Origin of the sequence: Campylobacter sp. CFSAN093238 (assembly GCF_012898015.1) — a bacterium.
Classification (GTDB): Bacteria; Campylobacterota; Campylobacteria; order Campylobacterales; family Campylobacteraceae; genus Campylobacter_D; species Campylobacter_D jejuni.
This window is the reverse complement of record NZ_CP040611.1, coordinates 747,931-805,601: the sequence shown is the minus strand read 5'-3', so window position 1 is coordinate 805,601 and position 57,671 is coordinate 747,931. Positions and strand designations below refer to the sequence as shown.

Below are 57,671 nucleotides of genomic sequence, written 5' to 3'. Positions count from 1 at the left end.
ATAAAACTGCCACAAAAGCGATATTTAAAAAGGGTATCATAGCAAGTTCTTGCTCTTTTATTGCTTTAATTCTAAAAAAAATAAAAAAAGGCAAAGTCAAAATAGAAGCTATAAATAATACTAAAAATCCATACTCAAAACCTAAAATTCCACCTATACAAGACATAATAATAATATCAGCATCACCCAAATTTTCTAAAATTTCATCTTTTTTTTGGAAATTCATTAGAAAAAAAACCAAACTTTTTAATAAAAAAACAAATCCTCCAAAACTAAAAGCATTTAGTAAAAAACCTCCACTAAACTCTTTAAAAATCAAAAAATGTAAAATTTCACTCTCCCTAAAGGCGTAAAAAAAAGCAAATAAAAAAGCACTCCAAAGTAAAATTTGTGGTACGGCTTTGAGTTTAATATCAATTAAAGAAAGTAAGAAAAGATTAAATAAAAATAGAGATAAAAATAAAAAATCATAAAAATTTTGACTTAAAGAATAAACCAAAATAAGCAAAATTGCGCCTAAAATTTCATTGATTAACAAAGAAATAGGCAAATGACATTTACAAGTTTGACATTTTGCCTTTAAAAAAATATAAGAAAAAATAGGAATAATTTCATAGTATTTTAATTTTGTATCACAAGAAAAACAAAAAGAGCGCGAGATAAAAAAGGGCTTTTTTTCAATTATCCTACTTGCCAAACTTGTGCAAAAAGAACCCAAACAAGCCCCTAGAATTATTATGAAAAATATCATTTTCCAAAAGTTCTTTCTCTATTTCTAAATTCTTTAATAATCCTTTTAAATTCTCTCTTGGTAAGAGATGGAAATAAAGTTTCACTAAAATAAATTTCAGCATATGAACACTGCCAAAGTAAGAAATTTGAAAGTCTTTTAGCGTTTCCAACGCGAAGCATCAAATCCACATCTAAAGGTAAATCTAAATTTTGCGTTAAATTTTCTTCATTTAGCTCAAGTTTTTTTTCAATCGCACGCTTAGCAGCTCTTATAATCTCATCTCTTGCACCATAACTTATAGCCAAATTAACACAAAGTGCGTCACAATGCTTTGTTTTTTCTTCAACTAAGGTAATTTTTTCTCTTACTTTATCTTCCAAGCGCGATAAATCACCTATAGCTCTTAAACGCACATTATTTTTTTCAAATTTTTCTAAAGCTTCATCTAAACAACGATCTAAAAGTTCAAAAATAAAATCAATTTCATCTTTAGGACGCTTCCAATTTTCCGTACTAAAAGCAAAAAGGCTTAAATTTGAAATATTTTCTTCCATGCAAACTTCCATCAATTTTTGCATAGTTTTAACTCCTTGGGAATATCCAAGTTTTGCCAAAAAACCCTTAGCCCTAGCCCAGCGCCTATTGCCATCCATAACAACAGCAAGGTGTTTTAATTCATTCATTTTTCATCCTTTAAAATCAAAAAGCCTTTTGAAAACAAACAAAGGTTCAATCTTGTTTTCTTGCGATACATTAAAATCTAAATGTTCGTTTAAAAATTTTTGCACCTTAGCAAAAGGTGTAAAAATACTAACACCTTGTGAATCTATTAAAATTTTCAAAGCTCCAAAAACACTAAAATATAAGTAAATTTCTAAATATTTTGCTCTTTTACGCATTTGAAACAAGCAAGATTTATTTTCAAAGATAAAAGGAATATGATAAATATTTTCAAAACTTGCAAAAAGCATTTCTTTTAATATCTGATAACGCTCTATATCTTTACAATCTAAAAGATTTTGTATGATGAATTTTTTATAAGAAATTTTATCCTCTAAAATAGCGATTATCAAAGCCAATCCCTCTTCAAAAGGTTTAAAATTAGGACGCTTTGAAAGATGTTTAAATTGTATAACTCCACCATTTTGCATATAAAGTTCAGCTAAATATTCAGCACCAATTTCAAGCTCTATCATGCTTTTGGTTTGAATCTTTTTATGATTTAATAAAAGCGTATAATGTCCATAACCTGATTTAGCTAAAACTTTCATTTGTATAGGTAAGGTAGAATTAATCATACTCATAATTTTTCACACCATTTTACTAATTCAAATGCCAATTTTTCTTTGCTTTGCAAAGTGCTTTTATTTTCATTGTTTAAAGTGATAAAATAAAGCTCATTTTGATCGCTTCCAAAATAATTTTTTTGATCAATGATATTAAGACAAACCATATCAAGTTGCTTATCTTTTAAAGATTTTTTCGCATTTTCTAAGGCATTTTGAGAATCAAATTCCATCTTAAAACCTATCTTTTTGCTTTGAAATTTGCAAGTTTTAAGCAAATCTTCATTTAAAGATAGATGCAAATTTAAACCCTGTAAATGCTCATTTTTTTTAATTTTCCCTTTTACACTTTGAGGGATAAAATCACTCACCGCAGCCGTCATAATCAAAAAGTCATGATTTAAATTTTTATCCAAAAGCTCCTTTAGATCCTTAGAACTTTCAAATTTGCAAAGCTCATAAGGCGTATCAAATTCCACAGAGCTTAAAAGTTTTACCCTAGCTCCTAAAAAATAAAAAGCGTCAGCTATGGCCTTTGCCATTTTTCCACTTGAAAAATTACTCACACAACGCACATCATCGATCTTTTCTTTTGTGCCGCCACCTGTGACAACTACACTTTTATCGCACCAAAACTTTTCTTTTAAAAGCTCTCTTTTGGTGATATTAAAAATATCCTTAACTTCAGCTAAGGCTCCTACGCCTTCATCTTTACAAGCTAAAACTTTACAAATAGGCTCTATAATCAAAGCTTTATTTTCTTTAAGTATCTTTAAAGAATTTCGCGTGCTAAAATGATGAAACATATTTGTATTTGCCGCAGGAGCTATGATAAGAGGTTTATTTGCTGCGATTAAGGTTTGGATAAAAAGATTATCCGCTATACCAAAAGCAAGTTTATTGATAGAATTAACACTTGCAGGGGCAAACAAAACAAGGTCTACATCCTTGCTAAAAGCTATGTGATTGTTTGAATTTTGCCAACTTTCATTTTCCTCACATAAAACTTCATCAACCAAGGCTTCAAAACTCATTTTGCTAGCAAATTTTAACAAACCATTAGAAAGCAAAACTTTTACCCTAAAGCCTTCTTTTTTAAACAAAGAAATAAGCTCATAAGATTTATAAAAAGCTATACTACCGCTAATGGCTAAAAGTATGGTTTTCATTTTTGAAATTTCTTATAATAATAATCTTTTATCATTTTATGCCCTGCTCTATTGATAAACAAAGCACCCTTTTCTACATTGACACTTACTGTGCTTCCTGCTGCTATGATCACTTCATCTTCGATTTTTACAGGTGCGATAAATTGCGTATCCGAACCTACAAAAACATTTTTTCCTATGATGGTTTTATGCTTTTTTACCCCATCATAATTACAAGTGATAGTCCCACAGCCTATATTGGTTCCACTATCTATCTCACAATCTCCTAAATAGCTCAAATGCCCTGCTTTTACGGTATTTAACTTTGCATTTTTGCATTCTACAAAATTTCCTATATGAGTGTTTTTTAACTCACAATTTGGACGCAAATGTGCCAAAGGCCCTACATCGCTATTTTCTACGATGGAATTTTCTATCACGCTTGAACTTTTAATGATAGAGTTTATAATCTTACTTTTGCCCTCTATCCTTACATTTTCATATACTTCACATTCACCTACAAATTCAACATCTGCACCTATAAAAGTGCTTTGCGGTAAATGAAAAATCACACCCTGTTGCATCCAGTATTTTTTAATTTTTTCTTGCATGAAATTTTCAGCTATACTGAGTTCAAATTTATCATTAATCCCCATAAATTCATCTTCATCTACAAAAACTGCTTTAATCATCACATCTTTTTCTTTTGCTAGTTTTACAATGTCGGTTAAATAATACTCTTTTGCCGCATTATTGTTATCAATCAAAGGTAAAAGCTCTTTTAAAAGCCTCGAGTCAATCACATAAACCCCAGCATTGCAAGTATTTATCTCTTTTTCTTGCGTATTTGCATCTTTAAATTCAACAATTTTTTCAACGCTATCGTTTTTTATCACCACCCTACCATAACTTTTAGGATCTCTTGCTTTAAAAACTGCTAGATTTAATTTTGCATTATTACTCAACAAAGCTTCCAAACTTGTTTGCTCAACTAAAGGCATATCACCACAAAGAATCAACACTCTTTCATTTTTAGGCTCAAACCCACTTAAAGCTCCCGCAGTTCCTGGATAATTTTGCAAATCTTGCTCTAAAATTTGTGTTTTTGGAAAATATTCTAAAATTTCTTTTTCAACGCGTTCTTTTTGATGCGATAAAACTACACTTACATCATCACTTAAAGCAAAAGCCTTTTTTAAAATGTGTAAAATCATACTTTTTTGACAAAGCTCTTGCAAAACCTTTGGCTTTTGTGATTTTATTCTAGTGCCTAATCCTGCCGCTAAAATCAAAATAGAAGTTTTCATTTTTTACCTTTGTTATTAAGAAGTCTAAAAGACTATTTTAGCAGTTTAAAGTTAAAATCCTAATACCCTTAAACTAGTTTTTAGTCATCAAAAGATAAAATTTAAATTTCTTTAATAAAAAACAAAAAAAGGTTTTTAAATTTTGAAAAAAATATTATTATTTTTACTTTTAAGCATGAGCTTATTTGCTGCTGAAGTAACTATCCCTACAGTAAATTTAAGCTTAAGTGCACCCAATACACCTAATCAGCTTGTTACTACTTTAAATATAGTGATTGTTTTAACCATACTTGCGCTCGCTCCAAGTATAGTTTTTGTTATGACTTCTTTCTTGCGTCTTATTGTAGTATTTTCATTTTTACGACAAGCTATGGGGACGCAAAGTATGCCACCTAACACTATTTTGGTAACCTTGGCTTTAATTTTAACTTTTTTTATCATGGAACCTGTAGCTACAAAATCCTATAATGAAGGTATAAAACCTTATTTAGCAGAAAAAATAGGCTATGAAGAGGCTTTTATAAAAGGAGCAAAGCCTTTTAAAGATTTTATGCTTAAAAATACTCGCGAAAAAGATTTAGCCCTTTTTTATCGCATACGCAATCTACCCAATCCCAAAACCATAGATGATGTTCCCCTTACGGTTTTAGTTCCTGCTTTTATGATTTCAGAGCTTAAAACCGCTTTTGAAATAGGGTTTTTAATCTACCTGCCCTTTTTAGTCATAGATATGGTTGTAAGCTCAGTTTTAATGGCTATGGGTATGATGATGCTGCCTCCTACTATGATCTCTTTACCTTTTAAACTCTTAATTTTTGTATTAGTGGATGGATGGAATTTGCTAGTGCAAAGGCTTGTGGAAAGCTTTGTAACCTAAGAAGGAAAATCCTTCTTAGAAAAAGAATTCTAAATTATTCTTTTTAAAAGTATCTTTAACATCTTTAAGATATTTCTCTCCTAAAGAATCAAAAAGCCCATCTTTTTTGCTTTCTGCAATAAATTCATCAAGCTCTTTTTTAAGTTCTGCATTGCCTTTTTGTACTGCTATACCCCAAAACTCAGGATTTTCTTGAAAAGGCGCTAAAATGGCTCTGGTTGTATCTTGATGCTTTTGCCAAGTCCGATAAATCGTAAGTTGATCATAAAAAAATCCATCAGCCTTGCCTTGAATCACTTCCAAAATAGCAGCATTTTCTTTATCAAATAAATTAATAGTTGCATTTTTTAAATTTTTAACCGCATATAAATGCCCTGTAGAACCACGCTTTAAAGCCAAAACTTTGCCCTTTTTATCTAAATCTTTGATATTTGTAATATCAGAGTTCAAAGGAGTTAAAATAGCCAAATTTGCCTTAGCATAAGGAATGCTAAAATCCACCACTTTCTTTCTCTCATCGGTAATTGTCATAGAGGACATAATAAGATCTATCTTGGCTGTTTTTAAAGCAGGTATTAAACCATCCCAAGCGATATTTTTTACTACAAGTTTATAGCCGTTTTTCTTTGCAAAAGCTTCTAAAAAATCCACGCTAATTCCACTTGCTTTGCCTGTTTTATCGCTCATTTCAAAAGGCGGATATCCAAGCTCCATTCCTACAACCAAATCTTTTGCACTCAAATTTAAAGCAAAAAAAGAGATAAAAATCAAAATAATTTTTTTCATAATTTCCTTTCAAATTTTTTTGTAAAAAAATTATACTAATTTTATCTTATTTTGTTATTAGCAATTTGTTTCAAACTTAAAAAATTAAAACTTCTAAACCCTAGTTTGTCCTATAAGATTATTAAGTCTATCCATTATAGAATTAACATAAGAGTCTATACTTTGGTTACTTGCTTTCCAACCATTAGCTTTTACTTGATTAAATTCTCTATCAAACCAAGCTCCACCATAACCTATACTTGTATTTTGCCAAGCAACTCCTTTTTCCATTGCATATATATCTGCATCAAGCCAACCCTCTTGTGCATAGCCTTTTAACAAACTTGCAAAATCCACTTTGCCTGTCATGATGTCGTCTAAGGAAGTTAATGATCCATCAAAGCTTTCTTTAGTCATAGCTTCAGCATAAGACTTAGCTATAGGATTTAATGTTGCACTACCTTCTCTTGGCGATACACCCGTTGATTTTAAAAAACTCATAAACAAAGCTTCTTTAGAGTAGCTTCCATCTTCATTTTGTGGATAAACTGACATATCAGGATTAAAAGTATCTATTGCAGTGTCTTTATCTAAATTTTGAGTTTGCATACTTTGCGGAGTGAAATTTAATGATTGTAAGCCTATATTAATATGCCCAAACATTCCTAATTGTTCTGCTTCATTATATTGCTCTTGTGTATTATAATAGTTTGTTATTGTTAGCTTATCATAATTTTTCGGCATAATACCTATAGTTTTATCAGATGATAATTCACTAATTCCCTTAGGCATAGAATTTATATCTGCTTCAGTGAAGCTTGTTTTATTGGTATCATTAAAAGCATGATTAATAATTTGATTAAATTGATTATAGTATTGTTTTATGGTTTCAGCCATATCTATGTTTGTATAATATTTATCTATACCTAAATATTTTTTTATATCTGAAGTATAAGAGTTATTTTCAGCCCTCCTCTCTATCTCATCCAAAGTAGATTTATGTATCTTAAAATCTTCAGGAAGTCCTGCAGCTTTGTTAAAATCACTTCCCATATAACCATCTTTATCTACACTATAACCATAGGCTGTATTATTACTTATATCTGCTTGTTTATATTTTAGAGTATAAATAGAGTTTTTAAATTCACTTGATATATTATAATTAGGAGAACTTGTCTTACTACTTATACTAAAATTAGTATTATTGCTAGTATTTGTTGTATTAGTAGAATTTAATACTTCACTTCTTGCTAGAGTTTGTGAATTTGCATTTTGAATTTCATTTAATTTACTAGCATTTTGTTTTAAAAAAGAATTAGCAAAACTTATTTTAGAATTTTCTTTACTTTCTTTATTAGCTTTTGCTTGTGAAAGTATAGAATTATAATTTGAGTTATCATTGATGCTAAAGATACTCATATTAATTCCTTGATTTAGATTTTTTTGCCTTCAATCTAAATATATTAAAATAATATAAGCAAGATCTGTTCCATTTTGGGGTGGAGTTATTTTTCTAAATAAATTTTTAAAGCCTTTTCATAGTCTTCTTTGGTATCAATCCCCATGCTTGTTGTTGAAATTTCAAGCATTTTGATTTTTTTACCATTTTCTATAGCTCTTAATTGCTCTAATTTTTCCGCTCTTTCAAGTGCAGAACTTAATAAAGAACAAAACTCTCTTAAAGCTTTTACACTATAAGCATAAATGCCTAAATGCCCTTTAAAACTTTCCTCGTAATTTTCTCTTTCATAAGGGATTTTAGCTCTTGAAAAATACAAAGCATATCCTTCTTTATCGCAAAGCACTTTAACCAAATTAGAATCCATAGCTTCTTCTTGAGTGATTTTTTTATAACAACTCGCCATAAAAGCTTTTTTATCCAAGCAAGAACTTGCAAATTCTTTAAATTTTAATAAATTTTCACATTCTATAAAAGGCTCATCAGCTTGGACATTGATAATAATCTCATCATCTTTTAAAGATAGTTTCTTACAAGCTTCATTAATCCTATCCGTACCGCTTTCATGATTTTTGCTTGTTAAAACTGCATTTAAACCATATTCTTTAGCGATACTTAAAACCTTTTCATCATCTAAAGCTATACAAACTTCATCCACACTACTTACCCTTCTTGCAGTAGCCACAAACATAGGCACTCCACCTACATCACATAAAATTTTCTCATGAAAACGACTTGATTTTAATCTTGCAGGAATAATAATCATTTTTGCATCCAATCTAAAATTTCTTTTTTTATATTTTTGGCTTCAAATACCTTTTCATCGCTATTTTTCAAGTCAAATAAAGCCAAAATTTCATCTTTAACTTGGACATTAAACTCTTTAGCTATAAATTTTAAATCTTCTTTTTCATTCTTAGAATCCCTATCGTATAAAGCTTTTATCATACTTGGAGTAAATTTTGTCCATTCTGCTGTAGAGGTAATAATGCTAGGTTTTAAAGGATCAAGCATTTTAAAACAAGTTGCGGTGTGCGGATCGATTAAAATCTTGCTTTGTTTGATAAATTGCATACATTCTTCATCGGTGCAAAAATCCGCCTCAAAATCTTCTTGTAAACTTTGCAATTCTTCTTTTTCAAGTTTAAAATATCTCTCATTTTTCAACAAATTCATCAGTTCTTTGGTTCTTTTATCTTTAAATTTCACAAACAAAAGTCTTTCGATATTAGATGAAATAAGTATATCCATAGCTGGAGAAATAGTCTTCTTAAGACTTTTTTCACGCAAATCATAAACGCCATGATTAAAAAATTCACTCAAAATATTATTCACATTTGAAGCGATTTTGATTTTTGAAATTTTAGCTCCCATTTTTTTAGCATAAAAAGCTCCTAAAGCATTGCCAAAATTTCCACTTGGAACAATGATTTGTACTTCTTCTAAAAACTCATTAAAAAGTTTTAAACTCGCATAATAATGATAAATAATCTGAAATAAAATACGCCCAAAATTTACAGAATTCGCTGCGCAAAGCTCATAATTTAAAGCTTTAATTTTGTTTTGAAAATCTTTTGAAAAAAGCAATTCTTTTAAAGTGCGTTGCGCTGCGTCAAAATCCTCATCTATAGCAAAAACTTTCAAATTATCCTTATCTAAAGCTCGCATTTGCAACTCTTGAACTCCACTTGTGCCACCTTTTGGATACATACAAGCTACTTTAACATTTTTTGCATTTTCAAAGCTTTTTAGGGTTGCAGGTCCTGTATCGCCGCTCGTAGCACAAATAATTAAAATATTTTTATCCTTTGAAAATTCTCTTAAAAGCACGCCAAAAGGCTGTAAAGCCATATCTTTAAAAGCTCTTGTAGGCCCATGCCAAAGCTCGTTAATATAGGTTTTTTCAGAGATTTTTTGCAAAGAAATAGGTGTATTTTTATCATCAAAGCTTTCGTAACTTTTCAAAGCCTTTTTAAAAAGCTCTTCTTCGCCAAAACCAAAACTTTCTATAAGCTTTAAAGCAAAATCTTTATAAGACAAATTGGCATATTTTTCTCCTTCAAAAATAGGCAAATTTAAAGGCGAGTAAAGCCCTCCTTCTGGGGCGTTTGGGTTAATCAAAGCTTCCTTAAAACTTGATACATTATTTACATTTCTACTCTCGACTAATTTCATTGCTCAAACTCCTTGATATAAGTTTTTATTTTTTCCCTTAATGAATCTTTTAATTCTATATTTAATTCTATAATTTGACATTTAAAACCAAAATCTTTAACTTTAACAAAATCCTTAAAAGTAAGCATTAGTGTATCGCAATTATGTTTTTTTAGCAAATTTTCTAATTCTTCTTTTTTAAACTCATAATGATCTTTAAAAAAATAACAAGCCCTTGCTTTGATAAAATGCTCATACAATCTAAAAGGTTTAGCAATAGCAGTTGCCAAAACAGCCTTTGGATTTTCTTTTACAAAAGAATAACGCACAAAATCCCTGCCTTCTAATGCAATAAAATCAGCCCTTTTTTCATAAAATTTTGGCAAACGATAAGCTCCACTTGGTAAAGTAAAATCAAAATAAGGTTTGATTTTGCTTTCAAGCAAAATATCAAATTTTTTAATATGAAATTTAGAAAAAGCATCATCGAGTACAACGATTTTAGCTCCCAATTCAAAGGCTTTTTCAATACCTTTTACTCTATCTTCACTCACAATCACACCTTTGATATTTTCTTCAAAAGCATACTCCATAGCTTCATCGCCACTTTGTGCTAAGGTGCATAAAATTTCATTTTGATTTTTAACAACAAACAAACCTTTAGACTTTCTTTTATAGCCCCTAAGTACTATAAAAACGCCATCAAATTCCCTTGCTATAGCTTTACAAAGCGGGGTTTTTCCATTACCTCCAAAACTTAAATTACCAACGCTAATAACAGGCTTTTTAAAAACTATTTTTTTACGAAAAAAAGTATTTAAAATCGCAAAAAAAGCATAAAGCACACTTAAAGGTAAAAGTATAAAAGCAAGGCATTTTTGCCAAAAATTGGGCTTAAAAAAATAATTATCAAGCCAAAGTTCATAATTTTTTTCTTCATTCATTGTTTAAATTTCCAAAATTTCAGGCATTTTTCCCTTAAAAGCATTTTTTTGCATGCGATTTTTTAACATAGCAATCAAAGAAGGATCAAGCGTTCTTAAAAGTTTTTCATCATTAGTTTCTAAAGCTTTTAAACCTTTATCGATTTTTGCATAAGAAAAACCTAAATCCGCCTCATCACTTTGATTTTCCCAAAGATCCGCACTTGGAGCTTTTTTGATGAAATTTTCATGCAAGTTAAGGTATTTTGCTAAGGCATAAATTTCACTTTTATAAAGCGATCCTATAGGATTAAAAGCACAAGCTAAATCCCCATAAATCGTACCATAACCTAAAAGCAATTCGCTTTTATTAGAAGTGCCTATGACTAAAGAATTTTTCAAAGCAGAATAATCATAGAGCAAACTCATTCTAATACGCGCTGCAAAATTTCCCAAAGATACTAGAGTGGTATTTTCACTTTGCTTTATAAAAGCATCTAAAATGCTTTGAATTTCTATGATTTTATATTCAAGATTTAAATCCGCACAAAGCCTTAAAGCATCTTCAAGATTGGCTTTGTTTGAAATTTGAGTTGGCATTAAAAGAGCAAAAACATTCTCTTTTAAAGCTCTTTTACAAAGCGTTGCTACCAAAGCAGAATCAATCCCGCCACTAAGCCCCAAAACCACACCTTGACTTTGAGAATTTTTCACTTTTTCTTGTATAAAATCACACATTTTTTCCGTAATCTTTTGCCAATCCATAAAGCTTGCCTTTTAAAAATTTAATGTATAATTATATTTATTTAAGGCAAATTTTTTATTAAAGAGGCAAAAAATGCAAATTATCAAACAAGCTTGTGGAGCTTATGAGACAAATTGTTATATTTTATTTGGTGAGCATGGAGAAATTATAATTGATCCTGGTTTTGATGCGCTAAATTTCATCAAAAAACATGTAAAAAATCCTTTAGCGATTTTAAACACTCACGGACATTACGATCATGTTTGGGATAATGAAAAAGTAAAACAAGCCTATCAAATCCCCATTTATATTCATAAAAATGATACTTTTATGCTTGAAGATCCTTTTAATCAAGGTTTTATGCCTAGCAAAGCGGATTATTTGATTGATGATGAAAATATCATTTCTATAGGCGGACTTGACTTTAAATTTCACTTTTTACCAGGACATACACCAGGTTGCACTATGATAGAAATTGTAGGTAAAAATATCATGTTTAGTGGAGATTTTTTATTTTATAGAAGCATAGGAAGATGGGATTTTCCTTATTCAGATGCAAATTTAATGAAACAAAGCTTAGAAAAAGTTATGACTTACAAAGAAGATTTTAAACTTTTGCCAGGACATGGACAAGAAACTACTTTAAAAGAAGAGCAAGTCCATCTACCCTCTTGGCTTAGATATTTTTAAGGTATATTAAAATGGAATTAGATCAAATTTTATTATATGCTTTTATTTTTTTAAATCTTTTTGCCCTTTTTGGTTTATTTTTGGGAAATAAAAAGAAAAATCAATTTAATGATAAAAAATTTTATAAAATCTGCCCATGTAAAAAAATGGCAGAAAATGGATCTTTAAGTACGATTTGTATTTATTCAGCTGTAGGAGGATTTTTTTACAGCGTATTATCTATAGGTTTTATAGGTTTTGGTAATTGGACTTTAAATTTTATTTTTTTACTTGCATTATTAAGTGTTTTTTTAGGGTGGAAATTAAAACTTGATTGAAAAATATTTTTAAGAAAAATCCATTGATTTTTCTTAATTTTTATTTAAAAGTTGTACCACCATCAACGATGAAAGTATGTCCTGTCACCCAACTTGCCTTACTTGAACAAAGAAAAAGACATGCTCCAGCCAAATCTTCAGGCTGCCCCATGCGATTTAAAGGGCTTAAATTTATAGTAGCCTGTTTTACTTCTTCATAATTTGTAAAAGCTCTTAAAGCATCAGTTTCAATAGGCCCACCACTTACGACATTTACACGGATATTTTTTTCTCCAAGTTCAGTAGCCGCATATCTTGCCATAGCTTCTACAGCGGCTTTTGCTGTACCATGACCTGAATAATTTTCTATATACACTAAATTTCCTGTAGATGAGATAGAAATAATGCTTCCACCCCCTACTTTTTCCATCCTTTTAGCTGCTTCTTGTGCGCCCACAACAAAAGCATTTACTGTGGCTGTAAAAATGTTATTAATTCCCTTTGGTTTTAACTTCATAAATTTAGTATAGCCACCTACAACCGCACGTCCTGAAATGATAGCATTTGAGATAAAATAATCCACTCTATCAAAATCCACATCAATTTTTTCAAAAAGTTCTTTATAGGTTTCAGGTTCTAAGATATTAAACTCATAAGCTCTAGCTTTGATTTTATAATTTTTCTCCAAATCTTGAACCATTTCATCAGCAATTTGCGCATTAGAATTATAAGTAAAAGCTATATTTGCACCCACTTTAGCAAATTCATAAACTATAGCTTTGCCTATCCCGCGAGTTCCACCGCTAATCACTAAAGTTTTTCCTTGAAATTCTGTATTCATTAAAATCCTTTGATCTTATATTTTTTCATCACTTCTTCAATTTTAGCAAAATTTTCCTTACTTGGAGAACAAAGAGGAAGTCTAAATTCCAAACTTTCTATCAATCCAGCTAAATACATAGCCGTTTTAATAGGAATAGGATTACTTTCGCAAAATAAAATTTTATTGATATTATAAAGCTCATCATTGATTTTTTTAGCTTCTTTATAATTTTCATCTAAAGCAAAATGAGTTAAAGCGCTAATCATATCGGGTAATAAATTTGAAGTTACTGAAATCACTCCCTTTCCACCATTTGAAAGTATAGGATAATTGATCGCATCTTCCCCTGAAATAAGCATCATTCTAGGTTCGTGTGCAAGCAAATCCACACACTTATCGATATTTCCACTCGCTTCTTTTACTCCATAAATATTTTCACAATCTCTAAAAAGCTTGATAATAGTATCCGTTGAAATTTCACAACCTGTTCTTCCTGGAACATTATATAAAAGCACAGGAATATCTACACTTTGCGCAATAGCCTTATAATGCTCGTAAAGTCCTTGTTGCGTAGGTTTATTATAATACGGTGCCACACTTAAAATCCCATCAGCACCATGCTCTTTAGCAAATTTAGCCAAACCCACTGCCTCATGAGTTGCATTACTTCCCGCACCTGCTAAAACCTTAACTTTAGTTCCTTTACAAGTCTCAACGGCTATTTCTATGCAAGTTCTATGTTCTTCATGGGTTAAAGTTGCACTTTCTCCTGTTGTTCCTACTGGAACTACTGCATCGATGCCATTTTCTATTTGTCTTTTAATCAATCTTGCATAACTTTGCTCATCAACTTTTCCATTTTTAAATGGTGTAATAAGAGCCGTCATCGCCCCAATGATAATATTTTTATCCATTTGAATCCTTTCTTAGAATTACCGTAGTTGAATTTTCTTGAATAAAATATTTTTTAGCACAAGAAATCAAATCTTTTAATTCCAAATTTTGTATATCTTTCTCATAATTTAACAAAGGATTGATATCTCCTCTTGCTAGATATGAACCATAAATATTTGCCACTGCACTAGCATTGTTAAGTGAGAAAATAAAATCACTTTTGACATTATTTTTCACTCTTTGCAAATCTTTTTGAGAAATTTTACCCATTTTAAGTTTATCAATGATTTTTAAAAGTTCTTTTTCTACTTTTTCTGCATTAACATTGGGATTACAATTACAAATAAAAATAAATAAATTGTCATCTATACAATCATTAACATAAGCATAATAATCATTGATTAAATTTAATTTATCAATCAAAATTTCACTCATTAAAGAACTTTTCCCACTTCCTAAAAGCTCGGATAAAGCATTTAAAGCAGGTATATCTTTGTGCTTGAAATTTGGAATTTTATAAGCAAGGGCTAATAGTTCAGTATCTGAGTTTTTATGCAAATATATTCTTTTTGCTCCATCTTGCTTAGGCTCTTTTGTGTGAATTTTAGGCATAGTCTTAGTATTTTTAATCTTTTCAAAATGTTTTTTTGAAAGCTCAAAAACTTCTTTACTTTCTATATCGCCACTTACAAGTAAAATCGCATTTTTAGGTTGATAGTAAATACTGTGAAATTCTTTAATATCTTCAATGCTCCAATTTTCTATATCTTTAAAAAAACCTATAGGAGTCCAATGATAAGGATGATACATAAATGCATGATTAAAAAGTCTAAAATAAAGATATCCCAAAGGATTATTATCTGTTCTCCATCTACGCTCTTCTAAAACCACTGCTCTTTCAGGCTGAAATTCTTCATCTTTTAAATTTAAATTCGCCATAAGTTCTGCAAAAAGTTCCAAAGCTTTATCTAAATTTTTCTTCGCACATTTAATATAATAATGAGTATAGTCAAAACCTGTGCTTGCATTATCCACACCACCAAAACCCTTAACAATCTCATCAAATTCGCCAGCTTTTAAATTTTTAGTACTTTTAAAATTTAAATGTTCTAGCATATGAGCTATGCCGCTTTTTCCCATGATCTCATTTCTTGAACCTACTTTATAAAAAATATCAACGCTAATCACATCGCTATTTTTATTTACAGGCAAAGCATAAACTTCAAGCTTGTTTTTTAATTGAATTTTTTCATAAGCAATCATTTTAAATTTACCCCAACAGCTTCGCTAATGTGTAAAAAACCATCTTTTCTTAAAAGCTCTATAAGATTTTGATTGATATTTTTTACCAAAGAAGGACCTTTAAAAATCAAAGCTGTATAAACTTGCACCAAATTAGCCCCATTTTTAATACGCTCATAAGCAATATCAGCACTATCAATCCCTCCACTTGCAATAAGCAAGGTTTTGCCAAAAAGAATTTTAGCTACTTCTTTGAAAAAAATACCACTTTTTTCTGTAATCAACCTTCCACTAATACCACCAAAAGTACGATTATTATCTAGTAAGCTATAATCAACACTAGTATTGGCTAATATAAACCCATCTGCACCTTTTTTAATAGCATTTTCACATAAATTTAAAGCATCATCTATTTTCATATCAGGAGCAATTTTTATCAAAATAGGCTTAGAAGTAATTTTTTTGGCTTCTTCAAGCAAGGTATTTAAAAAATCATCATTTTGTAACTCTCTTAAATTTTTAGTATTAGGAGATGAGATATTAACGATAAAATAATCACATAAATCCTTAAAATCTCTAAACAAAGTAAAATAATCCTCCAAGGCTTTATCATTTGGAGTGATTTTATTTTTCCCTATATTTACTCCTAAGGGTAAAACAAAAGGATAAGTTTTTGCAAGTCTTAAAGCAATCTTTTCAGCACCTTCGTTGTTAAAACCCATAGCATTTTGTATACTTTCTTGTTTTACAAGTCTAAATAGACGTGGTTTTTCATTGCCTTCTTGAGGTTTTGGAGTAAAAGTTCCCACTTCTAAAAAGCCAAATCCTAAAGCACTCAAAGGTCTTATCATAGTAGCATTTTTATCAAAGCCTCCTGCTAAACCCACAGGGTTATTAAAATCAAGTCCAAGTAAATTTTGCCTTAAACTCTCATTATCAACTATATATTTGTGTGCTAAAAAACTTAAAGCTCCTGGAAAACTAGCACTTAAAGCCCTTAAGCTACATTCAACCAAAGCATGTGTATACTCAGGGTTTAACTTAAAAAGTAAAGGTTTTATCATTTCATAAGCCATTTTTTAATCCTTTTTAAAATTCTAACTAAAATTAACTAAAGCTAGGCTTTGTTTTTTCTTTGCTTTTAAATTTTTGATACAAAGAACAAGTTTGCAAAAGCTCTTCATCTTTACCTATTGCCAATACCTTACCCTTATCCAATACTACTATTTTATCTGCATTTTCTATAGTGCTTAAACGATGTGCAACCACTAAAATCAATCTGTCTTGTTTTAAATTTTCTATAGTTTTAACTATTGTTTTTTCACTTTCATTATCCAAAGCTGAAGTTGCTTCATCAAAAATAAGCACATCAGGATTTTTATATAAAGCTCTAGCGATTGCTATTCTTTGTTTTTGTCCTCCACTTAAGTTTTTACCATGTTCTTTCACTTCAGCCCAAATCCCGCCCATTTCTTTAACAAATTCATAGGCATTGGCCAATTTTAAAGCTTGGATGACTTTTTCTTCTTCTAACTCTTCGCTATAAGCAATATTTGCAGCAAAACTATCATTAAAAAGATAAATATTTTGCGTTACAAGTCCTATTTTAACATGTAAGCTTTCTATGGTAAAAGTGCTAATATCTTCTTGATTGAGTAAAATTTTACCTTTTTGCTTTTCATAAAAATACATCAAAAGATTAATAATAGAAGATTTGCCTCCCCCACTTGTCCCTACAAGAGCAAGCATTTGCCCTTTAACAAAATCAAAATTTACGCCTTTTAAAACACTTTTATGCGGGTTTTCATAAGCAAATTCAACATTTTCAAAGCTAATTTTTTCAATGTTTTTTAATTCTTTGCTTCCACCTTTAATTTGAGGTTCTAAATCCAATAAATAAAAAGTTCTTTCACTTGCCGCAACAGCACCTTGAAGTTTTCCATATAAAGACGAAAGACGCTTTAAAGGAGTATATATCGCAAAAAGTGCCGAAACAAAACTGATAAAACTTCCCACACTCATAGAACCATTGATAACCTCTCTACCCCCTACAATAATCACCACAGCAACCCCAACAGAACCCATCATATCCATTAAAGGACTTGTAAGTGCATCAATACGTGCGGATTTTAGGTTTAATTTACATAAAATATCATTATGCTTAGAAAATTTATCACTTTCTTTTTTTTCATTATCATTAGCTTTGATCAATTCAATATTTGAAAAAATTTCACCCAAATAAGAAAGTAAATCCGAATTTGTTTCTTGTATATTTCTTGCATATTTTTTAAGTTTTTTAGCAAACCATACCAAAGGAAAAATAGCTAAAGGCAAAATCACTAAAGCAAAAAAAGCCAAAGTAGGACTTTGATACAAGACTACCGCAAGCAGTCCTATAGCAGTTAAAAGCTCTCTAAAAAAATCAGGAATAATATTTGATACTATACTTTGAAGTGCATTAATATCATTAGTACAACGACTTACAAGCTCTCCGCTTCTATAGCGTTTAAAAAAATCCATATCCAAGCGTAAAACATTTTTTAAAACCCTAGCACGCAATACTCTTAACATATCTGTTCCTATAAAGGAAACATAAAAACTTTGTAGATAAGTTCCAAGATTTTTAAAAAAATACATCAATACTAGCAAAAAAGGCACTGTATAAAGTAAAGCTTCATTTTTTTCAACGAAAATATAATTTAAAATAGGCTCTAAAGCATAAAAACTTCCAGCAGTTCCTCCGCTTGCTAAAATCATACCAAAAATAGCTATAGCAAATTGCTTCCAATATCTTTTATAAAAGGGCTTAAAGCGTATTAAAACCTCTTTTAAATTCATCTCATTATGCATTTATTTTCTCCCAAATTGTTCCATTTGGAGTATCTAAAAGAGTGATTTTTTTACTACTTAGTTGTTCCCTTATTGTATCAGCTGTGTTAAAATCTTTGCTTTTCTTAGCCTCAGTTCTTTCTAAAATTAACTTTTCAATCTCTTCTCGTTCTTCTTTGCTTACACCCCATTGAAAATATAAAGTTGTATCCATAAAACCAAAGCCAAAAATTTTAGCTAGCTCACTTAAAGCTTCTTTGATATTTTGTTTTAAAATTTTATTTTTGCTTTCTTTATCCAACTCTAAATTTGCATTATTTATAAAATCATCTAAAAGAGCTAAGGCTTTAGAAACGTTTAAATCATCATTTAAAATCTCTAAAATTTGCTTAGCAATTTCGCTTTTTATTTCAATATCATTTAAAACATCAAAATCAGAAATTTCACCTAAATCCAATCTTTTTTTAAGGCGATAAAATTTATCTAAACGTTTTTTAGCATTTTCTAAATCCAATAAAGAATAATTAAAATGAGATCTATAATGAGAACTCAAAAGATAAAATCTTAAAGCTTCGCCCATAAATTCTTTTAAAGCATCTTTTATGAAAAAACTATTATTTAAACTTTTACTCATTTTTTCGCCATCGATTTTTACAAAACCATTATGAAGCCAAATATTTGCTAATTTTCTCTTACATCCACAACGACATTGCGCAGCTTCATTTTCATGATGAGGAAAAAGCAAATCTATCCCTCCAGCATGTATATCAAGAGTATTTTCAAAAATAGAATCAATCATAGCAACACATTCAGTATGCCAACCTGGGCGCCCTTTGCCAAATTCATTTTCGTAAAAATTTTCATCAAATTTCCAAAGCACAAAATCGCTTTCATTTCTTTTTTGCACTTCATTACTTAGACGAGAGATATTTTCTTCTAAATTGCGATTTGATAGGCTTAAATATTTTTCATCTTTACTTGTATCAAAATAAATTCCATCTTCTAGAGTATAAACAAACCCATCCTTAGCAAGCTTTTTAATCAAATCAAGCATAGCTGTTATATAATGCGTTGCACGAGGTTTAAAATCAGGATCTAATACATTTAAAACCCTCATATCCTCTTCATAACTTTTAATATAAAATTCCGTAATTTCCTCTAAAGTTTGACCACTTTGAGCCATTTTTTTCAAAATCTTATCATCAATATCTGTATAATTTCTAGCAAATTTTACCCTATTGCCCTGAGCAAGTAAAACCCTACGCAAAAGATCAAAACAAACACTACTTCTTGCATGTCCTAAATGTGCATCATCATAAACCGTAGGCCCGCATAAGTAAATACTAATATCTTTTTTATCAAGTTTTATTTTCTCTTTTGTTACACTGTCTAATAATCTCATTAAAAAACTCCTTTAAAACTTGTAAAAATTCCTATAAAAAAACTTAAAATATAAGGTTTAATCAAAATAAGCAAGATCGTAAAAACAATCAAAGCAACTATAACCAATAAGCAAATTTTAATAGATATTAAAGCAAAAAATTTCTTAAAACCAAATTCTTTGATATTAGCTCCAAGCAAATAAAAAGCACTAATAGAGCTTGAAAGTGCCACTGCAATAACCTTTAAACTTTCATCTTTAATCAAAAATATAAAAGCCATAGAACATAAAGCACTGATAATTAAAGATTTTACCGCGATCCAAGCTGCTGTTTTTTGTTTAAATTTTGCATAAAGCCACAAAGAAAAAAGCTTTTGCAAACCAAAAGGTAAAAGCCCTATAAGATAAGCAATCAAAACATAAGCCGTAATCACACTATCTTCGTGAGTGAAATTTCCTCTTTCAAATAAAAGCTTTGAAATTTCCAAAGCAAACACAGAACCTACAATACTAGAAGCAATAAGCAAAATGCTTAAAAGTGCTAATGCTCTTTGCATAAATTTTAAGGCTAAATTTTCTTGATCACTTTTTAAATGTTTTAAAATTTTTGGAAAAGAAACTTGAGTTAAAGCAATAGCAAAAAGTGCCAGGGGGAGTTGGAAGACACGATTTGCATAATAAAGATAAGAAATACTCCCGCTCATTAAAAAACTAGCTATAGTTGTATCAAGCAATGAGCTAAATTGAGTCGCAGAAGAACCTAAAACTCCATGAAAAAAATTGCCATAAAAACCTTGTAATTTCGCCTTGGCTTTTTTAAATTTTATACTTAAAGTCATAGCACGTATTACAGGATTGTTTTTTAAAACAAGCAAATGTAAAATAAGCTGTGCCACCCCACTTAAAACCGTTGCATAAGAAAAATAATAAAGTGTATTTTGCGGTGCATTTTTATCCACAAAAAAGGCAGCTATAACAATACTTAAGTTAAATAATGCCGCAGAAAAAGAGGTAATGAAAAATTTTTGTCTATAATTTAAAATAGCTCCTAAAAAAGTAACTAAAAAAATAAAAAACAAATACCAAAAATTAATCGCCACCAAAGGAGCCGCTAAAGCTATAGTATCTGCGTTAAACCCAAAAGCAAAAAGCTTGGTAAAAAAAGAGGAGAAAAAACTTACCAAAAGACAAAATAAAAAAACTATAAGGCTAAATTGCATCATTACACTAACGCAAAAAGCTCCTTTTTTTTTCGCTTTTACAAAATTAGGCAAAAAACTTTGTCCAAAAGCCCCTTCTGCAAAAATTCTTCTAAAAAAAGCAGGCATTTTTAAAGCCACAAAAAAAATATCACTATAAAGCCCTGCTCCTAAAAAAAGCGCTATTAAAACATCTCTAGCAAGCCCTAAAATTCTTGAAAATAAAATTCCTAAAGCATTGATAATAAAATTTTTAAATACTAAACTCTTCATTAAATTTTTTCATAAATTTCAAAATATAAAGAGAACTATTTTAACTAAAATTGATTAAAAATTGACTATAATTACATTCTTAATTTTTTACAAGGGGAAAGTTTTGGCTTTGGATGAAAAAATTATTGCCTATACAGAAAATCCAGCTCGAGAGCTTTTAAGCGTAGCTTCACGAACAAACCTTAGCTTAAATGAGCTTGATTTTAGTTTATTGGCGTTTTCTACACAATATCGTTTTGGAGATTTAGAATGGGAAAAAATCTCTGAAAAAGAATTAACTCTTTTTGATAAAGATGAAATTTTTTTAAAAAATGATCTTCAAATCAAGCAAGAATACAAAATAGAAATTTTCCACGGTATAAACCAAAGCAAAGCATCTCAAGCAGTCAAACTAGTTGCAAATAAAAATTTAACCAAAATAGTTGCTCAAATTGATTTTACAAATTTAGACTTTCATGAAAAACTAGCACTAGAACTTTTGCAAAATATTTATAAAAAGATGTTGAAACTTAAATTTTTAATAGGTATCCGCATTTTTGATTTTAAGAAAAATTTAATGTCTTTTTGCAACCAACATAAAAACATCCCTTTAAATAAAACTATACAAATCACCGTTGCACAAGGTATTGATCCTATAGAAAGTCAAGATGAATCCCTGATCTTGGCTTATAAAGAAAAAACCAAAAACTACACTATCGATGAAAAACGCTCAGGTATTATTGTTGTTGATGAAAACGAAGTTGTTTTAAAACACGCCAAATTTAAACAAGGTAAAGAAGGAAAAGACTTAAATTTGCACACCTTAAAAGTTTTAGCCGCAAATGAAAATAAAGTTAAATTTTCTTGTTCTTCAGCTTTTAAACAAGTAGAGCAAGATGGATACACAGAATATATAGCCTTAAAAAAAGGTTATGTAGTACAAGATGGTGAAAAATTTGATATTGCAAATGAACTAGATTTTAATGGGGTAGATTTTAAAAATATAGGGATTATAAGAGCTGGACTAGACAAAAATGTCAAAATCAATATAAAATTTCTTTCAGAAGTAAAAGATGCTGTAAATTCTGGCGTTGGGATAGAATGTGAAGAATTAAATGTAGTCGGAAGCGTAGGAAGCAACACTCAACTTAATGCCACCAAAATGAAAATTGAAGGCACTACACACTCTAAAGCCAAAATTCAAGCCAAACAAGCCTATATAAAAACTCATAGAGGATTTGTAGAAGCCGAAATTTTAAATATAGATTTGCTCGAAGGTGGAACAATCAAAGCTAAAGAAGTGAGAATTAAAAAAAGTTTAGGCGGAAATATACAAGCTGATAAAATCTATATAGAAAATTTAGAAAGTAATAATTCTTGTGTGTTTTTTGAAAACACCACAATAGAACGCATCAACGGGGATAACAATAAATTTCATGCTAAAATTAAAACTCTTGATAGTAATTATGATGAAGAATTTGCGATTTTAGGAGAGCAAATTTCTAAGTTAAATCATAAAATGAATAAAATAAGACAATACATTTTATCAAGTAAAAATGGAATTTTAAGCGTTGAAAAAAAGATAACAGAACTTAAAAATCAAGGTCAAAATGTTCCTATACAATACGAAAAAGCCCTAAAAGATTTCTCTTTACAAAATCTTGAATTAAATAAACTACAAAATGAAGAAAAAGAACTTCTTGAACGCAAAAAATCTTTACAATTAGAATTAATCAATTTGCAAAAAATGCTTTTTGAAGCAACTTTTATAAATAAAAGCGGCAAATGGACTGACATGAATGAGATCAAATTTTCACTTCTAGAACCTAAAGAAGATATTTTTTACTCTTCATTTGTTAATGAAAGTGCTAAATTTATAGGTATTAAAAAAGTCATACAAAACAACCAAGAAAGTATAGAAATACATAAAAAATTAGATTATGAAGAAAAGGATATAGCATGGTTGTCGGCATCGAAGGAATAATCACAAAAAAAGAACCTACTTTTATCATTGTTAAATGTGCTAGTGGTTTAAGCTATGGGATATTTATTTCGCTTTTTTGTTCTGCTAAAATTCAAACTCAAGAAAAGCATGAGTTTTTTATTACTCAAATCATCAAAGAAGATTCTAATAAATTTTATGGCTTCTTGGATAAAGATGAACAAAAAATGTTTGAAATGCTTTTAAAAGTCAATGGAGTGGGTGCAAATACTGCTATGGCGGTATGCTCTAGTCTTGATGTAAATTCTTTTTACAAAGCGTTAAGTTTAGGCGATGAAAGCGTGCTTAAAAAAGTACCTGGTATAGGTCCAAAAAGTGCGAAACGCATTATAGTAGAACTTTCAGATACAAAAACCAAACTTGAAAATGTAAGCGATGATAAAAGTGAAGCCTTAGCCGCACTTCTTACTCTAGGCTTTAAACAAGAAAAAATCATAAGTGTTTTAGCAAGTGCTCAAGCAACAGGCACAAGCGAACTCATCAAAGAAGCTCTTAAAAAACTAGGATAAAGGAATAAAATGAAATTTGCAATACTTTTTGGCGGAAATTCTTATGAACATGAGATCAGTATAGTAAGTGCTGTAGTACTTAAAAAAGTTATTAATCAAAATTTAGAATTTATTTTTTGTGATGAAGAAAGAAGATTTTATCATATCCCAAGTGAAAAAATGAATTCTAAAACTTTTAGCACCAAAGCTTATAAAAAAGAAAAAGAACTTTTCATCAAACAAGGAGGTTTTTTTAGCAAAGGCTTTTTAAAAGAAAATAAACTAGAGTGCGAGTGCGTGATCAATCTTATCCATGGTAGAGATGGAGAAGATGGAAAAATTGCAGCTTTATTTGAGTTTTATTCTATTAAATTTATAGGACCTAGGCTTGAAGCCAGCGTATTATCTTTCAACAAAGAACTTACCAAACTTTATGCCAAAAGCGTTGGAGTAAAAACACTTGATTATACCATGGTAAGAAAAGGGCAAAACTCTAAAGAAAAGCTTAGTTTTCCTTGCATTATCAAACCTGCAAGACTTGGAAGTAGCATAGGTATTAGTATAGTAAAAGATGAAAAAGATTTAGAATACGCCAAAGATGTAGGTTTTGAATTTGATAATGATCTTGTAGTGGAAGAATTTAAAAACAATATCAAAGAATACAATCTTGCAGGATGTATGATCAATGATGAGTTTGTTTTTTCCATCATAGAAGAGCCAAAGAAAAAAGAATTTTTAGACTTTGAACAAAAATATCTTAGCTTTTCAGGACACAATGAGCTTATAGAAGCAAATTTAAGCGAAGAATTAAAAGAAAAACTCAAAGATAGTTTTAAAAAGATCTACAATCCTTTGTTTAAAGGTGCTTTAATACGCTGCGATTTTTTTATACTGGATAATGAAATATATTTAAATGAAATCAACCCAAATCCTGGTTCTTTGGCTAATTATCTTTTTAAAGATTTTAGTACTACTTTAAACGCTTTAGCTGATCAAATTTCACTTGAAAAAATGATAAAAATCAGCTACAACTTCCTTCACTCTATCAACGGACAAAAAGGAAAATTATAAGCTTTTAAGTCAAAATACGCTAAATTATACATAAAATTTAGCGTATTTTAGGAAGAAAAATGCTCTCTTTTAAACAAGATGAAATTTACACTGCCACCGAAGTGGTAAGAAATTTTAGCCCCATTATGGAAAAACTCAAAAAAAGCGAAAGTGGAAAAATAGTTATTTTAAAAAATAACAAATTTGAAGCTGTAATGCTTAGCATGAAGGAATTTGAACGCTTACAAAACGCCATGCAACTTTTAGAAAATATCTACAAAAATCAAAAGGCTTAAAATGGCTCAAACTCAACTTTCTTATAAAAACAAAACTTATCAAATTTCTTATGAAATTTTAGGTGATCTTACCTTACCGCAAATACTTATCTTACACGGCTGGGGAGCCAATAAAGAACTTATGAAGCAAAGTTTTTATCCTTTTTTGAAAGACTTTTGTCAAATTTATATGGATTTGGCGGGTTTTGGAAATTCAAGTGTGGAAGAAATTTTAAACACTCAAGATTATGCCAATATCACAGAACTTTTTTTAAAACAAAAAAAACTCAATGTCTGTTTTTTCATGGGGCATTCTTTTGGTGGAAAAGTAAGCACCCTACTCGCAAAAGAAAAAGACACCCTAATCTTACTTTCAAGTGCAGGAATTTTAGCTAAAAAATCCCTAAAAGTGCGTTTTAAAATCCGTATTTTTAAAATTTTAAAACTCTTTGGTTTGGGAAAATTTTATCGCTATTTTGCTAGTAAAGATGGAGCAAATCTTAGCCCTATGATGTATGAAACCTTTAAAAATGTTGTTGATGAGGATTTTGGTGAAATTTTTGCCAAGCAAAAGGCTAAAAGCTTGGTTTTTTGGGGAAAAAGCGATGAAGCCACGCCTTTGTATTGTGGTGAAAAAATGCATCAACTTTTAAAAAATAGCACTTTTTATCCTTTAGAGGGGGATCATTTTTTCTTTTTAAAATATTCTGCTTTCATAGCTCAAAAAATTAAGGAAATTTAAATGCTTATCAATACTCTTTATTTTATCAATTCTTTATTTTTTAATTTTTGTATAGCTTTTTATCTTATGAGTGCTTTACAATGGTATTCTTATAAATTTAAACGCGTGTTTTTTCATTATCATAAACCTTTATGGCATTTGTATTTTTTATTTATCCCTTATTTTTTATTCTTAGCTTTTCCTTTATACTCTTTGGCATATTTTGCATTGATCCATACTCCGATTTTGTATTTTTGGAATAAAGGCATAGATAAAAAGCTTGTTTTTACAAGTAAGGTTAAATGGTTTTTTGTTTTTGTTTTTGTTTATAATGCTATTTTTACCATCCTTGCTTTGCGTTTTTCTTTTCTTTTTAATCTTTTTAGTCTTCCTTTTGCTTTATTGAGTCTTAAAATTTATGAGTTTTTTACAAATTTATATTATAAAAAACAAGCCAAAGCCAAACTAAGAGCCAATGAAAATTTAAAAATCATACTCATTACCGCAAGTTTTGGAAAAACAAGTATTAAAAATTTTTTATACGAACTTTTAAAAGATGACTTTAAAAGCTACAAAACACCACGATCTGTCAATACCTTGCTAGGTATAGTTGCTGATATCAATAACAATTTAAGCCAAGATACTCAAATTTACATAGCTGAAGCAGGTGCTAGACTTAAAGGCGATATTGATGAAATCACTCGTTTTTTACAACCTCACATCAGCATAGTAGGAGAGATAGGCAATGCACATTTAGAGTATTTTAAAAGTGTTGAAAATATCCGCTCAACCAAACTTGAAGCCTTAAATTCCAAAAGACTAGAAAAGGCTTTTTTACACTCTAGCACCCAAAAAGAAGGAGATAAACTCATCAGCCTTTATGATGAGAAATTAAGTCTTATTCATTCAAGTCTTGAAGGTTTAGAATTTAAAGTCGATATAGAAAATAAATCCTATGATTTTAAAAGTCAAATTTTAGGGGATTTTAATGCGCAAAATCTTTGTGTTTGTATACTTTGTGCTCATTATCTTGGCATAAAACTAGAAAAAATTCAAAAGCAAGTTTTAAATATAAATTCCGTAGAACATCGCTTGCAAGTGCTTTCAAGAGAGCCTAAATTTATCATAGATGATGGTTTTAATGGAAATTTTAAAGGTATGAGCACAAGCTATAAACTTTGTAAAAGCTATAAAGGACGCAAAGTTTTAGTAAGTCCTGGTATAGTAGAAGTAAGCGAAGAAGAAAATATAAAACTTGCTAAAATCATCAATGAGTGTTTTGATCTTGCTATCATTAGTGCACAAATCAATGCTGAAATTTTCAAAAAAGAGTTAAAAATAAAAACCATTATACTTAAAGAAAAGAGTCAGCTAGTTCAAACTCTAGCTAAAGAAACAAAACATGGAGATTTGATACTCTTTTCAAACGATGCACCTAGCTTTATGTGATTTGCATAAGTATTTGCAAATGTCATCATTTTTAATTTGACTTCGTGCAAATACTTCCTAAACCCTAGTCTGCCCTATAAGATTATTAAGTCTATCCATTATAGATCCAACATAAGAATTGATACTTTGGTTACTTGCTTTCCAACCATTAGCTTTTGTTTGATTAAACTGATTATCAAACCAAGCTCCACCATAACCTATACTTGTATTTTGCCAAGCAACTCCTTTTTCCATTGCATATATATCTGCATCAAGCCAGCCATCTTGTGCATAACCTTTTAACAAACTTGCAAAATCAACTTTGCCTGTCATAATGTCATTTAAAGCAATGCTATCACCATTAAAACTTTCTTTAGCCATAGCCCTATTGTAAGCTTCTACTTTTGGATTAAGTGTGGTTTTTGGACTCTCAACAGGTTGTCCGCTACCATATGATTTTAAAAAACTCATAAATAAAGCTTCTTTAGAATAGCTTCCATCTTCATTTTGCGGATAAACTGACATATCAGGATTAAATTGCCAATCTTCACCTTTAGAAACATTTTTGATTTCTTCCAAAGATAAACCAAAACTATGTCCATTTATGCCATCTATTAAAGATCCTGATTGTATATATAAACTTTCAGCTTCTTTCATTTGTTCAGGGGTTTGATAAATATTTGCAATAGAAGAATTTGAAAAATCTCTTAGGTGAGTGATATTCATTCTATTGCCTGGATCATTAAAATCCATCGATTTTATTCCATTTATAGCATACCCCTTAGGCATAGAATTTATATCTGCTTCACTAAAACTTGTTTTATCATTTGGAAAACTTTGACCTAAAGCATTAGAAAAAAGATTATAATATTGTTTTATGGTTTCAGCCATATCGATATTAGTATAATACTCGCTTACGCCTAAGTATTCTTTTGTACTTGAAACAACAGGATCATTTTCAGCAGCTTTTTTAATCTCATCCAAAGTAGATTTATGTATCTTAAAATCTTCAGGTAATCCTGCGGCTTTGTTAAAATCACTTCCCATATAGCCATCTTTATCTACACTATAACCATAGGCTGTATTGGTAGAAGTGCTTATATCTGCTTGTTTGTATTTTAGAGTATAAATAGAGTTTTTAAATTCACTTGATATATTATAATTAGGAGAACTTGTCTTACTACTTATACTAAAATTAGTATTATTGCTAGTATTTGTTGTATTAGTAGAATTTAATACTTCACTTCTTGCTAGAGTTTGTGAATTTGCATTTTGAATTTCATTTAATTTACTAGCATTTTGTTTTAAAAAAGAATTAGCAAAACTTATTTTAGAATTTTCTTTACTTTCTTTATTAGCTTTTGCTTGTGAAAGTATAGAATTATAATTTGAGTTATCATTGATGCTAAAGATACTCATATTAATTCCTTGATTTAGATTTTTTTGCCTTCAACCTAAATATATTAAAATAATATAAGCAAGATCTGTTCCACTTTGGGGTGAAAAGAAAATATTTATCACACCAAAGGTAAGGTAAAATAAAAATTCTTAGGATCACTTTGAAAACTTAACTCTCCCTTATGAGCGTTTATGATTTCTTTAGAAAGAGACAAGCCAAGTCCATTGCCTTTAAGTTTTGTTGTTTTAAAAGCTTCAAAAACCAATTTCTCATCTTTTATTTCACAACCATTATCATACACTCTGATGCATATTTTTTCATTATCATAACTTGCTAAAATTTTAATCATAGGCTTTTCACATTCGCTTTCTTCTATCGCATCAATAGCATTATAAATCAAATTTTGCAAAACCAAACCAAGAAGAGCTTTATCAGCACAAATCTGCTTATCCAAAAAAGATATTTCAAAGTCTATTTGAGAAGTGAAATTATAAGAGTTAATGGCACTTTCACACTCTTCTTTTAACTCTAAAAGATTAAAATTTAAAGCATTGATGTGTACACCCTTAGTAAAAAGTAGAGTTGAATTTACGATACGCTCCACTCTAGCAATAGCCTTTTGGATTTCAAGAACTATATGCTTATTTTTAAGCTCACTACGAGCAAAAAGGGTTGAAGCAAGTAAAGATATAGATCCAATAGGATTTCTTATCTCATGTGCCAAATGAGCCGCTACACTACCCATGCTTGCAAGCCTTTCATTGCGTTTTTCATCGCTAATATCTGTAGCTGAAACTATAGTTTTTTCATTATGCGCTATGATTTTTACCGCATAAAACCTACCTTCAAATTCAAGCTCATCACGAATTTTATCAAGACTAATGATACTAAGTAATTTTGGATTTTTCAAGGCTTCTTGATTTTGTAAAATAATATTTTTTTCTTTATCTAAAATCCAAAGCGCACTAGGCAACACCTCTATAATCTCATCAACCATTGCGCGTAAGGAGTTATAGTTTTCATTTAAAGTTTTGTATTCATTTTCTATTACATAAGTTTGTTCTATAAGACTTTCTAAGCCTTTTTGTAGGGTTTCTTTTTCATTTGAGTCTAAACTTTTTAAAATACTTTCATTCATTTATCATTCCTCTAATAAAATCTTAAAATCATTCAAATCAAGTAAAAGCAAATTCTGTTCGCATATTTTATCAAATTCCTTGCTAAAACCATTTTTTGAGATTATAATGTAATAATTTGGAGTCAAATTTAAAGACTTTACTTTTGATTTTAAAAGATTTAAAATATTTTTACAAATTTTTTTATTTTTAAATTTAACTTCTCCGACAAAACACAAATTTTCATCTTGATAATAAAGATCAAGTTCTAAATTCTTATCCCAGTAGCTTTGCACTCCATTGATATTGAATTTTTTCTCAAGCAATTCTCTAGAAAGTTGTTCAAAACAAAAACTTTGATAAAGCTCAAATTTTTCCTTAATGCATTCTAAAACTTCTTTATAACGATTTTGCAAAATAAGCTTTTCATTGGGCTTTAAAAAATAAAAAAAGAAACGAGTAAAATGGTTGCTAAATATAATCTTATCTTGGACAACATAAGATCTTAGTTCTTTTTTGATTTTTTGTCTTTTATCTTTTATTTTTTTAGCTTCCTTACTATACTCAAGTTTTATTATACCTGTTTCTAAAAGATATTTAAGTGTAGATAAAGCTTTAAAATGCTGAATTTTTCTATTGATAGAAAAACGCTTGCGATTGTTTTTAGCTAGTAAAGTAAGAGCGTAAGAACTTGTTTCATCCAAGGCGAAATAACTTTTAATTTTTAGATAATCATCAAGCAAAATTCGCTCTATATTTGTAAATACATCGTCTTCAAAATTTAAAATGTTTAATTTTTCAAAACCTTCAAACACACTATAAAAATCAAAAAGCTTACTTAAAGACAAATTCTTATGCAAATCTACAAAGTTCTTAAATTTTATATTTTTCCTTTTATAAAGCATTTTTATAGTATAATTTTAGCAAATTTTTATAAGGATTGTATTTGCAAATTTCAGATTTAAAAAAAGAATTGATCTTAAAAAAAGGTATTTTGCATTTTGACTTCACAGCAAGTGCTTTAGCTCTAAAATGTGTAGAAAAAGAAATTTCAAAAATTCTCCCAACCTATGCAAACACACATTCTGATAGCTCTTTGAATTCTTTTAAAACTCAACAAATTTACGAACAAGCAAGAAAAGATATAAAAAAAAGTTTATCATTAGATGAAAATTTTGCCCTTATAGCCTGCGGAACAGGATCAAGCAGTGCTATTAAAAAATTTCAAGAATTGATCGGCATTTACATTCCCCCTCTTGTAAAAGAAAGATATTTTACGCAAATTGATAAAAATACCTTACCTTTAGTTATCGTAGGGCCTTATGAGCATCATTCTAATGAACTTTCATTTCGAGAAGGCTTGTGCGAATGTATTAGAATTCCCTTGGATAAAAATGGGGAAATTGATTTTGATTTTCTAGAAAAAACTTTACAAAAAAACAAAAAAAGAAAAATAATCGCTAGCTTTTCTTTAGCTTCAAATGTTACTGGGATATTAAGTGATTACAAACGCATTTCTGAAATGGTTCGTAAATTTAAAGGGATAGTTGCTTTTGATGCATCTAGTTTCATTCCCTATAAAAACATATCTTGTCAATACTATGATGCGTTGTTTATAAGTTCTCATAAATTAATCGGTGGTATTGGCGGTTCTGGACTTTTAGCTATCAAAAAAGATCTTTGTGGAAACAAGCCTAGCTTTGCAGCAGGTGGAACTGTGGGCTATGTTTCTCGCACTTCACAATGCTACCTTTGCAATGAAGAAGCTTTAGAAGAAGGAGGAACACCTGGAATTTTACAACTCATTCGCGCTAGCTTAGCTTTTAAAATCAAAGATTCTATAGGGATTAAAAATATAGAAAAAAAAGAAGAAATTCTAAAAGATTATTTTTTTGAAAAACTAAAAACTATACCTAATTTAATTTTATACGCAAAGAATTTAAAAACCCGATTGCCTATTTTTGCTTTCAATATCAAAGGAATTTCTCCTTTTGATATCGCTTACGAACTTAGTAAAAAATACCACATAGAAACACGCGCTGGATGTGCTTGTGCTGGGCCTTATGGTCATGATTTGCTAGGCTTAAAAGATAATCAAAAACTTAAAACAAAACCAGGTTGGTTAAGAATAAGCTTGCATTATACGCATGAAAAAGAGGATATTGATTATTTTTTTAATGCTTTAAATAAAACTATAATAAAATTATCACATTAAAATATTATAGTTTTATTATTATATATAAAAATTCTATCTTCAAAAGCCAAATCAAGTGCTTTTGAAAGAACATCTTTTTCTATATTTCTACCTGCTTGCTGCATATCTTGCCAAGTAAATTCATGGTTTACAGGCGAAACAGCTTGAGTGATAATAGGACCTTCATCAAGATTATTATTTACAAAATGTGCCGTAGCTCCAATTATTTTAACCCCTCTTTCAAAGGCTTGTTTATAAGGATTTGCTCCTATAAATGCAGGTAAAAAAGAATGGTGAATATTTATAATCTTGCCTTCAAAATGCCTAACAAAATCAGGAGATAAAATTCGCATATATTTTGCTAAAACCAAATAATCAAATTTATATTGTTCAAGACATTTTAAAATCTGATTTTCTTGCTCTTTACGATCTAAATTTTCAGCGCTGATAAAATGATAAGGAATTTCAAATTTCTCAACTAAATCCTTTAAAGAGTTGTGATTTGAAATCACAGCTTTGATATTTGCTTCAAGTTCGTTACTATAATGCTTTATTAGCAAATCTCCCAAACAATGACTTTCTTTAGTAGCAAAAACAACGATATCTTTTTTTCTCTTCTCGCAAAGCTCTATCAAGGCTTCTTGTCCAAGCATAGCCTCAAGCGTTCCTATAAAAGCTTCTTTATCAAACTCACCTTCTAAAAGAGCACGAAAAAAAAACATTCCTTCGCCTACAAATTCATCGTTTTTTACTATATTGATATGATATTTAAAAATAACATCAGAAATTCTATAGATTAAACCTTTTTGATCTTTGGTGCAAATTTTTAATACAGAAATCATTTAGCTAAACCTTTTATATATTCTTTTAATTCATTCTCTCTTGCTTCTTGAAGCTTTAAGCCAAGAATTTTACCACAAAATCCAGCATTTATGAAATCTTTTGCTAAAATTTTACTTTCAAACTTATTCTCATAAAGCCCTAATCTTTTAGCTTGCTCAATACGCTTTTTACTCCAAAGTCCAAGCCATTTCTTCAAAGGCATTTCAAAAGCAATTTTTGCTAGCTCAAAATCACTTATATCATCAAGATAAAAAGCTTGATTTGCGTATTTTAGGTATTCTTTTTGAAGTTTGGTTCTTTTAAAAAATATATCTTTTTCTAAATTAAAAAAATTCAAATACAAATACAAGAATAAAGCATCGCTTTTTACAAATTCTCTACTTTGTCTGAGCAAATTTTGAAATTCCAAACTCTTAAAAGTACTCTCAAAGCCGAAAATCTGTTTTTCTAAGTCAAGTTCTTGCAAATATCTATAGCCAACATCAAGTCTAGGGCTTTTAAAGAATTTATAAAGCTCCGCATTGATCCTATCTTTGCTAAGATCAGTTATATCCATACTTTGCATCAATTTCAAGCTTTCGCTAGTTATCTTAAAGTTAAACCTTGAAGCAAATACTACCGCTCTTAATACTCTTAAACTATCCTCTTGAAAGCTTTGTTTATCAATATGCCTTAAAAAGCCTGCTCCTAGATCTTTTAATCCTCCATAAAAATCTAAAAACTCATCGTTAAAAAGATTAATCATCATAGAATTTATGGTAAAATCGCGTCTTTTGGCGCCAAGTTTTTCATCATTACAAATTTGAACTTCAAAACCTTTATGTCCATAGCTTATTTTATTTTCGGTTCTAGCAAGAGCTAAATCATAATTTTTAAACTTATACACAAAAAAACTTTTTCCAAAGCCTTGTGCGCCCAATTTTTGCATAATCTTTTCAAAATCTTTAGGTTTTATATCATAAAGCTCTATATCATAGTCACAAATTTTTAAGCCTAAAAACAAATCCCTAACGCTACCTCCAACCAAATACGCTCGTTTGGTATAAGGCTTTAAAAACTCAGCAATAAACTGTAAATCGGGATTATTTTTTAAGCTTATCTTCGATATTTGCAAGTAAAAACTCTAAAAAATTTATGGTCAAGTTTAACCTATTTTCAAGATCATCTTTTTTTATGCTATTTAAACCTTCAAAAAGAACTAAAATTCTCTCTCTAAGATGTTTTAAAAAAATATCCTCATTAAGCGTTTGAACCTCTGTCATAACACTAGGATTTAAAATTTCACTTTGTAAAAAAGGCTCTTCTTTTTTAAACTCTTTATTTTCCTGAGTAGAAATTTCAATATTATTTTGTATTTTTTGCTCTTCTTCAAATTTTGCCATAGAAATTTTATCTTCTAAGTCTTGCGGAGTATCAAGCTCTTCGCATACAAACTCCATAGGTGGTAATTCATCTTTTATTTCAGTTTTTCTATTTAATTCTTGTTCTTTTAAAATTTCATTTTGTCTTCTTTGCTCTTCCATGATAGAGCTAACTTCGCTAATGGTTTTTTTAGCTAAATCTTCCAAATTCATATTTTTATCAACCACCTTTTAAATTCATTAATTTCTTCATCGCTTTTCATATTAATAAAAAAATCCAACATTTGAGTGTTTAAGTCTTTATGCTTGGATCTAAAACCACTAAGACGACGAACCGCATCGATAGCGTTTTGATTATCCGGATCTTCTTTTAAGATATTTTTATAAATTTCTAAAGCTTCGTCTTTTAACCCTTGAGCCTCATAGATGGAAGCTTCAGTGACTGTATTTTTCATCACTGTTTCCTAAAATTTTTCTTTAATTCTAGCAAAAAGCTTTTTAATTTATCTTTAAGAAAATAAGGTGTTTTTTAATGTCTATTTTGTTTTAAACAGTTTTTCTATATATTCTTTTTTTTCTTTCTCTAAACTAGAATTTAATTCTTTTTGTTCTTTTTTAACTTGCGCTTTTAAATCTTGATTTTTAAAATACACATAATCAATTCCAAAAATAACACCAATTATAATAAGCAATGGGATTAAAAATACCATCTTTACACTTTAAGAAAATTGATTAAATACACTACCATAGTAGCGAACATTCTCAGCATTTTCATTTTTTTCTATCGTTTCTATTGCACCACTATTGATTGCTTTTTGGATATCATCATTTAAATCTTGATAAGAAAAAACCATATTAATACTGATAATATTTGGCAATTTCTCAAGCATTTTATAAGAGTTTAACTCATCTTCTAAATTTTCACTTTCAATCACAACTATAATCTTTTCATTTTCACAAAGTTCTACAGAACAAAAAGGAATTTCAGATATAGCCTTTTTTAAATCATTTATATATTCTTCTTTTGCTAAAATCAAAACACTAGAAAGATTATTCATCAATACTCCTAAACATTATACTATCACCAAAGCCTGAAACGATAAAATCTTTATTGTTTAAAAAAATAATAAACTCACTCATCAAATTTTCATTATTAAAAGTTTTAACAGGCTTAAAATCACTTGTGCTAAAAACTTCACTAACTCCAGCTTCATTATCGCTATAAACAGCGAATTCTCCACTAGGACTTAAAGCACAAGTATATATCAAAAAATCTTTTTGCAAAAAATTTTGCTCTTCATTTTTTACAACTCCTATACGCCTATCCGTTCCACAACTTAAAATAACATTATTTTTAAAATCTACTTGATAGATATTATCTTTATGCATTTTATCATAGTTTTTTAACATCTTCCAATTTTTCAAATCAAAAAGTTCTACTTCGCCACTCTCAAAACCTGCAACTAGTCTACTCTTATCTTCATTTAAAACTGCATCATTAAGACTAGAATGGGAAAAATTAAATTTTTTTATATTTTTTAAACTTTTATCAATCAATTCTATTTCAGAACCAATAGAAATCAAAAGATAAGTGTTTTCATTGATAAAAAATGCTTTTATTATGCTATTTTCTTCGAGCTTTTTGATTTGTAAATTTTCCTTATAAAAACTTAAATTTTTAGCACCAAAATCACCCTCGCTAAGTATTAAAAGTGTATGTTTAAAAACATCAATGTTATAAATCTTAGCAAAATCATCACCATAATAATTTTTAATCTTTGGTAAAGATAAAAGTTCTTTTAAACTTTTATCTTTAATGTTATATTGTAAAATTTCACCTTTATCAGTGCCTATATATAAGTTTTGCTTATCAAGCTTTAAAGCTGTTATATTAGCATTTAATTTCAGCTCATAAGCATAAGACAAAACACAAAAAAGACTCAAAATAAAAAGAAATTTTTTCATTTATTTACTTTACACCCTCATTAATCACATCAATTAAATTTGAACGACTTTTTAATTGTTCATTTTTAAATTCAGGTTTAAAGCTATTTCCCACTAAAGGTTTTGCATCACTTTGTGGAACATGACACTGAGTGCAATTAAAACGACTATCGCTAATCATATCTCCTGTGGTTTTATTGTGTCTAAAATCATAATAATGACTAGCAGGAAGTGGAGTTGCACCAGCATCTGCTGCTATAGCCTTATCATGGCAGCTTAAGCACATATTGTTATCTTTAGTTATAGGTAACAAATCTTCAATAGCATGCGGAATTAATGGTGGTGCATTTTCATAAGAACGCTCAAAACGAGTAGATTCCCCAGGTTGTAAAGTTGTGAAATTTGCTTCCACTAAATTTACTTTATTTTCATTTTCTAAACTTGCTTTTCTAAGTCCAATTTGTTCCGAACTTACCCCACTATTCATTGCACAAGCGGCAAAAAATACCACTGCAGCACTTCCTAATAAAACCAATTTCTTCTTCATTATTTATTCCTTAAATCAAAAATATTAAAATTCAAAGCATCATCATTACAAACTTCTATACATCTTGCACACCTTATACACTCTCCTGATTTCACGCTAGTACTTTCTTTTCCAACCATCCACAAAACCTGTTTTTCAGGACAAATACGGATACATTCATAACATTTAGTGCATTTATCACTATCATGCTTTATTTTAAGCAAAGCAAAACGAGAAATAAAAGCATAAAAAGCTCCTAGTGGACAAAAATGTGAACAAATTGCCCTAGGACTTAAAAAAGTATCAATACAAAAAAGTATAAAGGCTACAAAAATCCAAGAACTTGTAGCAAAAATAATCCCTCTATGTATCATTCCTATATAAGAAAAACTTTCAAACACAGGCAATGAAAATACAAAAGAAAGGACTAAAACCAAGACCAATACAAAATAGCGTAAATTTTTAGGCAAAATTAAAAATTTATTATTAAGGGTTAATTTATTTCGCACAAAAGCAGCAAAATCTGTGATTAAATTAACAGGACAAACCCAAGAGCAAAAAACCCTTCCTAAAAGCAAACCATAGATAAAAAATATAATCAAAGCTCCTATTAAAGCCACTAAATCTATACTCCAGCTTGCTAGAATGATTTGCAAAACCGCAAAAGGATCGCTTAAAGGTATGGTATTAAAAAGTCTAGAAGAACTTAAATTTCCCTGCAAGATAAAATCTGTAGCTTTAAAACTAAAAAGCGCTAAAATTCCAAGCTGAACGATGCGTCTAGCAATTAAATACTTCATCACAGTTCTCCATCATTTAAATAATTGGTTGCTTTTTTAGCATCAAAATGTTTTGAAGTATCTGCATTTTTTATACGACCTTCATCTTTTTCATCCCAGCCTTTTACATAATGAGATCCTGCTTTTCCCAATACATACTCCCTTGGCAAAACACGAATGGCCGGTTTTTCAGTAATACAAGCCAGTTCACAAAGCCCACAACCTACACACACTTCATGATCCACACTAGGTAGTAAAAAAGCATGTTTGGCGGTGCGTTCATTGCGTTTAAGCTCAAGTTTTAAAGCCCTATCTATCAAAGGACAAGCTCTATAACAAGCATCACATTGAATTCCCCAGTGTGCCACACAAGAAGCACTATCAACAATAGCAATACCCATTTTCAAAGATTCTATACCCTGCTCTAAATGCTTTTTATCTAAAGCATCAGTTGGACATTCTCTAATGCAAGGAATATCCTTACAAAGATAGCAAGGAATTTCTCTTGCCTTAAAAAAAGGCGTGCCATTTTTTGGACTATCTAACAAGCTAGCAAGCTTTAAAGTATCATAAGGACAGGCTTTTACACAAAGCCCACAACGAATACATTTGCTTAAAAATCTAGCTTCATCTTCAGCCCCAGGAGGACGCAAAGCATAATTATCATCGGCTTTTAAAGCCAAATTAGCCAAAAATCCACCTCCTGTACATAAACATGCAGCCTTAAAGGCACTAACGAAAAATTCTCTTCTACCTTTCATTTAATCAAAACCCTAAATTAAGCCTTATAAATTTTTACAGCACATTTTTTAAAGTCAGTTTGTTTTGAAAGCGGACAAGTCGCATCCAAAGTAACTTTATTGATATATACATTCTCATCAAACCACGGCACATACACAAGTCCTACAGGCGGTTTGTTTCTTCCACGCATATCTACTCTTGCTTTTACTTTACCACGACGAGATTCCACCCAAACCAAATCACCTTGATTTAAGCCTAATTTCTCTCCATCTTTCTCACTCATATAGCAAAGTGCTTCAGGCACAGCACGGTAAAGCTCAGGCACACGCATAGTCATAGTTCCACTATGCCAATGCTCTAAAACCCTTCCTGTTGCAAGCCAGAACGGATACTCTTTACTTGGTCTTTCAGGTGCTTTCATAAATGGCCTAAAGAAAATTTTAGCCTTATTTTTAATACTGTGCTCTTTTTCATCTTTAGGAGCTATTAAATCCCCATTTGTAAGCATTTTGTTAAAATCACCATAAAAAGCAAAATCTGAATTTGGAGCCGCTTTTTTAGCATAATAATCAAATTTAGTATTAAATCTCCACTGTGTTTCCTTGCCATTAACCACAGGCCATCTTAAACCCCTTACTTTATGATAGGTATCAAAATCCGCTAAATCATGTCCGTGTCCTAAGCCAAATTTACGATATTCTTCCCAAAGATATTTTTGAACGAAAAAGCCATAGCCTGTAAATTCTTTTCCATCACTGCCTTGAATTTTTCTCTCATCACCTTTAACATCGGTATTATCAAAGCCTTTTGCGATGGCATCGTTTGGATTAAAGCTTTTTGCTTCTTTATTGGCAAATAGTACATCAAAAAGTGTATCATCTTCGCTATAACCCATAGCTTTTGCCTCTTCTAAAACACTTGGCAAGGTAAGCTTATTATCCACTTTTTGCTCTTTCCAAACTTCTTTAAGCTTAAAGCGTTTTGCAAATTCTAAAATTTGCCAAGTATCACTCATGGCAGCACCTACAGGTAAGACTTGTTGTTTCCAATGTTGAGTTCTTCTTTCAGCATTACCATAAGCACCCCATTTTTCATAAATCATAGCGCTTGGTAAAATAAGATCAGCTACTTTTGCTGAAATTCCAGGATAACAATCACTTACAACAATAAAATTATCCATTTCTCTTGCTGCTGCAATCCAGTGATTTGCATTTGCAGTGTTTTGCCATGGATTATTCACTTGCACCCATGCAAATTTAATTTTTCCATCTTCTAAATCTCTCATGATATTAAGATAAGGAGAACCTGGTTTTGGGTTGATAGTCTTTGCAGGAACTTTCCAAATTTTTTCAGAAATTTCTCTGTGTTTTGGATTGGCTACAACCATATCTGCAGGCAAACGATGTGAGAAAGTTCCTACTTCCCTAGCTGTTCCACAGGCACTTGGCTGTCCTGTTAAAGAAAAGGCTCCACTACCTGGTTTAGCTTGCTTTCCTAGCAAAAAATGTACCATATAAGCTTGTTCATTTACCCAAGAACCTCTTGTGTGTTGATTAAAGCCCATAGTCCAAAAACTTACGACTTTGCGATTTTTCTCTATGTAAAGATTAGCTAATTCTTGAAGTTTTTTCTTAAAATCTTCCAAAGACTCATTATCATCACCTTTGGCTACTCTTGCAGTGTATTCTAAAGTATAAGGGGCTAAACCTTTTTTAAATTCGTCAAAAGAAATTTCCCAGTTTTTATCAGCCACACCTTGATGTTTCATTTCAAATTTATCACCCGCTTTAACGCCAAGATAAGATAAAGAAGTAGCCTCTTCATCGTCTAAAGTGATTACATTTTCTTTTTCAACCGTATCTTTTTCACTTTCTTTAAATTTTGGATGATTTGGATTATTTCTCATACCATAACCAATATCAGCATAACCAGTTGCAAATACGCAGTGATCTTTGATAAATTTCATATCCAGAGCCTCTGGATGATTATAAACAATCTCTCTTGCTATGTAGTTCCAAATAGCCAAATCTGTATTTGGTTTAAAAATAATTTCAATATCAGCAATATTTGAAGTACGGTTAGAAAAAGTGCTTAGATTCACAACTTTAACCTTATCAAGATTGCTTAGTTTTCTATCACTTACTCTTGACCAAAGGATTGGGTGCATTTCAGCCATATTAGCTCCCCAAGTGATAATAGTATCTGTAAGCTCTATATCATCATAACAGCCTGATGGCTCATCTACACCAAAAGTTTGCATAAAACCAACCACTGCAGAGGCCATACAATGTCTTGCATTTGGATCGATATTATTTGTTCTAAAACCCGCTTTTGCAAGCTTTAAAGCAGCATAACCTTCTTGGATAGTGTATTGCCCACTACCAAAAATCCCTATACCTGTAACGCCGAGTTCATTGTAGGCTTTTTTAAATTGTTTTTCCATTTCATCAAAGGCTCTTTGCCAAGAAACTTGTTGAAATTTGCCTTTTTTATCAAATTCGCCTTTTTCATTCATGCGAAGCAAAGGCATAACAAGACGATCTTCACCATACATGATCTTAGCATTAAAATAACCTTTGATACAATTAAGTCCGCGATTTACGGGTGCTGCAGGATCACCTTTTGTTGCTACGATTTTGCCATCTTTTCTAGCTATCATAATTCCACAGCCAGTTCCACAAAATCTACAAACAGCTTTATCCCATTTCCAATCTTCTTCTTGCGCGCCAAGCATAGAGCTTGGAACACTAAGCCCTGCAACACTAGCAGCACTTGCAATAGCGGTATTTTTAATAAAATCCCTTCTATTCATCCTTATTCCTCCAAAATAAAAAAATCATCTTATTATAAAAAATGAAGTATAAAAATCTCTTGAAATTTTAATAAAAATAATAATTTTAAAGCTCTATTTTATAGGAGTTTTATTGTCCTTTTTATATTATTATTACACAAAATAAATATTAAAAATAATCAACTTAACAATTAAAATATAATCAACTTAAAATAATAAAAAAATGAAGATATAAAAATTAAGCCCTAAGAATGGGCTTAATCAAAATTAATGGCAACCACAACCACCGCAGCAGCTAGAGCCACCAAAAAATGCATCAAGTTTTGCAATATCTGGCATTTCTGTGATTTCATTTACAAGTTCTTTATATGCCACTTTACCCTCTTTAATCACAAATACGGCACGAGCTAAAAGCCCTTCTAAAGCACCTTCATTTATCAAAACACCATATTTTTCACCAAATTCTTTTGCCACAAAATCACTTGCAACACTTAAATTTTCAATACCTTCTGTACTGCAAAATCTTCCCATAGCAAAAGGTAAGTCCATACTTACTACAATCACTTCAGCACCATTGTAACTGGCTACTTTTTTATTAAATTCTCTAGCCTCTGTAGCACAAACTGGTGTATCTAAGCTTGGAACACTTAAAATGATTTGAGTTTTACCCGCTGCACCGATTTCAATCACGCTTAAATCTTTAGCTTTAAGATTTACCTTAGGAGCATCTGCTCCAACTTCTACTGAATTTCCTTTAAGTTTTACAGGATTTCCTTTAAAATTTACTGTACTCATTTAATTTCCTTTTTTGATATTTTAAACATTATTGCAATTAATGTTTTAGGAGTGATTATATCCTATAAATATTAATTATTTTTTAATTTCACTCAAAATTATTTTACTTCTTTCCAAGTATATTTTTTCCACACTTTTTGAGCTTCCTTACTCTTAATAAAATCTACAAATTCTAAAGCTTTTTTATTTTCTAAACCTTTTTTTGTAGGAGCAATTTCAGCTGCACGATAAATCACTGCATTTTTATCTTTGATAAATAAAGCTTTATCATCGCCTAAAGCCTTTGCCCAATGAGACCAAATGATTAAAGCATCAATATTTGGATTGTTATTCCACTCATCTACAGCAGCTTTGGAATTTTTAGCATAAATTTTTATATTTTTACGTAATTTTACCAAATTTTCTCTTTTTGCACTTTTTAAAGCCATATCTTCATAAAGTCCAACTTGTCCTGCACCATCAACCACCATAACATTTATGCCATCTTTTAAAATGTCTTCAAAATTTTTAATATTTTTTGGATTATTTGGACGCACGATAATACCTGATGGACGCACATTTAAAACGCTTAAATTTTCCAAACTTAAACTTGGAATTTTTTAGCAAAATCATCCATCATTGAAGTATTGCCTGAAAAAATCAAATCTGCATTTTCTTTTGCTTTGTCTATCCAAGCTGGAGTTGGACCTGCGGTTACAATCACCTTTTCTTTTGTTTTTTCTTCAAATTTTAAAGCAAGCTCTTTTAGCACAGGAGCGGGACCACCTGGACCATAAACTAAAATTTCAGCATTTAAAAAACTTGCTGCTGCTAAACTTAAAAATTAATATTTTTTTCATAAAATAAACCTTTCTTTATAATAATATAAAGGAAATTTTATCAATCTATAGTTAACTCTCCCTTGCAAAGCCCTGCTTCTATAAGAAAACGAGAAGGAGCGAAAGAAGTTTTTTTATTTTTATCATATTTAGCATAGCTTAAATAAAGTATATTTTTTGCCCTAGTTACTGCAACATAAAAAAGCCTTCTTTCTTCTTCTAAACTTCCACCCATTCCCATAAGCTTTTGATTAGGAAAGCGACCTTGCGCAAGATCAATCACAAAAACAAGATCAAATTCCAAGCCCTTGCTTGCATGTACGCTAAGCAAATTAACTCCTTTGCCACTACTCATTTCACTTGCACCTAAAGTTAGAAAATTATAATACTTATAAATATCGCTATAATTTTTTGTAAGCTCTTTTAAGACATTGAATTTTGTTTCTATTTTTTCTAAATTTTCACTCTTTCTTAATAAATCCACCTGTCCTGCTTTATTTGTTGCTCTTTTGGTTGCAAGTTCTTCACAAATTTCTCTATAAAAAGAATTTTCACAAATTAAATTTACCAAAGTCAAAGAATGTTTTATTTCCATAGCTTTTTTTAAAAAAAGATAAATTTTTTCTAAATTTCTAGCACATAAATCATTGATTTTTGAAAGTTTTAAAATAGGATGTGCATCAAATTCACTCTCAAATTTAAAACGAGTTTCGCTGGCTAATTCTTCTAAATCCGCAAAAAGCCCAAGTTGATAATTTCTTTTTTGATGATTTTGCAAATTTACATTTTTATCAGGATCTAAAAAACCTTTTATTAAATTTCCATGCCCTAATTTTAAAAGTGCGTCAAAAATTTCTTTTGCTAAAACTCCACCCACACCTTTGGTGTATTGAACCAAATGAATAAAAGCCATAATATCCTTAGGATTTACCACAAGAGCAAGCATAGAGCTAAAAGCTTTAACTTCTAAACTTTCAAAAAAACTTCCACTTCCCTTTCTCACACTTGCAATGCCCTGCTCCCTTAAAGCTACTTCAACCCCATCAGCACTTGAGTTGTTGCGAAAAATCACGGCAATTTCTTCCAAACTTACTCCGCTTGTAAGTATCATTTTGGCTATATTTTGATACTGATCAAATAATTCTTCAAAAGTAAGCAAAGATGGGGCTTTAAACTCATCATTTCTTGTAACAATAAGTTCTTTTGGATATAATCTTTCGTTATTTAAAATCACTTTATTAGCCAAAGCTAAAATACTTCTTGATGAACGGTAGTTTTTATTTAAAGAAAAAATTTTTGCATCTTTAAAACGATCTTTAAACCCACCTATGATATTAATATCCGCTCCATTGAAAGCATAAATACTTTGATCATAATCCCCTACGCAAAACAAACTTTTACTATGAAAAGCCTCTATTAAGGAACTTTGCAAAGTATTTGTGTCTTGATATTCATCTACTAAAATTTCATCAAATTCATATTTTTCTTCTTTTAAAAGATCTTTTAGATTGATAAGCAAGTCATTAAAATCTACATAATTAAAACGCTTTTTTTCATTATCATATTCTTTTAAAATATCTTCATAAATTTCAGCATAAATACTTTGATCTTCGTAGTTTTGGCAAAACCAAGTATAAAAATCTTGATTGTGCGCTTTGTTTTGAAACAAAGAATAAAGATCATATAAATAACTTGATTGATAAGGTTTTATATCACTTAAATGCCTAAAAGTTCTTTTTTCATAGACACTTTTAAGTAGAGTTTTTAACTCGCTTGCTTGCTTTAAGGCTATATTTTTATCCGCATTTCTAAGTAAGGTATAAGCCGTACTATGAAAAGTTCCTGCAAGTATTTTACTGGTAATATTTTTATCAAAAAATTTCCCTAAACGCCCTATCATTTCTTTGCTGGCTTTATTTGTGAAAGTTAAAAGCATGATTTTTTGAGGTGCCACTCCCTTGCTTAAAAGATAAGAAATTCTTGCAACAATAGTAGAAGTTTTTCCCGTCCCTGCACTTGCAATAACAAGATTGTGTCCAAAATCAGCAGTAGCAGCAAGATATTGTTCATTATTTAATTTTGAAAGTGGCATTATTTTCCTTATAAAAGTTAAAATTATAAAAAAAAATTACTTAAAAATATAAAAATTTAAAATTACTTTATATTAGATTATAGTACAATGCTAAATTATTTAACTTTCTGTTTTTAAGGGATAGCAAATGAATTTGAAAATTTTTTCTATTATTGTTGGCATATTAATTGCTGTTATTGTGATATTAGGTGGAACATATTATTATCTTTTTGAATATTCAAAACCAAAGAATTACACCTTAAATACCAACACTTACACCGAACAAAAATCGTATACCAATAACTACGATAATTCCTATTCACCCTCGATCCAAACCAACAATAGTTCATCAAATGTAAATACTAATAACAATACCATCCAAAAGCAAGAAACAAACCCATTATTAGACGAAAATCAAAGCTTAAATAACGATACATTTAATACATCAATAAGCGAAAACAATCAAAGCTTAAATAATGACACCAATACAAGTAATAATATTAATACAAATGAAAATAAGCAAATTTTAGATACGGATAAAGGAAAATTAAAACAAGAAAATAAACAAGCCAAAATAGAAGCTCTTAAAAAAGAAATCAGTAAACAACAAAAGATCTTAGAAAGAGAAAGAGCTGTAAAAAAAGAACTTCAATCAAACAAATCAAACAAAAATAAATATCTAAATACCGCTAGAGAGTATCTAAACATAGGAAAAAACAGTCGTTTAGAACCTGAGCTTAGCACAGAAAATATGAAAGTTTATGTTTTAGATGGAAAATTTTTAAGCCAATACAGAATCAATCTGTTAAAAGATATGCTAAGCATTATACAAGATAATGCAAAAGATTATTATCTAAGTATTTTTGTTAAAATGCTACCAAAAGGGGAAATGAAATTAACTATCTATAACAAAGAAATTATCTTTTCAGATATGAAAAAAGCTTATAAATATATTAGTTTAGATAGATTAAGCCCATATTTAAACAATCCAAAAGAATTAAATGAACATGTAGCACGTGAAGAAATTTTAGAAAGACTTAAACTTCAAATTAAAAAAGATGGCAAAGGAAGTGATTTTTCTAAACATATCAAAAGTTTGAAAACTGGACTTAATACAGCACAATATTTCTTCCCGTTTTGTGAAATTATAGAAATTAGCTCTATTAAATAAGCTAAAACAATAAAGGCAAATAATGTATGATAAAAATTTAGAAAAAGAGTATTATCAAATTTGCGAAGAACGCGGATATTTTGAAATCGATGGCAATAAAACCATACAAGAAAAAGATAAAAATTTCTGCATTATGATGCCTCCTCCTAATGTCACTGGAGTTTTACACATAGGACATGCTTTAACTTTTACTCTACAAGATATTATGACGCGTTATAAAAGAATGGATGGCTATAAGGTTCTTTATCAACCAGGGCTTGATCACGCAGGTATTGCCACTCAAAATGTTGTAGAAAAACAACTCCTTGCTCAAGGCATTAAAAAAGAAGAACTAGGTAGAGAGGAATTTATAGAAAAAGTCTGGGAGTGGAAAGAGCAAAGCGGTGGAAAAATTTTAGACCAAATGAGAACACTAGGCATCACTCCTGCATGGAGTCGCTTGCGTTTTACTATGGATGAAGGTTTGGTTAATGCCGTAAAAAAAGCCTTTGTAGAACTTTATGATAAAAGACTTATTGTACGTGGAAACTACATGATAAATTGGTGTACTCATGATGGCGCTTTAAGTGATATAGAAGTTGAATACAAAGAAAACAAAGGAAAACTTTATCATATTAAATACTTTTTAAAAGATAGCGATGAATTTTTAGTAGTAGCCACAACGCGTCCTGAAACTTTTTTTGGCGATACTGCAGTTATGGTGCATCCTGATGATGAACGCTATGCTAAATTTGTGGACAAAGAAGTGATTTTGCCTATAAGCAAAAAAGCCATTAAAATCATAGCCGATGAACATGTAGAAAAAGAATTTGGAACAGGAGTTGTAAAAGTTACTCCCGCTCATGACATGAACGATTATGAAGTAGGACTTAGACATAATTTAGATTTTATAAGTGTTTTTGATGAAAAAGGAATTTTAAACGAACATTGTTTAGAGTTTCAAGGTTTAGAACGCTTAGAAGCAAGAGAAAAAATCGTAGCCAAACTTGAAAGTCTTGGTTTTATAGAAAAAATAGAAGAGTATAACAATCAAATAGGATATTGTTATCGTTGCAACAATATAGTTGAACCTTATATCTCCAAACAATGGTTTGTAAAAAAAGAAATCGCCCAAGAAAGTATAGAAAAAGTTGCGCTTGGAGAAAGTAAATTTTACCCAAATCACTGGATAAATAGCTTTAATGCTTGGATGAAAGATTTAAGAGATTGGTGTATTTCAAGACAACTTTGGTGGGGGCATCAAATTCCTGTGTATTATTGCGAATGCTCTCATGAATGGGCAAGCCAACATACGCCTAAAACTTGTCCAAAATGTCAAAGTCAAAATTTCAAACAAGATGAAGATGTGCTTGATACTTGGTTTTCTTCAGGACTTTGGGCTATGAGTACTCTAGGCTGGGGAAATGAAAATTGGGGTAAAGATAAAATTTGGTCTGAAAAGGATTTAAAAGATTTTTATCCCAATTCTTTACTCATTACAGGTTTTGATATTTTATTTTTCTGGGTGGCTAGAATGATGTTTCAAAGCACTAATGCCTTACATCAACTTCCTTTTAAAGATATTTATTTACATGCTCTTGTGAAAGATGAGCAAGGTAGAAAAATGAGTAAAAGCCTTGGAAATGTTATCGACCCAAATGAAAGCATTAAAGAATATAGTGCTGATATTTTACGCTTTACTTTAGCACTTCTTGCTATACAAGGACGCGATATTAAACTTAGCAATGATAAACTTTTACAAGTTAGAAATTTTACAAATAAAATTTATAACGCTACAAATTATCTGCTTTTAAATGAAAGTAAATTTGAAGATTTGGAAAATATCACACTTCATTCAGAATTAGCAAAATATATTTATGCCAAATTTCAAACTTGTGTTAAGGATGTAAGAGAAAATTTAGACAATTATCGCTTTAATGATGCGGCTAATACTCTATATAAATTCTTTTGGGATGATTTTTGCGATTGGGGTATAGAGCTTAGCAAAGCCGAAAAATCAAGCGTTAAAGAACTTGGTAGTATTTTCAAAGAAGCTTTAAAACTTTTAAATCCTTTCATGCCTTTTATCAGCGAGTATTTATACCACAAACTAAGCGATACAGAACTTAAAACAAGCCCTTCTATTATGATAAGCAAATATCCAAAATTTAAAGAACAAGATAAAAATATAGAAAAAATCTTTTCTTTGCTCATAGAAAGCATAGTTAGTATCCGCCGTGCTAAAAGTTTAATCGATCTTGGAAATTCTAAAATAGAAAAAGCTTATATCAAATTTAACGATAAAAAAATCAAAGATGAAATCAAAGCTTATATGAATTTTATCATAATGCTCGCAAAGTGCGAGCAAATAGAATTTAGTGAAGAAAAATTACCAAAGGCAATATGTGATGTTAGCGAGAATTTAGAAATTTTTATTACGCTTGAAAATGTTGATTTAAGTGGTATTTTAACAAGACTTGAAAATCAAAAAAATAAGCTTGAAAAAGAAAGTTTCAAGCTTAACTCCATGCTTTCAAATGAAAAATTCATCGCTAACGCACCTAAAGAGGTGGTGGAGCAAAATAAAGAAGCTCTAGAAAATTTAAAAATTCAACTTGAAAAAATATCAGTTGAACTTCAAAATCTAAGAGGTTAAAAATTTGATAAAAATAAAAAATTTAAAAAAATATTATGGCAAGGAACTCGTGATAAACGATGTTTCTTTGGAGATTAAAAAGGGTGAAATTTACGCCATAGTAGGTCATAGTGGAGCTGGAAAATCCACTCTTTTAAGATGTATTAATGGACTTGAGAATTATCAAGAAGGAAGTTTAAAAGTCTTTGATCAAGAAATTAAAGATTTAAGTCAAAAAAAATCAAAAGAGTTAAGAATGCTTAGAAAAGATATAGGGATGATTTTTCAAAATTTTGCCCTAATGGAGCGCAAAAATGTATTTGAAAATGTTGCTATGCCTTTAAGAACACACTATACTCAGTGTAAATTTCATGCCAAGCTTTTTAATAAAGAATACATGAGCGAAAAAGAAATTGCCCAAAAAGTCAATTCCTTACTTGAAATCGTAGGGCTTGATCATAAAAACAAATCCTACCCAAGAGAACTGAGCGGAGGGCAAAAACAACGCGTTGCTATTGCTAGAGCCTTAGCTTTAAACCCAAAAATTTTACTTAGTGACGAAGCTACTTCGGCTCTTGATCCAAACACTACAAAAAATATTTTAGAGCTTATATCTAAAATCAATGCTGAATTTGGGATTACTGTTGTTTTAGTAACTCACGAAATGGATGTGGTAAAAGACATAGCTCAAAAAGCTTTATTACTTGAACATGGACAAATCATAGGAAGTGGAGTAATTGATGAGCTTTTTTTAAGGCCTAATGCCAAAATGAAAGAATTTTTAGGAGAAAGCGACTTCTTGCCTGAGCACGGACTTAATATCAAACTTTACTTTCCAAAAGAAGTTGCCCAAAATAGCGTCATTACTCATATGGCAAGAACTCTAAATATAGACTTTAACATAGTTTGGGGTAAAATAGAAAAACTGAATGGAAAAGCCTTGGGAAATTTAGTTATAAATATAAATGAAAAGGATAAAGACAAGGTTCTTGATTACATAGAAAAAAGTGGAGTATTATGGGAGGTGGCATCATGAATGAAGAAAACATCTCTATCATCAGTGCTTTTTTTAGTAGAATTTCTCAATTTTTTAATGAATTTTCTTGGCAGGATATTAAAGAAGTGAGTTTAAGTTCTATCACGAGTTTCAATGAAAATTATGAAAACATTTTAAAACCTGCGCTTAATGAAACAATTTATATGAGTTTAATGGCTGTACTATTTGGATTTTTATTGGCTATCATTCCTGGAATTTTACTTGCTATTTGGGATAAAAATGGAATTAAAGAAAATAAAATCGCTTATAGTATTTTAGATTTTATTACCAATATATTACGCGCCTTTCCATTTTTAATTCTTATAGTTGTTCTTTTACCACTTTCTAAAATCATAGTAGGCACAAGCATAGGTACAAATGCTGCCATAGTTCCATTAGCTATCGGAATAGCTCCTTACTTGGCAAAGATGCTTGAAAGCGCTTTTAAAGAAATAGACAAAGGAATCATAGAAGCTGCAAAAAGTTATGGTGCTAGCAATATTCAAATTATTTTCAAGGTTATCTTTAGTGAAGCTCTTCCTGCTATAATTAGCGGAATTACCCTAACTTTGATCTTTACCATTGGTTTTTCTGCTCTTGCTGGAACTGTCGGTGGAGGAGGATTAGGAGATGTAGCTATTCGCTATGGTTATGAAAGATTTAACAAAGAAGTTATGATTCAAACTGTAGTTATTTTACTTATATTAGTTCAATTAGTTCAAATTCTAGGTAATTTATTTTATACTTGGGCTAAAAATAGTAAAACTACATATATCATTGCCACTCTATTGATTTTACTTGGAGTTAGTATAGTTATCAATATAAACAATGATGAAAATTTCTTTTGGCAAGTAATTGTTTTTATCTTATTTTTAGGAAGTTTGCTTTATAAAGGTTTCAAAAAATAAGGAGATTATATCTCCTTTTAAGATAAATATAAGTTTTTTTAAGTAAAATTTAAACAAAAAATTAAAGGAATTAAAATGATGTATCAGATGCGTTAATCTGACTATCAACAAGTTTTTATATGCTTCTTCCTGATAGTCAGAGTGAATTTATTAAGATTAAAGCAAGCACAAAATGACTAAAAAGGAAAAAAATGAAAATCAAATCTTTATTTATAGCAAGTATTTTAACATTAAGTCTTAATGCAAATGCATTAGAAACCATCACAGTTGCAGCAACTCCCGTCCCTCATGCTGAAATCCTAGAACAAGTAAAACCTGATTTAGAAAAACAAGGCTATAAACTTGAAATCAAAGAATTTACAGATTATGTTTTACCTAATCTAGCTGTTGATAACGGAGAAGCCGATGCAAATTTTTTCCAACACACTCCTTATTTGGAAGAATTTAATAAAAACAAAGGCACCAAACTTATCAAAGTAGCTGCCATACACATAGAACCTATGGCTGTTTACTCCAAGAAATATAAAAGTCTAGATGATATTAAAGAAGGGGTTAAAATCGCCATTCCAAATGATCCAACCAATGAAAGTAGAGCTTTAGATATTATTACAAAAAAAGGTTTGGTAAAATTTAAAGATAAGGCTTTAAAAACACCTCTTGATATTATAGACAATCCTAAAAAAATTAAATTTATAGAATTAAAGCCCGCACAACTTCCAAGAGCTTTAGATGATGTTGATTTTGCTGTAATTAATTCCAACTACGCTCTCTCTGCAAATCTAAATCCTGCAAAAGATAGCGTATTTATCGAAGATAAAGAAAGCCCGTATGCAAACATTCTTGTTGTAAGAGTGGGACATGAAAACGATCCAAAAATCAAAGCCTTAATCCAAGCTCTACAAAGTGATAAAATCAAACAATTTATCATAGAAAAATACAACGGATCTGTTTTACCTGCTTTTTAATTTTGTCCCTTACCTAGGGACTTTTTTCTTAAATACAAAGGAGTTTTTATGAATTTATTTAAAATTATTATACTCGCTTGCACTCTAAATTTATCTAGCCTATTTGCACAAAACATTACTATAGGAGTCACTCCAAATCCTTTTGGTAGCTTACTAGAACTAATGAAAGATGATTTTAAAAACAAAGGGTATGAGCTTAAAATAGTAGAATTTTCAGACTATATTTTGCCCAATCGTGCATTAGAGGAAAAAGAACTTGATGCAAATTTATATCAACACAAACCTTTTTTAGAAGAATACAACCTAAAAAAAGGTTCAAATTTAATTGCAACAACGCCTGTACTTATAGCTCCAGTAGGAGTTTATAGTAAAAAAATCAAAAATTTAGAAAATCTTAAAGAAGGTGCTAGAGTTGCTATACCTAATGATGCGACCAATGAAAGCAGAGCTTTAGAGCTTTTAGAGAAAGCAAAATTAATAGAGCTTAACAAAAATACTCTAAAAACCCCATTGGACATAAACAAAAATCCAAAAAAACTTAAATTTATAGAGCTTAAAGCCGCACAACTTCCAAGGGCTTTGGATGATGTTGATATTGCTATAATTAATTCTAATTTCGCACTTGGAGCTGGTCTGAATCCAAGTAAAGATACTATTTTTAGGGAAGATAAAAATAGCCCTTATGTAAATTATGTTGTGGTACGCTCAGAAGATAAAAATAGCGAAAAAACCAAAGTAATTGATGAAATTTTAAGAAGCGATAAATTTAAAGCCATCATTAATGAACATTATAAAGATATATTAATCCCAGCTTTTTAGGAGTATAGCATGAATATTAAAAAAATATTTTTAAGTGTTTTATTTACAATTAGCCTTAGTTTTGGGGCAGATAAAACCATAATCATAGGTGCAACACCAACGCCTTATGCTGAAATTTTAAATTTCTCTAAACCCTTATTTCAAGAAAAAGGTTGGAGGTTGATAGTTAAGGAATTTAATGACTATAATATACCTAATATCGCTTTAAATGAGAAAGATTTAGATGCAAATTTATATCAGCATAAACCTTTTTTAGATGATTTTAATACCCACAAAGGAACAAATTTAAGTTCTTTAGGTGCTATTGTTTTAGTTCCTATGGCTATATATTCTAACTCCATAAAAGATATAAAAGACATTCCTAATGGTGCTAAAATCGCTATACCTAATGATGCTACCAATGAAAGCAGAGCCCTTGATTTACTAGCTAAAGCAAATTTAATAGAATTTAAAAGTCAAAGCACCCTTAAAACCCCTATTGACATAAGTAAAAATCCAAAAAAACTTAAATTTATAGAGCTTAAAGCCGCACAACTTCCAAGAGCCCTAAATGATACTGATTTGGCTATTATTACCACAAACTATGCTCTTGGAGCAGGCTTAAACCCTTTAAAAGATGGTATTTTTATGGAAGATAAAGATAGTTTATATGCTATTGTTTTAGCTACAAGAAAAGGTGAAGAAACAAGTCAAAAAAGTCTTGTTATTAAAGAAATTTTAACAAGCGATAAAATTAAAAATTTTATCATAGAAAAATACAAAGGCTCTGTTATCCCTACTTTTTAACTCTATACAAAGCCTTCTAAAGGCTTTGTTAAACTTATAAAAGCTAAAATACTATTTATTGCATTATAATTCTTAGGATAAAAATGAAAATTATTTTTTTAACTTTTTTTATTGTGATAAATTATATCCAAGCAGCTAGTTTAGAAGAAATCAAAACAGCACTAGCTAAAGAATTTAGAAATAATTTTCCTAAAATTATAATTTCTCAAATTGATTTAAAAATAACATCATTGCCTAAAGATTTTGATCAATATGAATTTCTAAGAATCGCTAATGGGCGTTTTAATCAAGCACAAGGCTTTTTAAGGGCTGAATTTAAAACTCCGCAAAATATACAAAAAAATGTATTTTTTAGATATTTCATTCAAGCAAATTTAGAAGTTTTAAAAAGCGAACGCGCTATAAAAAGAGGAGATAAACTTGGAGCTTTTGACTATAAAAACGTATTGATTGATTTTGATAAAGTTCCTTTAAATGCCTTAACCTTAGATGATGTAGATAATCTTGTAGCTAAAAGCAATATTAACAAAAACGCCATTTTAAGAGCAAATATGTTTAAAACCACAGCTTTAATACGCCGAAATGATCCTATAATCGGGATTTTAAGCGAAGCAAATGTTGATGTTTTAATCGAACTTGTGGCTTTGCAAAGTGCAAATATGGGCGAAAGGATTCGTGCAAAAAACAAAGAAGGTAAAGTTATGCAAGGCATCGTAGTGGGTAAAAATAGGATGATTATACAATGAAGGTTTTATTAGGAATTTCTGGTTCAAGCAGTGTCAATTTAGGCTTAAAATTATTAAAAAATCTAGAAAACCAATGCGAACTTTATTGCATTTTAACCCAAGGTGCAAAACTTAGCTTCAAAACTGAAAATCAAGCAAATTTAGAAGAAATTTGTCAAGAAAATTTTAAATACACTTATTTTTTAGATGATAAAAATTTAAGTCTAAGTGTAGCAAGTGGATCTTTTGGAATAGAAAAAACCATCATTGCTCCTTGTTCAATTTCAAGTTTAGCAAAAATTCACGCTGGTTTTGCAGACACTCTTTTAATGCGTGCTGCAGCAGTGGCCTTAAAAGAAAGAAAAAAACTTATCTTAGGCGTACGCGAAATGCCTTTTTCTACTTTAAATTTAGAACATATGTTAAAACTTAGCCAAATGGGAGTTATTATCGCCCCTCCTATTATCGCAAGCTATTCTAAAGCAAACAATCTAGAGCAAATGGAAAATTTTATCGCAGGTAAATGGTTAGATCTTTTAGAAATAAAACACAATTTATATGAAAAATGGCAAAATTTTTAGTTTAAATTTGTTATATTTTTAAAAAAAATTGGAGCAAAAATGACTTGTTTATATCCTGGGACTTTTGATCCTATTACCAACGGGCATTTAGATGTTATAAAACGGGCTTTAAAAATTTTTGATGAAGTCATCGTTGCCATAGCAAAAAGTGAACATAAAAAACCTTGCTATGATTTAGAAAAACGCAAAGAACTAGCCCTGCTCGCAACACAAAATTTAAAAAATGTTAAAATCATTGCTTTTGATAATTTACTTGTAGATTTAGCCAAAGAATTAAAAGTTAATACTATAATCCGTGGACTTAGAGCAGTGAGTGATTTTGAATACGAATTGCAAATTGGCTATGCAAATCACGCACTTTGGGAAGATATGGAAACCATTTATCTTATGCCAAGTCTAAAACATGCTTTTATTTCAAGTTCTATTGTGCGTTCTATAGTAGCACATGGGGGTGATGTAAGTTCTCTTGTTCCAAAAGAAATTCTACCTTTTTTAAAGGATCAATCTTGTATGTAGTTTTTGAAGGTATTGACTGCGTAGGAAAAAGTACGCAAATTTCACTTTTAAAAGAAATTTACAAAGATGCCATTTTCACACTCGAACCTGGCGGAACAGAACTTGGAAAACATTTAAGAGAAATTTTACTTAATAAAACTCATCCTATTAACAAAAGAGCTGAACTCTTGCTTTTTTTAGCTGATCGTGCTCAACATTTTGAAGAAATCTTAAAAACCAATCAAAACAAACTCATTATTAGCGATAGAAGTTTTATTTCAGGCATGGCTTATGCCAAAGATTTTGAAAACGATTTGCTTTTTGCTTTAAATAGTTTTGCTTTAGAAAATTTTTTTCCACAAAAAATTATCTTTTTAAAAGGAGATGCAAACCTTATCCAAGAACGCCTCAGTCAAAAAGAACTAGATAGTATAGAAAAACGTGGCATTGAGTATTTTTTAAGTGTACAGGACAAACTCGAAAAAGTGCTTCATTTTTTAAAAGAAAAAATTTCTGTAGAAATTTTAACACTTGACGCAAAAGAAAGTAAAGAAAAATTACACCAACAAATAAAGGAATTTTTACAATGATTAACGCTTTAAAAGGAATGAAAGATTTATTAGATAAAGATGCATATTATTATGAAAAAGTGATTAAAACCTGCGAAGAAGTAGCTAAAAACTATGGCTTTACTTTTATCAATACACCGCATTTAGAACTTTGCACCCTTTTTAAAAGAAGCGTAGGAGAAAGTTCTGATATAGTAGGTAAAGAAATGTATGAATTTATCGATAAAGGCGAAAATCATGTTTGCATGCGTCCTGAAGGAACTGCTGGGGTGGTGCGTGCCTATATAGAAAAAAAACTCGATAAAAACACTAGTGTGAAAAGATGGTTTTATCATGGTTCTATGTTTCGTTATGAAAGACCTCAAAAGGGTCGCTTAAGAGAATTTCATCAATTTGGAGTTGAAAGCCTTGGCATACCTAATGTTTATGAAGATGCAAGCATTATTTTAATGCTAGTAGAAATTTTCTCACGCCTTGGTATTGATTTTAAACTTCAACTTAATTCTTTAGGCTGCTTACAATGCTTGCCAAAATACCGCGATAGGCTCGTTGAATTCTTAGATTCCAAAGAAGGTTTTTGTGAAGATTGTTTGCGTAGAAAAAATTTAAATCCTATTCGTGTCTTAGATTGTAAAAATGAGCATTGTCAAAATTTGCTTGAAAATGCTCCGCTTTTGATCAATAATTTATGCACCTCTTGCCAAAAAGACTTTGAAACACTGCAACAAATTTTAAAGGATAATGGAGTTAAATTTGAGTTAGATTCAAAACTTGTGAGGGGTTTGGATTATTATTCTAAAACGGCTTTTGAATTTATAAGCGATGAAATAGGAGCAAAGGCTGCTATCGCAGGTGGAGGACGCTACGATAGACTTATAGAGTATTTAGGTGGAAAAAGTGGCTATGGTATAGGTTTTGCCATGGGTATAGAAAGAATTATAACTATTTTAGAACAAAAAGAAGAAAAGATTCAAAGAGAAGGAATTTATCTTTGTGCTATGGATGAAATTTATATCCAAAAACTTTTGCATATCGCTACAAATTTAAGAAAAGAATATAAAGTACTTTTAAGCTATGAAGCAAGAAAACTAGCCAAACATCTTGAAAACGCGGATAAAAATAATACTGAAATTTTTCTTTGCATGGGAGAAAATGAAGCACAAAATGAAAGTTTGTTTTATAAAAATTTAGCAAAAAAAGAAGAAAAAATGATTAAAATTTCAGACTTAAAGAAGGTTTTATGATGGATTATGGTATTGATATTTGGGGAAATGAAAATTTCATTATCAAAAATGGTAAAGTTTGTATCAATTACGAGAAAAAACCTGCTATTATTGATATAGTTAAAGAATTAAGAGATGATGGATACAAGGGACCTTTACTTTTAAGATTTCCTCATCTTATCCAAAAACAAATTGAAAATATTTACGGAAATTTCAATAAAGCAAGAAAGGAATTTGGCTATAAAGGAGGATTTAACGCTGTTTATCCTTTAAAGGTCAATCAATACCCTGGTTTTGTAAAAAATCTTGTAAAACTTGGAAAAGACTATAACTATGGACTTGAAGCAGGTTCTAAGGCAGAGCTTTTACTCGCTATGGCTTATAATAACGAAGGCGCACCTATTACCGTAAATGGCTTTAAAGATAGAGAACTTATCAACATAGGCTTTATCGCAGCTGAAATGGGACATAATATCACTTTAACCATAGAAGGACTTAATGAACTTGAAGCTATCATAGACATAGCTAAAGAACGCTTTAAACCTAAACCAAATATAGGCTTACGTGTACGTTTGCATTCTGCTGGAGTTGGAATTTGGGCAAAAAGCGGTGGGATTAATTCTAAATTTGGACTTACATCCACTGAACTCATAGAAGCGGTAAATTTACTCAAAGAAAACAAACTTTTAGAACAATTTACCATGATTCACTTTCATCTAGGCTCACAAATTACCGAAATTCACCCCTTGAAAAAAGCCTTAAATGAAGCAGGAAATATCTATACAGAACTTAGAAAAATGGGAGCTAAAAATCTAAAAGCTATCAATCTTGGTGGCGGTTTAGCTGTGGAATACTCACAATTTAAAAATGAAAAAAGTAGAAATTACACCCTAAGAGAATACGCTAACGATGTAGTTTTTATCCTAAAAAACATAGCCGAACAAAAAAAAGATTTAGAGCCTGATATTTTCATAGAAAGTGGACGTTTTGTAGCAGCTAATCACGCTGTTTTAATCGCTCCTGTATTAGAACTTTTTTCTCAAGAATACGCAGAAAACAAACTCATACTTAAAAAACAAAATCCAAAACTTATCGATGAGCTTTATGATCTTTATAAAAGTATAAAACCTTCCAATGCTTTAGAATACTTGCACGATAGCATAGATCATTTAGAGAGTATTTTAACTCTTTTTGATTTGGGCTATGTGGATTTACAAGATCGTTCCAATGCTGAAATTTTAACTCATTTGATTACAAAAAAAGCCATCTTGCTTTTAGGCGATAAGCAAAATCCTGCGGATTTACTTGCCATACAAGATGAAGTGCAAGAAAGGTATTTGGTAAATTTTTCGCTCTTTCAAAGCATGCCTGATTTTTGGGGTTTAGAACAGAATTTCCCCATCATGCCACTTGATCGCTTAGATGAAGAACCGAC

General features: G+C 30.2%; 57 protein-coding genes and 1 pseudogene (2 of these 58 only partly in view). 23 read left to right on the top strand and 35 right to left on the bottom strand.

The genetic code is table 11. The features are described from left to right. The 5 genes in view from FBF21_RS04220 to glmU are tightly spaced (at most 3 nt apart) and all read right to left on the bottom strand, a layout consistent with a single transcriptional unit that may run on beyond the window. Positions 1-751, bottom strand: partial view of an A24 family peptidase gene (locus FBF21_RS04220; RefSeq protein WP_002859509.1) — the 5' portion only. It extends 26 nt beyond the left edge of the window; the window shows 751 of its 777 coding nt (coding positions 1-751); it begins with the start codon at positions 749-751; the stop codon falls past the left edge of the window. Continuing rightward, positions 748-1,416 (bottom strand): polyprenyl diphosphate synthase, encoded by a 669-nt coding sequence (uppS, locus tag FBF21_RS04215; RefSeq protein ID WP_002859508.1) that lies wholly within the window; start codon positions 1,414-1,416, stop codon positions 748-750. The genes FBF21_RS04220 and uppS overlap by 4 nt, the downstream gene beginning before the upstream one ends. 3 nt (positions 1,417-1,419) lie before the next feature. Then, positions 1,420-2,037 carry a hypothetical protein gene (locus FBF21_RS04210; RefSeq protein ID WP_002859507.1) on the bottom strand — a complete coding sequence of 206 codons (618 nt, stop codon included), beginning with the start codon at positions 2,035-2,037 and terminating at the stop codon, positions 1,420-1,422. Beyond that, on the bottom strand, positions 2,034-3,188 hold the full coding sequence (coaBC, locus tag FBF21_RS04205; protein ID WP_002859506.1) for a bifunctional phosphopantothenoylcysteine decarboxylase/phosphopantothenate--cysteine ligase CoaBC: 1,155 nt from the start codon (positions 3,186-3,188) through the stop codon (positions 2,034-2,036). The genes FBF21_RS04210 and coaBC overlap by 4 nt, the downstream gene beginning before the upstream one ends. Next, positions 3,185-4,474, bottom strand: coding sequence for a bifunctional UDP-N-acetylglucosamine diphosphorylase/glucosamine-1-phosphate N-acetyltransferase GlmU (gene glmU / locus FBF21_RS04200; RefSeq protein ID WP_002859505.1), 1,290 nt, complete (start codon positions 4,472-4,474; stop codon positions 3,185-3,187). Before glmU ends, coaBC begins: the two co-directional genes overlap by 4 nt. Positions 4,475-4,616: 142 nt before the next feature. Here glmU and fliP point away from each other — a divergent pair, with 142 nt between their 5' ends. Next, positions 4,617-5,351, top strand: a complete 735-nt coding sequence (gene fliP, locus FBF21_RS04195; protein WP_002859504.1) for a flagellar type III secretion system pore protein FliP — start codon at positions 4,617-4,619, stop codon at positions 5,349-5,351. A gap of 15 nt (positions 5,352-5,366) precedes the next feature. Here the strand turns inward: fliP and FBF21_RS04190 are convergent, their stop codons facing one another. From FBF21_RS04190 to FBF21_RS04165, 6 genes are all read right to left on the bottom strand, one after another. After that, complete coding sequence (locus FBF21_RS04190; RefSeq protein WP_002859503.1) at positions 5,367-6,137, bottom strand: transporter substrate-binding domain-containing protein; 771 nt, start codon at positions 6,135-6,137, stop codon at positions 5,367-5,369. Positions 6,138-6,230: 93 nt separating this feature from the next. Beyond that, positions 6,231-7,535: a hypothetical protein gene (locus FBF21_RS04185; protein WP_165432995.1), complete on the bottom strand. Its 1,305-nt coding sequence runs from the start codon at positions 7,533-7,535 to the stop codon at positions 6,231-6,233. An 86-nt stretch (positions 7,536-7,621) separates the two neighbouring features. Next, positions 7,622-8,341 (bottom strand): 3-deoxy-manno-octulosonate cytidylyltransferase, encoded by a 720-nt coding sequence (kdsB, locus tag FBF21_RS04180; RefSeq protein WP_002860776.1) that lies wholly within the window; start codon positions 8,339-8,341, stop codon positions 7,622-7,624. Beyond that, on the bottom strand, positions 8,338-9,750 hold the full coding sequence (gene thrC / locus FBF21_RS04175) for a threonine synthase (protein ID WP_002904982.1): 1,413 nt from the start codon (positions 9,748-9,750) through the stop codon (positions 8,338-8,340). Before thrC ends, kdsB begins: the two co-directional genes overlap by 4 nt. Next, complete coding sequence (locus FBF21_RS04170) at positions 9,747-10,673, bottom strand: tetraacyldisaccharide 4'-kinase (protein ID WP_002860774.1); 927 nt, start codon at positions 10,671-10,673, stop codon at positions 9,747-9,749. The genes thrC and FBF21_RS04170 overlap by 4 nt, the downstream gene beginning before the upstream one ends. A gap of 3 nt (positions 10,674-10,676) precedes the next feature. Continuing rightward, positions 10,677-11,417: an NAD+ synthase gene (locus tag FBF21_RS04165; protein ID WP_002875829.1), complete on the bottom strand. Its 741-nt coding sequence runs from the start codon at positions 11,415-11,417 to the stop codon at positions 10,677-10,679. Between the two features lie 73 nt (positions 11,418-11,490). Between FBF21_RS04165 and FBF21_RS04160 the strand changes: the two genes are divergently transcribed. Further along, on the top strand, positions 11,491-12,087 hold the full coding sequence (locus FBF21_RS04160) for an MBL fold metallo-hydrolase (protein WP_002873848.1): 597 nt from the start codon (positions 11,491-11,493) through the stop codon (positions 12,085-12,087). Between the two features lie 11 nt (positions 12,088-12,098). Next, a complete protein-coding gene (locus tag FBF21_RS04155) occupies positions 12,099-12,404 on the top strand; it encodes a hypothetical protein (protein WP_002867958.1) in 306 nt (101 codons plus the stop codon). Positions 12,405-12,444: 40 nt separating this feature from the next. Here FBF21_RS04155 and FBF21_RS04150 read toward each other — a convergent pair whose 3' ends face one another. The 7 genes from FBF21_RS04150 to murJ are packed head-to-tail and all read right to left on the bottom strand — an operon-like array spanning position 12,445 to position 21,024. Then, a complete protein-coding gene (locus FBF21_RS04150; RefSeq protein ID WP_002852476.1) occupies positions 12,445-13,224 on the bottom strand; it encodes an enoyl-ACP reductase in 780 nt (259 codons plus the stop codon). Continuing rightward, on the bottom strand, positions 13,224-14,120 hold the full coding sequence (dapA, locus tag FBF21_RS04145) for a 4-hydroxy-tetrahydrodipicolinate synthase (protein WP_002852574.1): 897 nt from the start codon (positions 14,118-14,120) through the stop codon (positions 13,224-13,226). Before dapA ends, FBF21_RS04150 begins: the two co-directional genes overlap by 1 nt. Then, a complete protein-coding gene (locus FBF21_RS04140; RefSeq protein WP_002875832.1) occupies positions 14,113-15,363 on the bottom strand; it encodes a pitrilysin family protein in 1,251 nt (416 codons plus the stop codon). The genes dapA and FBF21_RS04140 overlap by 8 nt, the downstream gene beginning before the upstream one ends. After that, positions 15,360-16,418 carry a quinone-dependent dihydroorotate dehydrogenase gene (locus tag FBF21_RS04135; protein WP_002869883.1) on the bottom strand — a complete coding sequence of 353 codons (1,059 nt, stop codon included), beginning with the start codon at positions 16,416-16,418 and terminating at the stop codon, positions 15,360-15,362. Before FBF21_RS04135 ends, FBF21_RS04140 begins: the two co-directional genes overlap by 4 nt. Positions 16,419-16,449: 31 nt before the next feature. Beyond that, the gene (locus FBF21_RS04130; protein WP_002918487.1) at positions 16,450-18,192 is read right to left on the bottom strand and encodes an ABC transporter ATP-binding protein; all 1,743 of its coding nucleotides are present in this window, start codon (positions 18,190-18,192) and stop codon (positions 16,450-16,452) included. Continuing rightward, positions 18,185-19,573, bottom strand: a complete 1,389-nt coding sequence (gene cysS, locus FBF21_RS04125; protein WP_002869881.1) for a cysteine--tRNA ligase — start codon at positions 19,571-19,573, stop codon at positions 18,185-18,187. Before cysS ends, FBF21_RS04130 begins: the two co-directional genes overlap by 8 nt. Continuing rightward, positions 19,573-21,024 (bottom strand): murein biosynthesis integral membrane protein MurJ, encoded by a 1,452-nt coding sequence (murJ, locus tag FBF21_RS04120; RefSeq protein ID WP_002875835.1) that lies wholly within the window; start codon positions 21,022-21,024, stop codon positions 19,573-19,575. The genes cysS and murJ overlap by 1 nt, the downstream gene beginning before the upstream one ends. A 103-nt stretch (positions 21,025-21,127) precedes the next feature. On the opposite strand from murJ, the gene FBF21_RS04115 reads away from it, so the two are divergent. The 6 genes from FBF21_RS04115 to murF are packed head-to-tail and all read left to right on the top strand — an operon-like array spanning position 21,128 to position 26,988. Further along, on the top strand, positions 21,128-22,987 hold the full coding sequence (locus FBF21_RS04115) for a flagellar assembly protein A (RefSeq protein ID WP_002869924.1): 1,860 nt from the start codon (positions 21,128-21,130) through the stop codon (positions 22,985-22,987). Next, on the top strand, positions 22,963-23,514 hold the full coding sequence (gene ruvA / locus FBF21_RS04110; protein ID WP_002856927.1) for a Holliday junction branch migration protein RuvA: 552 nt from the start codon (positions 22,963-22,965) through the stop codon (positions 23,512-23,514). The genes FBF21_RS04115 and ruvA overlap by 25 nt, the downstream gene beginning before the upstream one ends. A gap of 9 nt (positions 23,515-23,523) precedes the next feature. Continuing rightward, the gene (locus tag FBF21_RS04105; protein WP_002869413.1) at positions 23,524-24,564 is read left to right on the top strand and encodes a D-alanine--D-alanine ligase; all 1,041 of its coding nucleotides are present in this window, start codon (positions 23,524-23,526) and stop codon (positions 24,562-24,564) included. 59 nt (positions 24,565-24,623) lie between these two features. Next, entirely contained in the window at positions 24,624-24,839 is a 216-nt protein-coding gene (locus FBF21_RS04100; RefSeq protein WP_002852622.1) for a type II toxin-antitoxin system Phd/YefM family antitoxin, read from the top strand. 1 nt (position 24,840) lies between these two features. Beyond that, positions 24,841-25,560, top strand: a complete 720-nt coding sequence (locus tag FBF21_RS04095; protein ID WP_002867950.1) for an alpha/beta hydrolase — start codon at positions 24,841-24,843, stop codon at positions 25,558-25,560. Continuing rightward, positions 25,561-26,988 carry a UDP-N-acetylmuramoyl-tripeptide--D-alanyl-D-alanine ligase gene (gene murF, locus FBF21_RS04090; RefSeq protein WP_002869923.1) on the top strand — a complete coding sequence of 476 codons (1,428 nt, stop codon included), beginning with the start codon at positions 25,561-25,563 and terminating at the stop codon, positions 26,986-26,988. It begins immediately after the preceding gene. 57 nt (positions 26,989-27,045) lie between these two features. On the opposite strand, the gene FBF21_RS04085 is transcribed toward murF, so the two are convergent. The 3 genes from FBF21_RS04085 to FBF21_RS04075 all read right to left on the bottom strand — a co-directional run bounded on the left by FBF21_RS04085 (position 27,046) and on the right by FBF21_RS04075 (position 30,386). Continuing rightward, entirely contained in the window at positions 27,046-28,386 is a 1,341-nt protein-coding gene (locus FBF21_RS04085; protein WP_042635832.1) for a hypothetical protein, read from the bottom strand. 98 nt (positions 28,387-28,484) lie between these two features. Beyond that, the gene (flgS, locus tag FBF21_RS04080) at positions 28,485-29,504 is read right to left on the bottom strand and encodes a fla regulon two-component system sensor histidine kinase FlgS (protein WP_002852488.1); all 1,020 of its coding nucleotides are present in this window, start codon (positions 29,502-29,504) and stop codon (positions 28,485-28,487) included. Between the two features lie 3 nt (positions 29,505-29,507). Continuing rightward, positions 29,508-30,386 carry a DUF234 domain-containing protein gene (locus FBF21_RS04075; protein WP_079263633.1) on the bottom strand — a complete coding sequence of 293 codons (879 nt, stop codon included), beginning with the start codon at positions 30,384-30,386 and terminating at the stop codon, positions 29,508-29,510. 35 nt (positions 30,387-30,421) lie between these two features. Here FBF21_RS04075 and FBF21_RS04070 point away from each other — a divergent pair, with 35 nt between their 5' ends. Continuing rightward, positions 30,422-31,696: an aminotransferase class V-fold PLP-dependent enzyme gene (locus FBF21_RS04070; protein ID WP_002860760.1), complete on the top strand. Its 1,275-nt coding sequence runs from the start codon at positions 30,422-30,424 to the stop codon at positions 31,694-31,696. Here the strand turns inward: FBF21_RS04070 and purU are convergent. The 14 genes and pseudogenes from purU to FBF21_RS04000 all read right to left on the bottom strand — a co-directional run bounded on the left by purU (position 31,693) and on the right by FBF21_RS04000 (position 44,365). After that, the gene (gene purU, locus FBF21_RS04065) at positions 31,693-32,517 is read right to left on the bottom strand and encodes a formyltetrahydrofolate deformylase (protein WP_002859821.1); all 825 of its coding nucleotides are present in this window, start codon (positions 32,515-32,517) and stop codon (positions 31,693-31,695) included. The two genes, FBF21_RS04070 and purU, sit on opposite strands and share 4 nt — an antisense overlap. After that, positions 32,514-33,632 (bottom strand): CCA tRNA nucleotidyltransferase, encoded by a 1,119-nt coding sequence (locus FBF21_RS04060; RefSeq protein WP_002870180.1) that lies wholly within the window; start codon positions 33,630-33,632, stop codon positions 32,514-32,516. Before FBF21_RS04060 ends, purU begins: the two co-directional genes overlap by 4 nt. Next, complete coding sequence (locus FBF21_RS04055) at positions 33,601-34,092, bottom strand: hypothetical protein (protein WP_002856776.1); 492 nt, start codon at positions 34,090-34,092, stop codon at positions 33,601-33,603. Before FBF21_RS04055 ends, FBF21_RS04060 begins: the two co-directional genes overlap by 32 nt. Further along, on the bottom strand, positions 34,089-34,337 hold the full coding sequence (locus FBF21_RS04050) for a tetratricopeptide repeat protein (RefSeq protein WP_002859818.1): 249 nt from the start codon (positions 34,335-34,337) through the stop codon (positions 34,089-34,091). The genes FBF21_RS04055 and FBF21_RS04050 overlap by 4 nt, the downstream gene beginning before the upstream one ends. A 78-nt stretch (positions 34,338-34,415) precedes the next feature. Further along, positions 34,416-34,589, bottom strand: a complete 174-nt coding sequence (gene tatA2, locus FBF21_RS04045) for a Sec-independent protein translocase subunit TatA2 (protein ID WP_002859817.1) — start codon at positions 34,587-34,589, stop codon at positions 34,416-34,418. A gap of 9 nt (positions 34,590-34,598) precedes the next feature. Continuing rightward, entirely contained in the window at positions 34,599-34,937 is a 339-nt protein-coding gene (locus tag FBF21_RS04040; protein ID WP_002852435.1) for a chaperone NapD, read from the bottom strand. Then, positions 34,930-35,844, bottom strand: coding sequence for a WD40 repeat domain-containing protein (locus tag FBF21_RS04035; RefSeq protein ID WP_002859815.1), 915 nt, complete (start codon positions 35,842-35,844; stop codon positions 34,930-34,932). The genes FBF21_RS04040 and FBF21_RS04035 overlap by 8 nt, the downstream gene beginning before the upstream one ends. A 4-nt stretch (positions 35,845-35,848) precedes the next feature. Further along, a complete protein-coding gene (locus FBF21_RS04030; RefSeq protein WP_010891887.1) occupies positions 35,849-36,373 on the bottom strand; it encodes a nitrate reductase cytochrome c-type subunit in 525 nt (174 codons plus the stop codon). Continuing rightward, positions 36,370-37,152 carry a quinol dehydrogenase ferredoxin subunit NapH gene (gene napH / locus FBF21_RS04025; RefSeq protein WP_074470854.1) on the bottom strand — a complete coding sequence of 261 codons (783 nt, stop codon included), beginning with the start codon at positions 37,150-37,152 and terminating at the stop codon, positions 36,370-36,372. The genes FBF21_RS04030 and napH overlap by 4 nt, the downstream gene beginning before the upstream one ends. Next, positions 37,149-37,889: a ferredoxin-type protein NapG gene (gene napG, locus FBF21_RS04020; protein WP_002866909.1), complete on the bottom strand. Its 741-nt coding sequence runs from the start codon at positions 37,887-37,889 to the stop codon at positions 37,149-37,151. The genes napH and napG overlap by 4 nt, the downstream gene beginning before the upstream one ends. A 17-nt stretch (positions 37,890-37,906) precedes the next feature. Then, complete coding sequence (gene napA, locus FBF21_RS04015) at positions 37,907-40,681, bottom strand: periplasmic nitrate reductase subunit alpha (protein WP_002870179.1); 2,775 nt, start codon at positions 40,679-40,681, stop codon at positions 37,907-37,909. Positions 40,682-40,927: 246 nt separating this feature from the next. Beyond that, the gene (tpx, locus tag FBF21_RS04010; protein ID WP_002856712.1) at positions 40,928-41,455 is read right to left on the bottom strand and encodes a thiol peroxidase; all 528 of its coding nucleotides are present in this window, start codon (positions 41,453-41,455) and stop codon (positions 40,928-40,930) included. Between the two features lie 98 nt (positions 41,456-41,553). Then, positions 41,554-42,239: pseudogene (gene peb2, locus FBF21_RS04005) on the bottom strand (AcfC family adhesin PEB2). 95 nt (positions 42,240-42,334) lie between these two features. Beyond that, positions 42,335-44,365 carry an ATP-dependent helicase gene (locus tag FBF21_RS04000; protein ID WP_002857005.1) on the bottom strand — a complete coding sequence of 677 codons (2,031 nt, stop codon included), beginning with the start codon at positions 44,363-44,365 and terminating at the stop codon, positions 42,335-42,337. Between the two features lie 127 nt (positions 44,366-44,492). On the opposite strand from FBF21_RS04000, the gene FBF21_RS03995 reads away from it, so the two are divergent. The 13 genes from FBF21_RS03995 to speA all read left to right on the top strand — a co-directional run. After that, positions 44,493-45,515 (top strand): hypothetical protein, encoded by a 1,023-nt coding sequence (locus FBF21_RS03995; protein ID WP_002876098.1) that lies wholly within the window; start codon positions 44,493-44,495, stop codon positions 45,513-45,515. 22 nt (positions 45,516-45,537) lie between these two features. Continuing rightward, the gene (locus FBF21_RS03990; protein WP_002870177.1) at positions 45,538-48,150 is read left to right on the top strand and encodes a valine--tRNA ligase; all 2,613 of its coding nucleotides are present in this window, start codon (positions 45,538-45,540) and stop codon (positions 48,148-48,150) included. 4 nt (positions 48,151-48,154) lie between these two features. After that, positions 48,155-49,165, top strand: a complete 1,011-nt coding sequence (locus FBF21_RS03985) for a methionine ABC transporter ATP-binding protein (RefSeq protein WP_002870176.1) — start codon at positions 48,155-48,157, stop codon at positions 49,163-49,165. Further along, the gene (locus FBF21_RS03980; RefSeq protein ID WP_002870175.1) at positions 49,162-50,073 is read left to right on the top strand and encodes a methionine ABC transporter permease; all 912 of its coding nucleotides are present in this window, start codon (positions 49,162-49,164) and stop codon (positions 50,071-50,073) included. The genes FBF21_RS03985 and FBF21_RS03980 overlap by 4 nt, the downstream gene beginning before the upstream one ends. A gap of 191 nt (positions 50,074-50,264) precedes the next feature. Next, positions 50,265-51,038, top strand: coding sequence for a MetQ/NlpA family ABC transporter substrate-binding protein (locus tag FBF21_RS03975; protein ID WP_002870174.1), 774 nt, complete (start codon positions 50,265-50,267; stop codon positions 51,036-51,038). 48 nt (positions 51,039-51,086) lie between these two features. Then, positions 51,087-51,857, top strand: a complete 771-nt coding sequence (locus FBF21_RS03970) for a MetQ/NlpA family ABC transporter substrate-binding protein (protein WP_042635830.1) — start codon at positions 51,087-51,089, stop codon at positions 51,855-51,857. 9 nt (positions 51,858-51,866) lie between these two features. Continuing rightward, the gene (locus FBF21_RS03965; RefSeq protein ID WP_020837038.1) at positions 51,867-52,643 is read left to right on the top strand and encodes a MetQ/NlpA family ABC transporter substrate-binding protein; all 777 of its coding nucleotides are present in this window, start codon (positions 51,867-51,869) and stop codon (positions 52,641-52,643) included. Between the two features lie 83 nt (positions 52,644-52,726). Further along, on the top strand, positions 52,727-53,389 hold the full coding sequence (flgA, locus tag FBF21_RS03960; RefSeq protein WP_002869839.1) for a flagellar basal body P-ring formation chaperone FlgA: 663 nt from the start codon (positions 52,727-52,729) through the stop codon (positions 53,387-53,389). Continuing rightward, positions 53,386-53,949, top strand: coding sequence for a UbiX family flavin prenyltransferase (locus FBF21_RS03955; protein ID WP_002860748.1), 564 nt, complete (start codon positions 53,386-53,388; stop codon positions 53,947-53,949). The genes flgA and FBF21_RS03955 overlap by 4 nt, the downstream gene beginning before the upstream one ends. Positions 53,950-53,988: 39 nt before the next feature. Beyond that, on the top strand, positions 53,989-54,465 hold the full coding sequence (gene coaD / locus FBF21_RS03950) for a pantetheine-phosphate adenylyltransferase (protein WP_002852633.1): 477 nt from the start codon (positions 53,989-53,991) through the stop codon (positions 54,463-54,465). Further along, positions 54,456-55,034, top strand: a complete 579-nt coding sequence (gene tmk / locus FBF21_RS03945) for a dTMP kinase (RefSeq protein ID WP_002852526.1) — start codon at positions 54,456-54,458, stop codon at positions 55,032-55,034. The genes coaD and tmk overlap by 10 nt, the downstream gene beginning before the upstream one ends. Next, a complete protein-coding gene (gene hisS, locus FBF21_RS03940) occupies positions 55,031-56,257 on the top strand; it encodes a histidine--tRNA ligase (RefSeq protein ID WP_002860747.1) in 1,227 nt (408 codons plus the stop codon). The genes tmk and hisS overlap by 4 nt, the downstream gene beginning before the upstream one ends. Beyond that, positions 56,254-57,671 carry the 5' portion of a biosynthetic arginine decarboxylase gene (gene speA / locus FBF21_RS03935; RefSeq protein ID WP_010891885.1) on the top strand. Its footprint extends 418 nt past the window's final position, so the window shows 1,418 of its 1,836 coding nt (coding positions 1-1,418); its start codon is at positions 56,254-56,256; its stop codon lies beyond the right edge, outside the window. Before hisS ends, speA begins: the two co-directional genes overlap by 4 nt.

Excerpts from the sequence above, each read along its gene's own strand:
- uppS (WP_002859508.1), bottom strand. The coding sequence starts at position 1,416 with ATGAATGAATTAAAACACCTTGCTGTTGTTATGGATGGCAATAGGCGC.
- FBF21_RS04210 (WP_002859507.1), bottom strand. The coding sequence starts at position 2,037 with ATGAGTATGATTAATTCTACCTTACCTATACAAATGAAAGTTTTAGCT.
- coaBC (WP_002859506.1), bottom strand. The coding sequence starts at position 3,188 with ATGAAAACCATACTTTTAGCCATTAGCGGTAGTATAGCTTTTTATAAA.
- glmU (WP_002859505.1), bottom strand. The coding sequence starts at position 4,474 with ATGAAAACTTCTATTTTGATTTTAGCGGCAGGATTAGGCACTAGAATA.
- FBF21_RS04190 (WP_002859503.1), bottom strand. The coding sequence starts at position 6,137 with ATGAAAAAAATTATTTTGATTTTTATCTCTTTTTTTGCTTTAAATTTG.
- FBF21_RS04185 (WP_165432995.1), bottom strand. The coding sequence starts at position 7,535 with ATGAGTATCTTTAGCATCAATGATAACTCAAATTATAATTCTATACTT.
- kdsB (WP_002860776.1), bottom strand. The coding sequence starts at position 8,341 with ATGATTATTATTCCTGCAAGATTAAAATCAAGTCGTTTTCATGAGAAA.
- thrC (WP_002904982.1), bottom strand. The coding sequence starts at position 9,750 with ATGAAATTAGTCGAGAGTAGAAATGTAAATAATGTATCAAGTTTTAAG.
- FBF21_RS04170 (WP_002860774.1), bottom strand. The coding sequence starts at position 10,673 with ATGAATGAAGAAAAAAATTATGAACTTTGGCTTGATAATTATTTTTTT.
- FBF21_RS04165 (WP_002875829.1), bottom strand. The coding sequence starts at position 11,417 with ATGGATTGGCAAAAGATTACGGAAAAAATGTGTGATTTTATACAAGAA.
- FBF21_RS04160 (WP_002873848.1), top strand. The coding sequence starts at position 11,491 with ATGCAAATTATCAAACAAGCTTGTGGAGCTTATGAGACAAATTGTTAT.
- FBF21_RS04155 (WP_002867958.1), top strand. The coding sequence starts at position 12,099 with ATGGAATTAGATCAAATTTTATTATATGCTTTTATTTTTTTAAATCTT.
- FBF21_RS04150 (WP_002852476.1), bottom strand. The coding sequence starts at position 13,224 with ATGAATACAGAATTTCAAGGAAAAACTTTAGTGATTAGCGGTGGAACT.
- dapA (WP_002852574.1), bottom strand. The coding sequence starts at position 14,120 with ATGGATAAAAATATTATCATTGGGGCGATGACGGCTCTTATTACACCA.
- FBF21_RS04140 (WP_002875832.1), bottom strand. The coding sequence starts at position 15,363 with ATGATTGCTTATGAAAAAATTCAATTAAAAAACAAGCTTGAAGTTTAT.
- FBF21_RS04135 (WP_002869883.1), bottom strand. The coding sequence starts at position 16,418 with ATGGCTTATGAAATGATAAAACCTTTACTTTTTAAGTTAAACCCTGAG.
- FBF21_RS04130 (WP_002918487.1), bottom strand. The coding sequence starts at position 18,192 with ATGCATAATGAGATGAATTTAAAAGAGGTTTTAATACGCTTTAAGCCC.
- cysS (WP_002869881.1), bottom strand. The coding sequence starts at position 19,573 with ATGAGATTATTAGACAGTGTAACAAAAGAGAAAATAAAACTTGATAAA.
- murJ (WP_002875835.1), bottom strand. The coding sequence starts at position 21,024 with ATGAAGAGTTTAGTATTTAAAAATTTTATTATCAATGCTTTAGGAATT.
- ruvA (WP_002856927.1), top strand. The coding sequence starts at position 22,963 with ATGGTTGTCGGCATCGAAGGAATAATCACAAAAAAAGAACCTACTTTT.
- FBF21_RS04105 (WP_002869413.1), top strand. The coding sequence starts at position 23,524 with ATGAAATTTGCAATACTTTTTGGCGGAAATTCTTATGAACATGAGATC.
- FBF21_RS04100 (WP_002852622.1), top strand. The coding sequence starts at position 24,624 with ATGCTCTCTTTTAAACAAGATGAAATTTACACTGCCACCGAAGTGGTA.
- FBF21_RS04095 (WP_002867950.1), top strand. The coding sequence starts at position 24,841 with ATGGCTCAAACTCAACTTTCTTATAAAAACAAAACTTATCAAATTTCT.
- murF (WP_002869923.1), top strand. The coding sequence starts at position 25,561 with ATGCTTATCAATACTCTTTATTTTATCAATTCTTTATTTTTTAATTTT.
- FBF21_RS04085 (WP_042635832.1), bottom strand. The coding sequence starts at position 28,386 with ATGAGTATCTTTAGCATCAATGATAACTCAAATTATAATTCTATACTT.
- flgS (WP_002852488.1), bottom strand. The coding sequence starts at position 29,504 with ATGAATGAAAGTATTTTAAAAAGTTTAGACTCAAATGAAAAAGAAACC.
- FBF21_RS04075 (WP_079263633.1), bottom strand. The coding sequence starts at position 30,386 with ATGCTTTATAAAAGGAAAAATATAAAATTTAAGAACTTTGTAGATTTG.
- purU (WP_002859821.1), bottom strand. The coding sequence starts at position 32,517 with ATGATTTCTGTATTAAAAATTTGCACCAAAGATCAAAAAGGTTTAATC.
- FBF21_RS04055 (WP_002856776.1), bottom strand. The coding sequence starts at position 34,092 with ATGAATTTGGAAGATTTAGCTAAAAAAACCATTAGCGAAGTTAGCTCT.
- tatA2 (WP_002859817.1), bottom strand. The coding sequence starts at position 34,589 with ATGGTATTTTTAATCCCATTGCTTATTATAATTGGTGTTATTTTTGGA.
- FBF21_RS04040 (WP_002852435.1), bottom strand. The coding sequence starts at position 34,937 with ATGAATAATCTTTCTAGTGTTTTGATTTTAGCAAAAGAAGAATATATA.
- FBF21_RS04035 (WP_002859815.1), bottom strand. The coding sequence starts at position 35,844 with ATGAAAAAATTTCTTTTTATTTTGAGTCTTTTTTGTGTTTTGTCTTAT.
- napG (WP_002866909.1), bottom strand. The coding sequence starts at position 37,889 with ATGAAAGGTAGAAGAGAATTTTTCGTTAGTGCCTTTAAGGCTGCATGT.
- napA (WP_002870179.1), bottom strand. The coding sequence starts at position 40,681 with ATGAATAGAAGGGATTTTATTAAAAATACCGCTATTGCAAGTGCTGCT.
- tpx (WP_002856712.1), bottom strand. The coding sequence starts at position 41,455 with ATGAGTACAGTAAATTTTAAAGGAAATCCTGTAAAACTTAAAGGAAAT.
- FBF21_RS04000 (WP_002857005.1), bottom strand. The coding sequence starts at position 44,365 with ATGCCACTTTCAAAATTAAATAATGAACAATATCTTGCTGCTACTGCT.
- FBF21_RS03995 (WP_002876098.1), top strand. The coding sequence starts at position 44,493 with ATGAATTTGAAAATTTTTTCTATTATTGTTGGCATATTAATTGCTGTT.
- FBF21_RS03990 (WP_002870177.1), top strand. The coding sequence starts at position 45,538 with ATGTATGATAAAAATTTAGAAAAAGAGTATTATCAAATTTGCGAAGAA.
- FBF21_RS03980 (WP_002870175.1), top strand. The coding sequence starts at position 49,162 with ATGAATGAAGAAAACATCTCTATCATCAGTGCTTTTTTTAGTAGAATT.
- FBF21_RS03975 (WP_002870174.1), top strand. The coding sequence starts at position 50,265 with ATGAAAATCAAATCTTTATTTATAGCAAGTATTTTAACATTAAGTCTT.
- FBF21_RS03970 (WP_042635830.1), top strand. The coding sequence starts at position 51,087 with ATGAATTTATTTAAAATTATTATACTCGCTTGCACTCTAAATTTATCT.
- FBF21_RS03965 (WP_020837038.1), top strand. The coding sequence starts at position 51,867 with ATGAATATTAAAAAAATATTTTTAAGTGTTTTATTTACAATTAGCCTT.
- flgA (WP_002869839.1), top strand. The coding sequence starts at position 52,727 with ATGAAAATTATTTTTTTAACTTTTTTTATTGTGATAAATTATATCCAA.
- FBF21_RS03955 (WP_002860748.1), top strand. The coding sequence starts at position 53,386 with ATGAAGGTTTTATTAGGAATTTCTGGTTCAAGCAGTGTCAATTTAGGC.
- coaD (WP_002852633.1), top strand. The coding sequence starts at position 53,989 with ATGACTTGTTTATATCCTGGGACTTTTGATCCTATTACCAACGGGCAT.
- hisS (WP_002860747.1), top strand. The coding sequence starts at position 55,031 with ATGATTAACGCTTTAAAAGGAATGAAAGATTTATTAGATAAAGATGCA.